The sequence below is a fragment of the Pseudomonas sp. SID14000 genome, assembly GCF_002165135.1.
GTDB lineage: Bacteria > Pseudomonadota > Gammaproteobacteria > Pseudomonadales > Pseudomonadaceae > Aquipseudomonas.
Map to the genome: position 1 here is coordinate 285267 of NZ_NFZQ01000005.1, position 55860 is coordinate 341126.

The 55860-nt window shown below is 62.9% G+C and carries 55 protein-coding genes (2 of these 55 running past the window's edge); 23 read left to right on the forward strand and 32 right to left on the reverse strand.

The genetic code is table 11. From position 1 onward, the window contains the following. Positions 1–521 carry the 3' portion of a cytochrome c oxidase subunit 3 gene (locus CAY82_RS09930; protein WP_087501037.1) on the forward strand. The gene continues 367 nt to the left of window position 1, outside the view, so only the last 521 of its 888 coding nucleotides appear in the window; its start codon lies off the left edge, out of view; it ends in the stop codon at positions 519–521. A gap of 36 nt (positions 522–557) precedes the next feature. Here the strand turns inward: CAY82_RS09930 and CAY82_RS09935 are convergent, their stop codons facing one another. Then, on the reverse strand, positions 558–761 hold the full coding sequence (locus CAY82_RS09935) for a twin transmembrane helix small protein (RefSeq protein WP_003258925.1): 204 nt from the start codon (positions 759–761) through the stop codon (positions 558–560). A 63-nt stretch (positions 762–824) separates the two neighbouring features. Between CAY82_RS09935 and CAY82_RS09940 the strand changes: the two genes are divergently transcribed. Genes CAY82_RS09940 through CAY82_RS09960 form a run of 5 tightly spaced genes read left to right on the forward strand, consistent with a single transcriptional unit; the run spans position 825 to position 4708 of the window. Continuing rightward, a complete protein-coding gene (locus CAY82_RS09940; RefSeq protein WP_087501038.1) occupies positions 825–1562 on the forward strand; it encodes an SURF1 family protein in 738 nt (245 codons plus the stop codon). Continuing rightward, positions 1531–2112 (forward strand): hypothetical protein, encoded by a 582-nt coding sequence (locus tag CAY82_RS09945; RefSeq protein WP_087501039.1) that lies wholly within the window; start codon positions 1531–1533, stop codon positions 2110–2112. The genes CAY82_RS09940 and CAY82_RS09945 overlap by 32 nt, the downstream gene beginning before the upstream one ends. Before the next feature lie 9 nt (positions 2113–2121). Continuing rightward, positions 2122–3201 (forward strand): heme A synthase, encoded by a 1080-nt coding sequence (locus CAY82_RS09950; RefSeq protein WP_087501040.1) that lies wholly within the window; start codon positions 2122–2124, stop codon positions 3199–3201. Next, positions 3186–4079, forward strand: a complete 894-nt coding sequence (gene cyoE, locus CAY82_RS09955; RefSeq protein ID WP_087501041.1) for a heme o synthase — start codon at positions 3186–3188, stop codon at positions 4077–4079. The genes CAY82_RS09950 and cyoE overlap by 16 nt, the downstream gene beginning before the upstream one ends. Further along, positions 4076–4708, forward strand: coding sequence for an SCO family protein (locus CAY82_RS09960; RefSeq protein WP_013970305.1), 633 nt, complete (start codon positions 4076–4078; stop codon positions 4706–4708). Before cyoE ends, CAY82_RS09960 begins: the two co-directional genes overlap by 4 nt. A gap of 117 nt (positions 4709–4825) precedes the next feature. On the opposite strand, the gene CAY82_RS09965 is transcribed toward CAY82_RS09960, so the two are convergent. The 3 genes from CAY82_RS09965 to CAY82_RS09975 all read right to left on the reverse strand — a co-directional run bounded on the left by CAY82_RS09965 (position 4826) and on the right by CAY82_RS09975 (position 7339). Next, positions 4826–5596, reverse strand: a complete 771-nt coding sequence (locus tag CAY82_RS09965) for a MetQ/NlpA family ABC transporter substrate-binding protein (protein ID WP_087501042.1) — start codon at positions 5594–5596, stop codon at positions 4826–4828. A 64-nt stretch (positions 5597–5660) separates the two neighbouring features. Continuing rightward, on the reverse strand, positions 5661–6332 hold the full coding sequence (locus CAY82_RS09970) for a methionine ABC transporter permease (protein WP_087501043.1): 672 nt from the start codon (positions 6330–6332) through the stop codon (positions 5661–5663). Continuing rightward, positions 6332–7339: a methionine ABC transporter ATP-binding protein gene (locus CAY82_RS09975; RefSeq protein WP_087501044.1), complete on the reverse strand. Its 1008-nt coding sequence runs from the start codon at positions 7337–7339 to the stop codon at positions 6332–6334. The genes CAY82_RS09970 and CAY82_RS09975 overlap by 1 nt, the downstream gene beginning before the upstream one ends. A 225-nt stretch (positions 7340–7564) precedes the next feature. On the opposite strand from CAY82_RS09975, the gene katE reads away from it, so the two are divergent. Then, complete coding sequence (katE, locus tag CAY82_RS09980) at positions 7565–9700, forward strand: catalase HPII (protein WP_087501045.1); 2136 nt, start codon at positions 7565–7567, stop codon at positions 9698–9700. Positions 9701–9810: 110 nt separating this feature from the next. Here katE and CAY82_RS09985 read toward each other — a convergent pair whose 3' ends face one another. The 4 genes from CAY82_RS09985 to zur form a co-directional block, all read right to left on the reverse strand. Next, positions 9811–10518 (reverse strand): PA5502 family lipoprotein, encoded by a 708-nt coding sequence (locus CAY82_RS09985; RefSeq protein WP_087501046.1) that lies wholly within the window; start codon positions 10516–10518, stop codon positions 9811–9813. A gap of 127 nt (positions 10519–10645) precedes the next feature. Further along, positions 10646–11428 (reverse strand): zinc ABC transporter permease subunit ZnuB, encoded by a 783-nt coding sequence (gene znuB, locus CAY82_RS09990; RefSeq protein WP_087501047.1) that lies wholly within the window; start codon positions 11426–11428, stop codon positions 10646–10648. Next, entirely contained in the window at positions 11421–12197 is a 777-nt protein-coding gene (gene znuC / locus CAY82_RS09995; RefSeq protein ID WP_087501048.1) for a zinc ABC transporter ATP-binding protein ZnuC, read from the reverse strand. The genes znuB and znuC overlap by 8 nt, the downstream gene beginning before the upstream one ends. Further along, entirely contained in the window at positions 12194–12679 is a 486-nt protein-coding gene (gene zur, locus CAY82_RS10000; protein WP_015268473.1) for a zinc uptake transcriptional repressor Zur, read from the reverse strand. The genes znuC and zur overlap by 4 nt, the downstream gene beginning before the upstream one ends. A gap of 66 nt (positions 12680–12745) precedes the next feature. On the opposite strand from zur, the gene CAY82_RS10005 reads away from it, so the two are divergent. Then, positions 12746–13654, forward strand: a complete 909-nt coding sequence (locus tag CAY82_RS10005) for a zinc ABC transporter substrate-binding protein (RefSeq protein ID WP_087501049.1) — start codon at positions 12746–12748, stop codon at positions 13652–13654. 387 nt (positions 13655–14041) lie between these two features. On the opposite strand, the gene CAY82_RS10010 is transcribed toward CAY82_RS10005, so the two are convergent. The 3 genes from CAY82_RS10010 to CAY82_RS10020 form a co-directional block, all read right to left on the reverse strand. Next, a complete protein-coding gene (locus CAY82_RS10010) occupies positions 14042–14350 on the reverse strand; it encodes a hypothetical protein (RefSeq protein WP_087501050.1) in 309 nt (102 codons plus the stop codon). Between the two features lie 520 nt (positions 14351–14870). Next, positions 14871–15821, reverse strand: coding sequence for a homoserine kinase (locus tag CAY82_RS10015; RefSeq protein ID WP_087501051.1), 951 nt, complete (start codon positions 15819–15821; stop codon positions 14871–14873). A gap of 69 nt (positions 15822–15890) precedes the next feature. After that, positions 15891–16178 carry a DUF2782 domain-containing protein gene (locus CAY82_RS10020; RefSeq protein WP_013970316.1) on the reverse strand — a complete coding sequence of 96 codons (288 nt, stop codon included), beginning with the start codon at positions 16176–16178 and terminating at the stop codon, positions 15891–15893. Between the two features lie 75 nt (positions 16179–16253). Between CAY82_RS10020 and polA the strand changes: the two genes are divergently transcribed. Beyond that, positions 16254–19001, forward strand: coding sequence for a DNA polymerase I (gene polA / locus CAY82_RS10025; protein WP_087501052.1), 2748 nt, complete (start codon positions 16254–16256; stop codon positions 18999–19001). 422 nt (positions 19002–19423) lie between these two features. On the opposite strand, the gene yihA is transcribed toward polA, so the two are convergent. After that, on the reverse strand, positions 19424–20056 hold the full coding sequence (gene yihA / locus CAY82_RS10030; protein ID WP_015268478.1) for a ribosome biogenesis GTP-binding protein YihA/YsxC: 633 nt from the start codon (positions 20054–20056) through the stop codon (positions 19424–19426). A 201-nt stretch (positions 20057–20257) separates the two neighbouring features. Here yihA and CAY82_RS10035 point away from each other — a divergent pair, with 201 nt between their 5' ends. From CAY82_RS10035 to CAY82_RS10065, 7 genes are all read left to right on the forward strand, one after another. Continuing rightward, positions 20258–20560, forward strand: coding sequence for a cytochrome c5 family protein (locus CAY82_RS10035; protein WP_015268479.1), 303 nt, complete (start codon positions 20258–20260; stop codon positions 20558–20560). Positions 20561–20591: 31 nt separating this feature from the next. Beyond that, positions 20592–21209 carry a cytochrome c gene (locus tag CAY82_RS10040; protein ID WP_087501053.1) on the forward strand — a complete coding sequence of 206 codons (618 nt, stop codon included), beginning with the start codon at positions 20592–20594 and terminating at the stop codon, positions 21207–21209. A gap of 194 nt (positions 21210–21403) precedes the next feature. Beyond that, positions 21404–22036, forward strand: a complete 633-nt coding sequence (gene dsbA, locus CAY82_RS10045) for a thiol:disulfide interchange protein DsbA (protein WP_085691561.1) — start codon at positions 21404–21406, stop codon at positions 22034–22036. A gap of 12 nt (positions 22037–22048) precedes the next feature. Then, positions 22049–22903 (forward strand): endonuclease/exonuclease/phosphatase family protein, encoded by an 855-nt coding sequence (locus CAY82_RS10050; RefSeq protein ID WP_063912373.1) that lies wholly within the window; start codon positions 22049–22051, stop codon positions 22901–22903. Between the two features lie 27 nt (positions 22904–22930). Beyond that, positions 22931–24838, forward strand: a complete 1908-nt coding sequence (locus CAY82_RS10055) for a GGDEF domain-containing protein (protein ID WP_087501054.1) — start codon at positions 22931–22933, stop codon at positions 24836–24838. A gap of 79 nt (positions 24839–24917) precedes the next feature. Beyond that, positions 24918–25706: an N-acetylmuramoyl-L-alanine amidase gene (locus CAY82_RS10060; RefSeq protein WP_087501055.1), complete on the forward strand. Its 789-nt coding sequence runs from the start codon at positions 24918–24920 to the stop codon at positions 25704–25706. Between the two features lie 123 nt (positions 25707–25829). After that, entirely contained in the window at positions 25830–27434 is a 1605-nt protein-coding gene (locus tag CAY82_RS10065) for an EAL domain-containing protein (protein ID WP_087501056.1), read from the forward strand. A gap of 21 nt (positions 27435–27455) precedes the next feature. On the opposite strand, the gene CAY82_RS10070 is transcribed toward CAY82_RS10065, so the two are convergent. After that, positions 27456–29237: a KinB sensor domain-containing domain gene (locus tag CAY82_RS10070; RefSeq protein ID WP_087501057.1), complete on the reverse strand. Its 1782-nt coding sequence runs from the start codon at positions 29235–29237 to the stop codon at positions 27456–27458. Continuing rightward, positions 29234–30580 carry a sigma-54-dependent response regulator transcription factor AlgB gene (gene algB / locus CAY82_RS10075; protein ID WP_087501058.1) on the reverse strand — a complete coding sequence of 449 codons (1347 nt, stop codon included), beginning with the start codon at positions 30578–30580 and terminating at the stop codon, positions 29234–29236. Before algB ends, CAY82_RS10070 begins: the two co-directional genes overlap by 4 nt. 212 nt (positions 30581–30792) lie before the next feature. Here algB and CAY82_RS10080 point away from each other — a divergent pair, with 212 nt between their 5' ends. From CAY82_RS10080 to CAY82_RS10105, 6 genes are all read left to right on the forward strand, one after another. Continuing rightward, complete coding sequence (locus CAY82_RS10080; RefSeq protein WP_087501059.1) at positions 30793–31614, forward strand: BON domain-containing protein; 822 nt, start codon at positions 30793–30795, stop codon at positions 31612–31614. Positions 31615–31788: 174 nt separating this feature from the next. Next, positions 31789–32079, forward strand: coding sequence for a hypothetical protein (locus tag CAY82_RS10085; protein WP_087501060.1), 291 nt, complete (start codon positions 31789–31791; stop codon positions 32077–32079). Between the two features lie 41 nt (positions 32080–32120). Beyond that, entirely contained in the window at positions 32121–32282 is a 162-nt protein-coding gene (locus CAY82_RS10090; protein ID WP_003252966.1) for a DUF1328 domain-containing protein, read from the forward strand. Between the two features lie 2 nt (positions 32283–32284). Further along, positions 32285–32755 (forward strand): inhibitor of vertebrate lysozyme family protein, encoded by a 471-nt coding sequence (locus CAY82_RS10095; RefSeq protein WP_087501061.1) that lies wholly within the window; start codon positions 32285–32287, stop codon positions 32753–32755. A 744-nt stretch (positions 32756–33499) separates the two neighbouring features. Beyond that, positions 33500–34828, forward strand: coding sequence for a glutamate/aspartate:proton symporter GltP (gene gltP / locus CAY82_RS10100; RefSeq protein WP_087501062.1), 1329 nt, complete (start codon positions 33500–33502; stop codon positions 34826–34828). Between the two features lie 238 nt (positions 34829–35066). Further along, the gene (locus tag CAY82_RS10105; RefSeq protein ID WP_087501063.1) at positions 35067–36296 is read left to right on the forward strand and encodes a nucleoside recognition domain-containing protein; all 1230 of its coding nucleotides are present in this window, start codon (positions 35067–35069) and stop codon (positions 36294–36296) included. Positions 36297–36439: 143 nt separating this feature from the next. Here CAY82_RS10105 and CAY82_RS10110 read toward each other — a convergent pair whose 3' ends face one another. From CAY82_RS10110 to CAY82_RS10150, 9 genes are all read right to left on the reverse strand, one after another. Further along, positions 36440–37057, reverse strand: coding sequence for an ABC-type transport auxiliary lipoprotein family protein (locus CAY82_RS10110; protein WP_087501064.1), 618 nt, complete (start codon positions 37055–37057; stop codon positions 36440–36442). Further along, a complete protein-coding gene (locus CAY82_RS10115) occupies positions 37054–37992 on the reverse strand; it encodes an MlaD family protein (protein ID WP_087501065.1) in 939 nt (312 codons plus the stop codon). The genes CAY82_RS10110 and CAY82_RS10115 overlap by 4 nt, the downstream gene beginning before the upstream one ends. Before the next feature lie 3 nt (positions 37993–37995). Further along, complete coding sequence (locus tag CAY82_RS10120; RefSeq protein WP_087501066.1) at positions 37996–38787, reverse strand: ABC transporter ATP-binding protein; 792 nt, start codon at positions 38785–38787, stop codon at positions 37996–37998. Beyond that, complete coding sequence (locus tag CAY82_RS10125) at positions 38784–39917, reverse strand: ABC transporter permease (protein WP_087501067.1); 1134 nt, start codon at positions 39915–39917, stop codon at positions 38784–38786. The genes CAY82_RS10120 and CAY82_RS10125 overlap by 4 nt, the downstream gene beginning before the upstream one ends. 113 nt (positions 39918–40030) lie before the next feature. Further along, positions 40031–41053 carry a DUF5924 family protein gene (locus CAY82_RS10130; protein WP_087501068.1) on the reverse strand — a complete coding sequence of 341 codons (1023 nt, stop codon included), beginning with the start codon at positions 41051–41053 and terminating at the stop codon, positions 40031–40033. Between the two features lie 147 nt (positions 41054–41200). Next, positions 41201–42601 (reverse strand): pitrilysin family protein, encoded by a 1401-nt coding sequence (locus CAY82_RS10135; protein ID WP_087501069.1) that lies wholly within the window; start codon positions 42599–42601, stop codon positions 41201–41203. A 30-nt stretch (positions 42602–42631) separates the two neighbouring features. Then, positions 42632–44290 carry a Na/Pi cotransporter family protein gene (locus CAY82_RS10140; RefSeq protein ID WP_087501070.1) on the reverse strand — a complete coding sequence of 553 codons (1659 nt, stop codon included), beginning with the start codon at positions 44288–44290 and terminating at the stop codon, positions 42632–42634. A 290-nt stretch (positions 44291–44580) separates the two neighbouring features. Beyond that, positions 44581–45351, reverse strand: coding sequence for a TerC family protein (locus CAY82_RS10145; RefSeq protein WP_087501071.1), 771 nt, complete (start codon positions 45349–45351; stop codon positions 44581–44583). Between the two features lie 72 nt (positions 45352–45423). Beyond that, positions 45424–46731: a CitMHS family transporter gene (locus CAY82_RS10150; protein ID WP_087501072.1), complete on the reverse strand. Its 1308-nt coding sequence runs from the start codon at positions 46729–46731 to the stop codon at positions 45424–45426. Positions 46732–46997: 266 nt separating this feature from the next. Between CAY82_RS10150 and CAY82_RS10155 the strand changes: the two genes are divergently transcribed. Next, entirely contained in the window at positions 46998–47399 is a 402-nt protein-coding gene (locus CAY82_RS10155; protein WP_087501073.1) for a GFA family protein, read from the forward strand. A gap of 126 nt (positions 47400–47525) precedes the next feature. Here CAY82_RS10155 and CAY82_RS10160 read toward each other — a convergent pair whose 3' ends face one another. The 9 genes from CAY82_RS10160 to CAY82_RS10200 form a co-directional block, all read right to left on the reverse strand. Next, the gene (locus CAY82_RS10160; RefSeq protein ID WP_087501074.1) at positions 47526–49481 is read right to left on the reverse strand and encodes a DUF4105 domain-containing protein; all 1956 of its coding nucleotides are present in this window, start codon (positions 49479–49481) and stop codon (positions 47526–47528) included. Next, entirely contained in the window at positions 49478–49798 is a 321-nt protein-coding gene (locus tag CAY82_RS10165) for a DUF2388 domain-containing protein (RefSeq protein ID WP_003256970.1), read from the reverse strand. The genes CAY82_RS10160 and CAY82_RS10165 overlap by 4 nt, the downstream gene beginning before the upstream one ends. A gap of 36 nt (positions 49799–49834) precedes the next feature. Continuing rightward, entirely contained in the window at positions 49835–50128 is a 294-nt protein-coding gene (locus CAY82_RS10170; RefSeq protein WP_087501075.1) for a DUF2388 domain-containing protein, read from the reverse strand. An 87-nt stretch (positions 50129–50215) separates the two neighbouring features. Then, the gene (locus CAY82_RS10175) at positions 50216–50533 is read right to left on the reverse strand and encodes a DUF2388 domain-containing protein (protein ID WP_087501076.1); all 318 of its coding nucleotides are present in this window, start codon (positions 50531–50533) and stop codon (positions 50216–50218) included. A 304-nt stretch (positions 50534–50837) separates the two neighbouring features. Beyond that, a complete protein-coding gene (locus CAY82_RS10180; protein ID WP_003256968.1) occupies positions 50838–51053 on the reverse strand; it encodes a DUF1127 domain-containing protein in 216 nt (71 codons plus the stop codon). Positions 51054–51426: 373 nt separating this feature from the next. Next, the gene (locus CAY82_RS10185; protein WP_085627262.1) at positions 51427–52920 is read right to left on the reverse strand and encodes an acetyl-CoA hydrolase/transferase family protein; all 1494 of its coding nucleotides are present in this window, start codon (positions 52918–52920) and stop codon (positions 51427–51429) included. A 186-nt stretch (positions 52921–53106) separates the two neighbouring features. Further along, on the reverse strand, positions 53107–54543 hold the full coding sequence (locus tag CAY82_RS10190; RefSeq protein ID WP_087501077.1) for an NAD(P)(+) transhydrogenase (Re/Si-specific) subunit beta: 1437 nt from the start codon (positions 54541–54543) through the stop codon (positions 53107–53109). A 2-nt stretch (positions 54544–54545) separates the two neighbouring features. Further along, complete coding sequence (locus CAY82_RS10195) at positions 54546–54860, reverse strand: NAD(P) transhydrogenase subunit alpha (RefSeq protein ID WP_003256966.1); 315 nt, start codon at positions 54858–54860, stop codon at positions 54546–54548. An 11-nt stretch (positions 54861–54871) separates the two neighbouring features. Next, on the reverse strand, positions 54872–55860 hold the 3' portion of the coding sequence (locus tag CAY82_RS10200) for a Re/Si-specific NAD(P)(+) transhydrogenase subunit alpha (RefSeq protein WP_087501078.1). The gene runs 133 nt beyond the window's last position; the window shows 989 of its 1122 coding nt (coding positions 134–1122); its start codon lies beyond the right edge, outside the window; it ends in the stop codon at positions 54872–54874.

Here is a 55860-nt window from a genome sequence, read left to right on the forward strand (position 1 = left end):
CCAAGGGTGTTGCGCACATGTTGTGGCCGACCTTCGAGTTCACCTGGCCGCTGCTGCACACGCCCGACCCGAAACTGTTCCCGCCGCCCAAGGAAGTGATCGACCCGTGGCACCTGCCGCTGATCAACACCATCTTGCTGGTCAGCTCCAGCGTGACCATTACCATCGCCCACCATGCCCTGCGCCGTGACCACCGTGGCCCGCTGAAATTCTGGATGGCGCTGACCATCATCCTGGGCGCCAGCTTCATCGCGTTGCAGGCCTACGAGTACCACGAGGCCTATACCAAGCTGGGGCTGACGCTGGGGTCGGGGATCTATGGCGCGACGTTCTTCATGCTCACCGGCTTCCACGGCGCCCACGTGACCTTGGGCACCATCATCCTGATCGTGATGTTCGTGCGCATCTTGCGTGGGCACTTCAACCCGGAGAAACACTTTGGTTTCGAGGCGGCCAGTTGGTACTGGCACTTCGTCGATGTGGTGTGGGTGGGTTTGTTCATCTTTGTCTATGTGCTGTGACAAAAGAATCCGCTCTCACAGGGGTAGGTGAGAACTTCAGAAGGGAGCGTGCGAGACCAGCTGACCGCTGATGAAGCCCCATGCCACCAGGCCTATGGTGAGGGCCGCCAGGGTCACCCGCACGGTCAGCGCTTTCAGCAAACGGGTCGAGTTTTCATCGTCCTTGACCAGAAACACCAGGCCACTGAACAGGCTGGCAATCGTGGCCAACAGCATCAGGACAATCGCGGCCTTGAGCATGGCGATACTCCGGGGGGATGCGGTGATGTGGATAAGTATAGCGATCAGCCCGACGAGGCTCCGATGAGGCCGTTTCGTCCGGGCTGGGTACCAACCTTGGTGGTGCTTGCGCTGCTGCCGGGGCTGATCGCGCTTGGCTGCTGGCAACTCGGCCGTGCCGAGGAAAAGCGCGTGCTGCTGGCCGCCTATGCCGAGCGGCGGGTCGAAGCGCCAGTGGCCACGGCCCAGCTGACAGCGAGCCAGGACAATGCCTTCCGCCGCGTGCACCTCTATGGCCGCTTCGACGACGAGCACAGCCTGCTGCTGGACAACCGCATGCGCGACGGCCAGGCCGGCGTCGAGCTGCTGCAACCTTTCCATGACCAGGCTAGCGGCTTGTGGTTGCTGGTCAACCGCGGCTGGCTGCCCTGGCCGGACCGCCGCGTGCCGGTGCATTTCGATACCCCTGCCCAGGCGTTGGCGCTGGACGCTTCGGTATATGTCGCGCCTGGCAGCACGTTCCAGCTGCATCCCGACCCTGCAGGCGGCCAGTGGCCACACCTGCTGACCGCCGTGGATGCCATGCAGCTATGGCAACAGCTCGATCGCGAAGGCTTCGCCCATGAGTTGCGCCTGGAGCCCGGCCCGGCGACCTATCGCCTTGACTGGCCGGTCGTTGCCATGAGCCCGGAAAAACACCTGGGCTACGCCGTGCAGTGGTTTGCCCTGGCAACCGCTTTGGTACTGCTCTACCTCTACTTCGGCTGGCACCACAACAAGGAGAAAAGCCATGGCCACCGCCACTCCACTGGAAGTGCCTGAACGTAGCAAACCCAGAGCCCGCGGGCGTTTGCAGCTGCTGCTGATACTGCTGGTGGTGCTCGGGCCGATGATTCTGGCCACCAGCATGTACAAGCTCAAGTTCTGGGTGCCGGAGGGCCGCAGTTACCACGGCGCCATGATCGGCAACGGTGAAAGCCTTTCCGATCTCGGCGTGGCGGGCCAGGACGAGCGCTGGCAACTGCTTGTGAGCGCACCCGAGGCCTGTGCCGATGATTGCCAGCGGCTGGTGTACCTGGCCCGGCAGATCCAGGTCGGCCTGGGCCGCGATGCCAGCCGTGCCAGCCATGCGCTGGCGACCGCCCATCCAGTAAGTGCCGACTACCAGGCGTTGCTCGGCCGCGAATACCCACAGTTGCAGCGTTACCCGCTGGATGCGCAACGCTACCTGCAAAAGGTCGGCGAGGCCGGCCCGCAGTTGTGGATCGTCGACCCGCACGGCAACCTGGTGCTGCGCTACGACGCCAAGGTCAATGGCAAGCATGTGCTGGACGACCTGCGCCACCTGCTCAAGCTGTCCAACATCGGCTAGGAGCCTGCCATGGCCAGACCCGGATTCCGCCTTGCTGTGTTCGCCACCCTGCTGGCACTGCTGGTCGTCCTGCTCGGTGCCTATACCCGTCTGACTCACGCCGGCCTCGGCTGCCCGGACTGGCCGGGTTGCTACGGCTTCATCAGCGTGCCCAAGAGCGAAGCGCAGCTGGCCCATGCCGAGCTGCATTTCCCCGAGCACCCGGTGGAAGCCGCCAAAGGCTGGGCCGAGATGGTCCATCGTTACTTCGCCGGCACCCTGGCGATGGTGATCGCCCTGCTCGCCTTGCAGGCGCTGCGCCGGCATGCCCGCGATGGCCAGCCTTACCGTCTGCCCTTGCTGTTGCTGGGCGTGGTGCTCGCCCAGGCAGCCTTCGGCATGTGGACAGTCACCCTCAAGCTGTGGCCGCAGGTGGTCACTGCGCATCTACTCGGTGGCTTCACTACCCTGAGCTTGTTGTTCCTGTTGTCCCTGCGTCTGTCCCGGGCGTTTGCGCCCTTGCCAAAACTGCCATTGAGCTTGCGCCGGATCGCCGCGCTGGCCTTGCTGGTGGTGATCGGCCAGATCGCCCTGGGAGGCTGGGTCAGTGCCAACTACGCGGCCGTCGCCTGTATCGACCTGCCCACCTGCCATGGCCAGTGGTGGCCGGCGGCGGACTTCAGCAACGGTTTCCACCTGACCCAGCACGTGGGGCCCAACTATCTGGGCGGGCAGCTGGACAGTGACGCGCGCACGGCCATCCACATCAGCCACCGCCTGGGCGCATTGCTGGTGACCTGCGTACTGCTGATGCTCAGCTGGAAGCTGCGCCGCTGCGGCCTACCTGGCTTGGCACGGTTGGTGCTGCTGGCCCTGGTGGTGCAAGTCGGCCTGGGTATCAGCAATGTGCTGCTGCACCTGCCGCTGGCTGTGGCCGTGGCGCATAACGCTGGTGGGGCGCTGTTGCTGCTGAGCATGGTGCTGGTGAACTATCGCATCCGTGTGGTCGACAAGGTTCGTGTGGCTGTCGGCCATGGCTGGCGCCTGCGGCCTGTCGCTGGCGTAAGCATCTCCCACCACATGAGGAATGATTCGTGGCGACGCTTCTGAGCGCACGGCGGGCCAGATGGCGTGATTACCTGGAGCTGACCAAGCCCAAGGTAGTGGTGCTGATGCTGATTACCTCGCTGGCGGGCATGTTCCTTGCCACCCGTGCGGGTGTCAGCTGGAGCGTGCTGCTGTTCGGCAACCTGGGCATTGGCTTGTGCGCAGGCGGCGCGGCGGTGGTCAACCATGTGGTGGACCGACGCATCGACGCACTGATGGCGCGTACCCGCAAGCGGCCCCTGGCCCAGGGCCGGGTCGAGCCGCTGCCGGCACTGCTGTTCGCCCTGGCGCTGGCGCTGCTGGGCATGGCCCTGCTGCTGGTGTTTACCAACGCCCTCACCGCCTGGCTGACACTGGTTTCCCTGCTCGGCTATGCGGTGATCTACACCGGCTTTCTCAAGCGTGCCACGCCGCAGAACATCGTCATCGGTGGCCTGGCTGGCGCGGCCCCGCCGTTGCTGGGCTGGGTGGCGGCCAGCGGCCATGTCAGCGCCGAGCCTCTGCTGCTGGTGCTGATCATCTTCGCCTGGACCCCACCCCACTTCTGGGCCTTGGCCATCCACCGCAAGGAGGAATACGCCAAGGCCGATATCCCGATGCTGCCGGTGACCCACGGCGAGCGCTACACCAAGCTACATATCCTGCTGTACACCTTGGTATTGCTGGCGGTAAGCCTGCTGCCCTACGCCATCCACATGAGCGGCCCGCTGTACCTGGCCAGCGCCCTGGTGCTGGGCCTGCGCTTCCTGCAATGGGCCTGGGTGTTGTACCGTGGCAGCCGGCCGCACGCGGCGATCGGCACCTTCAAGTACTCTGTCGGCTACCTGTTCGCGCTGTTCATCGCATTGCTCCTCGACCACTACCTGTTGCTGAACCTATGACCCGAACCCAGAAAACCGTCTTCATCCTTGTTGCCCTGGTCGCGTTGATCCTGGGCCTGACCGTCAACAAGGTGCTCAATGGCCGCGACCAGCCGAACCCCACCGAGCTGATCGATGCCGGCATCATCCTGCTGCCGCAGAGCCGTACCGTGGCCGACGTGACCATGACCAACCAGGACGGCCAGCCGGTGCAACTGGATGACCTGAAGGGCAAATGGTCGTTGCTGTTCTTCGGCTACACCTACTGCCCGGACATTTGCCCGACCACCCTGGCCCAACTGCGCCAGGTGAAGAGCGAGCTGCCCAAGGAGGCCGTCGACCGGCTGCAGGTGGTGCTGGTGAGCGTAGACCCGAACCGCGACACGCCGAATCAGCTGAAGCAGTACCTGGGTTATTTCGACAAGGATTTTGTCGGGGTGGCGGGGTCGATCGAGGATACCCAGAAGCTGGCCAATGCCTTGAGCATCCCTTTTATTCCGGCCGATACCAGCAAGCCGGGGTATACCGTGGATCACAGCGGCAACCTGGCGGTTGTGGGGCCGGATGGGCGTCAGCGCGGGTTCATTCGGGCGCCGTTCAACAACCAGAAGCTGGTGGCGCAGTTGCCCGGGCTTGTGAAGCGGGATTGAGTCAGCCCCAAAAGCTTCGCGGGTAAACCCGCTCCCACAGGTGCAGCGTAGGCCGTGAGCCTTGCGCTATCCCTGTGGGAGCGGGTTTACCCGCGAAGAATCCAGCGCGATGTGGGCTTAGAACGCCGGAACCACAGCGCCTTTGTATTTCTCGTTGATGAACTGCTTCACCTCAGGCGAGTGCAGTGCAGCGGCCAGCTTTTTCATCGCGTCCGAGTCCTTGTTGTCCGGGCGGGCAACCAGGATGTTCACGTACGGCGAGTCGCTGCCTTCGATGGCCAGGGCGTCTTTCTCCGGGTTCAGCTTGGCTTCCAGCGCGTAGTTGGTGTTGATCAGGGCAGCATCGACCTGAGTCAGCACACGCGGGATGGTGGCTGCTTCCAGCTCACGGAACTTCAGGCTTTTCGGGTTCTCGGCAACATCCTTCACGGTAGACAGGATGTTCTTGTTGTCCTTGAGCTTGATCACACCGGCCTTGTCCAGCAATAGCAGGGCGCGGCCGCCGTTGGTGGCGTCGTTGGGGATGACCACGGTGGCGCCGGAGGACAGTTCGTCCAGCTTCTTGATCTTGGCCGAGTACACACCCAGCGGTTCGATGTGCACGCCGGTAACGCTCACCAGCTTGGTGCCCTTGGCCTTGTTGAACTCATCCAGGTATGGCTGGTGCTGGAAGAAGTTGGCGTCCAGGCGCTTTTCGGCAACCTGCACGTTCGGCTGGATGTAGTCGGTGAATTCCTTGACCTTCAGCTCCACGCCCTCTTTCGCCAATGCAGGTTTGACGAAGTTGAGGATTTCGGCGTGCGGTACCGGGGTGGCGGCGACAGTCAGCGATTCGGCGTGGGCCGAGAAGGCCGCGACAGCGGCGACAACAGCAAGCAGCTTCTTCATTGATCACTCCTTGTGAGGGCCGCGACGGCCCCCGAACGGGTCGGCCGGGCCGACCCCATTGGGGTTACTTACGGGAAAAATGCACGACCAGTTTGTCGCCCACGCTCTGCAGGACTTGAACCAGTACCAGCAACAGCACAACAGTGACGACCATCACGTCGGTCTGGAAACGCTGGTAGCCGAAGCGGATGGCCAGGTCGCCCAGGCCACCGGCACCGACCACACCGGCCATGGCGGTGTAAGACACCAAGGTGATGGCGGTCACGGTAATGGCCGCGAAGATGCCCGGACGGGCCTCCGGCAGCAGTGCGCTGGTGATGATCTGGCGAGTGGTGGCGCCCATCGACTGGGTGGCTTCGATGATGCCACGGTCCACTTCACGCAGGGCGGTTTCCACCAGGCGCGCGAAGAACGGCGTGGCGCCCACCACCAGCGGCGGAATGGCACCGGCGACGCCCAGCGAAGTGCCGGTGATCAGGACGGTGATAGGGATCATCACGATCAGCAGGATGATAAACGGCAGTGAGCGCAGGATGTTGACCACCAGCGACAGCAGCGCATACACACCCTTCTGCTCGAACATCTGCTTCGGCCCGCAGAGGAACAGCAGCACGCCCAGCGGCAGGCCGAGCAGCACGGTGAAGAACAGTGAGCCGAACAGCATGATCATGGTATCGACGCTGGCCAGCCAGATTTCGGCCCAGTCGACGTTGGCGAAGAAATTCAGGGCGTCCATCAACGCAGTACCTCCATATGTACGTCAGCTGCCTTGAAGCGGGCGAACGCCGCTTCCATGTCACCGCCGATCAGGGCGAGGGTGAGCTGGCCATAGGGGACATCCTTGATGCGGTCGATACGCCCGGCGAGGATGCTGTAGTCCACACCGGTTTCGCGGGCCACGGTGCCCAGCAGGGGCGCGTAAGTGGCGTCGCCCTGGAAGGTCAGGCGCACGATGCGGCCCGGCACGTGGGCAAAGTCGTCACGCTGCTCGCCTTCGTCGATCTGCTCGTCTTCCTGGACGAAACGCTTGGTGGTGGGGTGCTGCGGGTGCAGGAACACCTCGGCCACCGAGCCTTGCTCGACGATCTGGCCCGCGTCCATCACTGCCACGCGGTCGCAGACCCGGCGGATTACATCCATTTCGTGGGTAATCAGCACGATGGTCAGTTTCAGCTCACGGTTGATTTCCGCCAGCAATTGCAGGACCGAGGCCGTGGTTTGTGGGTCGAGGGCGCTGGTGGCCTCGTCGCACAGCAGGATCTTCGGGTTGGTGGACAGGGCGCGGGCGATGCCGACGCGCTGCTTCTGGCCGCCAGACAGCTGTGCCGGGTACTTTCTGGCGTGGTCGGAAAGGCCGACACGGGCCAGCAGCTCGGTCACGCGCTTGTCGATTTCGTTGCGCGACAGCTCGCCGGCCAGGGTCAGTGGCAGGGCGACGTTGTCGGCGACGGTCTTGGAGGCCAGCAGGTTGAAGTGCTGGAAAATCATCCCGACCTGCTGGCGGAAGCCGCGCAGCTGGCTGGCGTTGAACGCGGTAACGTCTTCGCCATCGACGATGATCTTGCCGCCGGAGGGCTCTTCCAGGCGGTTGATCAGGCGCAGCATGGTGCTTTTGCCGGCGCCGGAATGGCCGATCAGGCCGAACACCTGGCCATCTTCGATAGTCAGGCTGGTCGGATTCAGTGCGGGGATTTCCCTACCGGCGACGCGGTAGGTCTTATGTACCTGTTGGAACTCGATCACGTAGCGAACCTTGTGGGGCGCATGGAATTTGGGTCAGCTGTTAGCTGGGGTCGCGCATTTTAGCCTTTTCCCATAGCTGTTCTTAGCATTTATTTCGTAATGCACCAATCCTTCGGGCATATCGCGACAACCGGTAATTCTGATTGAACGCTCGGCAAAGCGCTCCGGTCACTACCTGAACAAGCCCGAACGGGCACGCCTGCAGACTGATGAGGAGAGCCGACCATGCCCAGCAAAAACACGGATGCGCCAAAGCACAGCGAGGCCGCCGGCACCCAGACCCCGGACCGGGCCAATACCAACGCCAAGTTGCAGAGCCTGGAGGCTGACCGCAGCGATGCCACAGGCCGTGCGCTGCGTACCAATCAGGGGGTGCGCATCGCTGATAACCAGAACACGCTGAAGGCCGGTGACCGCGGACCCTCTCTGCTCGAAGATTTCATCATGCGCGAGAAGATCACGCACTTTGACCACGAGCGTATCCCGGAGCGCATTGTGCATGCGCGAGGGACGGGAGCGCATGGTTATTTCCAGAGCTATGGCAACCACGCCGAGTTGACCAAGGCAGGCTTCCTGCAGGACCCGGAGAAAGTCACGCCAGTTTTCGTGCGATTTTCCACGGTACAAGGCCCACGCGGCTCAGCCGACACTGTGCGTGACGTGAGGGGTTTTGCGGTCAAGTTCTACACCGACGAAGGCAACTTCGACCTGGTGGGCAACAATATGCCGGTGTTCTTCATCCAGGATGCGATCAAATTCCCGGATTTCGTCCACGCCGTAAAGCCGGAGCCGCACAACGAAATCCCGACTGGCGCCTCGGCCCATGACACCTTTTGGGATTTCGTCTCGCTGGTGCCGGAGTCGGCCCATATGGTCATGTGGGCGATGTCGGACCGTGCGATCCCGCGCAGCTTGCGAATGATGGAAGGTTTCGGAGTGCATACCTTCCGCCTGATAAACGCCCAAGGCGTGGCCAGCTTCGTCAAGTTCCACTGGAAACCGCGCCAGGGCGTGCATTCCCTGCTATGGGACGAAGCACAGAAGCTGGCAGGCAAGGACACCGACTTCCAGCGTCGCGACTTGTGGGAGGCTATCGAGACGGGCGATTACCCGGAATGGGAACTGGGCGTGCAGGTCGTGCCGGAAGCCGACGAGCACAAGTTCGACTTCGACCTGCTGGACCCGACCAAGATAATCCCGGAAGAGCTGGTGCCGGTTACCCCCTTGGGCAAGATGGTCCTGAACCGAAACCCGGACAACTTCTTTGCCGAAGTGGAACAGGTGGCGTTCTGCCCGGCCCATATCGTGCCTGGCATCGACTTTACCAACGACCCGTTGCTGCAGGGGCGCCTGTTCTCCTATACCGATACCCAACTTAGCCGCCTGGGCGGGCCCAACTTCCACCAGATACCGGTAAACCGCCCCGTCGCTCCCAACCACAACAACCAGCGCGACGCCCTGCATCAGCATGTGGTGCACAGGGGCCGCGCATCCTACGAACCCAATTCCATCGACGGCGGCTGGCCGAAGGAAACGCCACCTGCCGCGCAGGATGGCGGTTTCGAGAGTTACCAGGAGCGTATCGATGCGCACAAGATCCGCCAGCGCAGCGAGTCGTTCAGCGATCACTTCTCGCAGGCACGGTTGTTCTTCCAGAGCATGAGCCCGACCGAGCAGCAGCACATCATCAAGGCCTACAGCTTTGAACTGGGCAAAGTGGAACGGAAGACGATTCCTGCTCGGGAAGTGAATGAAATTCTCGCCAATATCGACCTGAAGCTGGCGGCTGCAGTGGCTGCCAACCTGGGCTTGCCTGCGCCGAGCGCGGGCACGGTGCAAGTGAAGGGTAGCCAGCTTGCGCGGTCGCCTGCCCTGAGCCAGATGAACCACCCGGGTTCGGTTGGCATCAAGGGGCGCAAGATTGCCGTGTTGGTGGCAGATGGCGTAGACGCTGCCAGCGTGGACAAGCTAGTCAAGGCCCTGGAAGCGCACAGTGCCCGGCCGATGCTGCTCGGGCCGACCTCGGCACCGGTGAAGGCCGCAGACGGCAAGCAGATGCCGGTGGATGCTTCGATGGAGGGGATGCCATCGATCATGTTCGATGGGATTGTCGTGCCTGCAGGCAAGGCTTCGACCGATGCACTGGCGGCCAGCGGTTTGGCCAAGCACTTCCTGCTGGAAGGCTACAAGCACCTGAAGGCGATGGTGTTGACCAAGGAGCTGGTGGGCAGCCTGGGGCTCAAGGAGGACAAGGGGTTGCTGCAGGGGGATAACCAGAAGACCGTGGATGCCTTTGTCAAAGCAGTAGAGGGGCATCGGGTGTGGGAGCGGGAGGCGGCTGCGGAGGCTGTGCCGGCCTAAGGGGGCTGCTTTGCAGCCCATCGCGACACAAGGCCGCTCCTACAGGAGATCGCATTCCCTTGTAGGAGCGGCCTTGTGTCGCGAAAGGGGCGCGTAGCGCCCCCAGATTCTTAACGCTGATGCGGAACCAGAACCACCTGCGCCGGCAATGACCGCTGAATCTCGTGCTTCTGCTTCAGCTCGAACCCGCTGTCGATCTTGCGCACGCGTTTCTCCAGCAAGGTCTTCAGCCAAGGCGCATCCTCTGTGCGCGGCACCTGAAACACCACGTCACATTGATAGCTCACAACATCGGCGGCAATGTCATCCAGCTGGCGACGCATGGCGCGGCTGTCGGTGGTCTTCAAGGCCACGACGGTGCTCGGTGCGGCCGGGTCGATGATGCGCGCCTTCGGCTTGGCCTCGGCTGCTTTCAACGCCGCTTCAGCCTTCTCCAGATCGGCCTTGCGGGCCTGGGTCACGGCGTCGCCACCTGTCACCGCCGGGGCCTGCGGCATCAGCGCGCGGGCACGGGCCAGAGCGGTTGCGGCAGCGTTCACATCACCCTTCTGCAGGAAGATCTGGCTGCGTTGCAGGTAGGCTTCGGCGAGCTGGCGCTGATATTGCTCCAGACGCGCGTCATCGGGCGCCTGGGCCTGCAGGGCGGCCAGCTGGTCTTCGGCGGTGGCCAGCTCGTTGCTGGCGATGTTCTGTTGCAACTGCTGCCAGGCATCGGCTTGGGCAGGTGCGGTGGCCTGTTCGACCGGTGCGCTGGAGCACGCAGCCAGGAACAGGGAAAACGCGGCAACAAGCAGATAACGGGAGGCGAACGGCTTCATTCCTGCGACTCTCTATTTGCGCAAAAAGCGAGCAAGTCTACACCCAGGTGCGCACGCTCGAAAACAAGTCTTACAGACCCTTTACGTGCGAAAAGGTTGCAGGGCGCGCCTGTACGCGCCCTGTTCTTCAGCGTTTTGGCAAGGCCAGGCTCAGCAAGAATAGCACCGCCGCGCAGACCACGATCGACGGGCCGGCGGGGGTGTCCTTGAACCAGGACATGGCCAGACCACCGCATACCGCCGCCACGCCCAGAAGGCTGGCCCCCAGTGCCATCTGTTCGGGAGAGCGGGCGTGACGCTGCGCCGCAGCAGCAGGGATGATCAGCAGCGAGGTGATCAACAGCACGCCGACGATCTTCATGGCCACGGCAATCACCACCGCGATCAGCAGCATCAGCGCCAGGCGCAGGCCGGCCACCGGCAGGCCTTCTACCATGGCCAGCTCTTCGTGCACGGTGACCGCCAGCAACGGCCGCCACAGCACAGCGAGCAGCAGCAGGACCAGCGCGCTGCCGCCGAGGATCCAGGCCAGGTCGGTGGTGCTGATGGCCAGCAGGTCGCCGAACAGGTACGCCATCAGGTCGATGCGCACGTCGTGCATGAAGCTCAGCGCCACCAGGCCCAGCGACAAGGTGCTGGGGGCGAGGATGCCGAGCAGGGTGTCGGAAGCCAGCGGTTGGCGTTGCTGCAAGGTCACCAGCAAGATCGCCAGCAGCAGGCAGCCCGCGGTTACCGCCAGCGCCGGGCTGACGTCCAGAGCAAAGCCCAAGGCTACGCCGAGCAGGGCGGCGTGAGACAGGGTGTCGCCAAAATAGGCCATGCGCCGCCACACCACGAAGGAGCCTAGTGGGCCGGCCACCAGCGCCAGGGACAAACCGGCAAGCAGGGCGTAGAGAAGAAAATCAGCCATGCTTGCAGTGCGCTCCGTGAACATGGGTGCCAGGGGCGACCACCGAGCCGTGCAGGTCGTGGCTGTGGTCGTGATGGTGGTGGTAGATGGCCAGGCTGGGTGCGGCGTTCTGGCCGAACAGCTCGACGAATGCCGGGTCGCCGCTGACCTGCTCCGGGTGGCCCGAGCAGCACACGTGGCGGTTCAGGCACACCACCTGGTCGGTGGCGCTCATCACCAGGTGCAGATCGTGGGAAACCATCAGCACGCCACAGCCGTGGCGGTCGCGCAGGCGGGTAATGAGGTTGTACAACTCGGTCTGGCCGACCACGTCGACGCCCTGCACCGGCTCGTCGAGCACCAGCAACTGAGGTTCGCGCAGCAGGGCGCGGGCCAGCAGCACGCGCTGCATCTCACCGCCGGAAATGGTCTGGATCGGGCTGTCGATAACCTGCTCGGCGCCCACTTCCTGCAAAGCCGACAAGGCTGCCGCACGGTCTACACCGGGCACCAGGCGCAAGAAGCGCAGGACTGACAGCGGCAGCGTGGCATCGACCTGGATTTTTTGCGGCATGTAGCCAATGCGCAGCTTCGGCTTGCGCCATACCTTGCCGCGGTGCGGCTTGAGCAGGCCGAGCACGGCGCGCACCAGAGTGGTCTTGCCCGCCCCGTTCGGGCCGATCAGGGTGACGATCTGGCCAGGTGCGACCGACAGGTCGATGCTGTCGAGCACCGCCTCGCCGCCGAAGGTGACGCCGACCTGCTCCAGGCGGATCAGTGCATCGCTCATGCCGCGCTCCGGCAATTGCTGCACAGGCCGACCACTTCCACAGTCTGGGTCTCGACTGTGAAGCCCACGCCCTTGGCGCTGCTGATGATGGCTTCGCTGATGCTGTCCTGTTCCAGTTCGATGGCCACATGGCAGGCCCGGCAAATCAGGAACTGGCCTTGGTGCAGGTGTTCCGGATGGCTGCAGCCGATGAAGGCGTTGAGCGAGGCGATACGGTGCACCAGGCCGTTTTCCAGCAGGAAATCCAGCGCGCGGTACACCGTGGGTGGCGCAGCCCGGCGGCCGTCCTGCTCGCTGAGCACGGCGAGGATGTCGTAGGCACCCAGCGGCTTGTGGCTTTGCCACACCAGTTCCAGCACGCGACGGCGCAGCGCGGTCAGGCGCAGGCCCTGGCGGGTGCACAAGGCGTCGGCTTCAGCCAGTGCGCTGTGTACGCAATGGGAGTGATCGTGAGGACGATTGGCCAGTGGCGTGATAGACATGGGCAGCGACGGTTCTGGACGGAGACGTTATTATGTTACCTGTTTCTGACGACTCGAGTATTCACCGTGTCCCGATTCCTAGTCCTTTTTGTCGCTTTCATCGCATTTTCCGCCCAGGCTGACGTGCGCGTGCTGACCAGTATCAAACCTTTGCAGCAGATTGCCGCCGCCGTGCAGGACGGTGTTGGCAGCCCTGAGGTATTGCTGCCGCCGGGCGCTTCGCCGCATCACTATGCACTGCGCCCGTCCGACGTTCGGCGAGTGGGTGATGCCGACCTGCTGTACTGGATCGGCCCGGACATGGAAGGCTTCCTGCCGCGGGTACTGGGCAATCGCAGCAAGCCCACGGTGGCTGTGCAGGAGCTACCAGGCATGAAGCTGCGACACTTTGGCGAGGACAGCCATTCCCATGAGGAAGAAGACCACGACGACCATGACCACGACCACCGTCCGGGCAGTTTGGACGCGCACCTGTGGCTATCGTCGGTCAACGCGCGGGTAATTGCCGCGAAAATGGCGGAAGATTTGGCGCAGGTCGACCCGGCCAATGCGGCGCGCTATCAGAGTAACCTGAAGGCCTTCGACGAACGCCTGGACGCACTGGATGGGCGGATCAAGGCGCGGGTGGCCGGGATTGCCGGCAAGCCGTACTTCGTGTTCCACGAAGCGTTCGATTATTTCGAGGCCGAGTATGGCCTGAAGCATACCGGGGTGTTCAGCGTGGCGTCCGAGGTGCAGCCGGGTGCACAGCATGTGGCGGCCATGCGCAAGCGCCTGCAGGAAGTGGGCAAGACCTGTGTGTTCAGCGAACCACCGCTGCGGCCGCGGCTGGCCGAGACCCTGACAGCAGGGCTGCCGGTGCGCCTGGCCGAGCTGGATGCCCTGGGCGGTACCGACCTGGTGGATGGCAAAGGCTATGAGCGCTTGCTGGAGAAACTGGGCAGCGACCTGGTTGGGTGCCTGGAGCAGCTGTAAGCCGGGCCTTGCAGGAGATTGCATCAGGGCGACCAGGTGCTTGCCTTGAGGGTTCCAGCGCCTGTGAGATCGAGCGCCGCCCGCGCGGCGCTTCGCGGGACAAGCCCGCTCCCACATCTGTTTTGGGCCAATTACTCCTGCGCCAGGTTTGCAGCCTTGGTGTATGGCTGGAGATTGATGAGATGCAGTGGCGTACCCTTCGATATCGAATGGAACACACAAGGCGGACAGAGGTGGCTTCACAGGAGTGACTGGCCCGAAACAGATGTGGGAGCGGGCTTGTCCCGCGAAGCGCCGCGCGGGCGGCGCTCGATCTCACAGGCGCTGTAAACCTCAAGGCGGGCACCTGTCAGCCCTCACCCAATCCCCCGCCAAACACCACCAGCCTCATACCTTCTTCTGCGGTTCAGGCGACGACTCGATCCCATCGAGTATCGCCTCCACCAACCCCTCCGCCAATTCAATGGAATGCAGGCTAGACCAATACATGCCACGGCCTTCTTCGCGCAGGTACTCCAAGGCTTTGGAGCCCGTTTCATAGGCGCCACGCAGGTACAGGGCTACGTGAACCAAGGCATCCTCGGCAGAAATGTTCGGGTTTACGGTGAACAGTGGTTCGTGGCCAGCATCGCAGCGGCCAAAGGGGCGGGTGGAGGTGCAGGGTAAAGGTGGATCGGGGACGATTTTCTTAGCCATTGGAAAATGCTCCTCATTGTCACCAACCATCACTACCACGTGAATGGGTGGCGACTGTACGCGAGGTGGTAGACCCGGGCATTTTCCAATCCAGGCGGGCTCGAAAGCCTCCCACGCACAGCCGCCATAGACTGTCATGGAACAAATGCATCCGGGCTACCACACCCGATCGCCAAGTTATTCGGCGATGGATGAAGCCTAGAGGCACTGGTTCCCTCTGAGAAGGTGATGGCAGGGGGCGCGGCTCGTAGGATATTTCCCAATCCTGAAACCGGACAACCATTCGAGACAAAATCAGAAAAGCCTGAAGCAGCGCACGTCCGTTGTAGGAGCGGCCTTGTGTCGCGAAAGGGCTACGCAGCCGCCCCGGGATTTCAGCGCCGCAGCATAAATTGCCGGGGGCTGTAAGGCTGTGCCGGCCTCTTCGCGGGCACGCCCGCTCCCACAGGTACAACGACAACCTTGAGGTTTGTGTTATCCCTGTGGGAGCGGGCATGCCCGCGAAGAAGCAGAAGTTGGACTAGAGGGCAAACGGCAGGTGCAAAGCCACCTGCTGGCGCTGCGCCAGGCGCACTTCGAACTCGCTCGGGTCGTGGATCATCACGTCCATTCCGGCAAACGATTCCGCTGCAATCAGGCGCGACAGCCAGAAGCGCACGCAGCCTACCCGCAGCATCTCCGGCCACAGCTCGGCTTCGGCCGCGGTGAACGGCCGCAGCGCCGCATAGGCTGCCAGCAGCGCCTGGGCGCGTGGCACATCGATCGCGCCGTGTTCATCCAGGCACCAGTCGTTCACGGTGATGGCAATGTCATACAGCATCGGCCCGGAACAGGCGTTGTAGAAGTCGATCACACCAGTCAGGTGGGTGCCTTCGAACATCACGTTGTCGCGGAACAGGTCGGCATGCAGGTTGGCCCGTGGCAGGGCCAGGATCTGTGCCTTGTGCGCGCTGATTTCATCCAGCGCCGGCTGAAGCAGCGCGGCTTGCTCGGCGGTAAGGCGCGGCAGCAGCTCGACACCCGAAGCCAGCATCCAGTCCAGGCCACGGTCGGTGCGGCGCTCGATGATGTGTTCGCGGGTAGCCAGGTGAATGTGCGCCAGCAGCTCGCCGACCTGGGCGCAGTGCTGGGTGTTCGGTGCCTTGATATGTTTGCCCGACAGCCTTGGCTGCAGCAGCGCCGGCTTGCCGCACAGCTCGCGCAGGCCATTGCCGTCGCGGTCACGTATCGCATAGGGCACCGGCATATCGGCAGCGTGCAGGGTGTCGAGCAGCTCGATGAAGAACGGCATGTCCTCGCTGGGCCCACGCTCGATCAGCGTCAGGACGAACTCCCCCTGTTCGAGGCTGACGAAGAAATTGCTGTTCTCGGTGCCAGCGGCGATGCCCTGGAAATCGAGCAAGCGACCCAGCTCGTACGGTGCCAGAAAGGTTTCCAGCTCAGGCCGGGTCACGGGGGTGAAGACTGACATGATGAAAATTTGCCCATACGGGCACTTCCGCCGGGAAGTGCCGGGTTGATGTGAACGGTGCGCGTCAGATTACCACTCGAAGATCTTCCAGGACGGAATCAGCATGTCCGGCTGGTCGGATCGAATGAAATTGCCATCAGAGCCATCGGCGCGTACCAGGAAATAAGGCTTGCCGTTTTTCGGCGTGATCTTGATCGCATACAGGAACCCGTTCTGCCGGTACTCCTGGATGGTTTTGTCGCCTTCCGTGCGAATGGTCACCTCGGGATCGGCCGAGGGGGCGTCGTCCGCCGCCAGGGTGACGACCGGCATGGTTGCCAACAGACCGAGCAGTAACAGGCGATTGAGTGTACGCATGATAACCTTGTCCCTTTGTCGTCAATGATTCTGGCTATTCTAGCGCCGGACCCGTCGAAAAGGTTGATTCTGCTCATGAGCCAAGCGCCCCTCGTCCTGGTGGACGGTTCCTCCTACCTGTACCGCGCCTTTCACGCGCTGCCGCCGCTGACCACCTCCAAGGGCATGCCGACCGGCGCGGTGAAGGGGGTGCTGAACATGCTCAAGAGCCTGCGCAAGCAATACCCTGACAGCCTGTTCGCGGTGGTGTTCGACGCCAAGGGTGGCACCTTCCGCGATGCCATGTTCGCCGAATACAAGGCCAACCGCCCGAGCATGCCGGACGACCTGCGGGTGCAGATCGAGCCGCTGCACGCCAGCGTCAAGGCTCTGGGCTACCCGCTGCTGTGCGTCGAGGGGGTCGAGGCCGACGACGTGATCGGTACCCTGGCACGCAGCAGTGCGGCCCTGGGCCGGCCGGTCATCATCTCGACTGGTGACAAGGACATGGCGCAGCTGGTGGACGGGCACATTACCTTGGTCAACACCATGACCGGAAGCGTGCTGGACGTGGCCGGCGTTTACGAGAAATTTGGCGTCGGCCCGGAACACATCATCGACTTCCTGGCGTTGATGGGCGACAAGGTCGACAACATCCCCGGCGTGCCGGGCGTGGGCGAAAAAACCGCGGTGGGGCTGCTGACCGGCATCGGCGGCGGTCTCAGTGACCTGTACGCCAACCTGGACAAGGTCCCGACGCTGGCCATTCGCGGCGCCAAGACCCTGCCGGCCAAGCTGGAAGAGCACCGCGACGCGGCGTTCCTGTCTTATGAGCTGGCTACCATCAAGGTCGATGTACCCTTGGACATCGAAGTAGATGCCTTGGTGTGCGGCGAGCCTGACCGTGAGGCGTTGCTGGCGCTGTACACCGAGATGGAGTTCAAGAGCTGGGTCGCCGAGGTGCAGCGCGACGCGGCCAAGGCCGGTGATGATATTGCGCCGGTCGCGGAGCCAGTGGCCAAGGCCGAGCCCAAGTACGAAACCATCCTCGACCAGGCCCGTCTCGACTTCTGGCTGGAGAAGTTGCGCCAGGCGCCACTGTTCGCCTTCGACACCGAGACCACCGGTCTGGACGCCCAGCAGGCGCAGCTGGTCGGTCTTTCGTTTGCCGTCGAACCGCATGAAGCGGCCTATGTGCCGCTGGCCCACGACTATGAGGGGGCGCCGGTTCAACTGGATCGTACCGCCGTGCTGCTGGCGCTGAAGCCACTGCTGGAAGACCCGGCCAAGGCCAAGGTCGGGCAGAATGCCAAGTACGACATCAACATCCTCGCCAACGGCTCGCCTGCCATCGAAATGCGCGGCATTGCCTACGACACCATGCTCGAGTCGTACGTGCTGAACTCCACCGCCACTCGTCACGACATGGACAGCCTGGCGCTGAAGTACCTCGACCACACCACCATCGCCTTCGAGGACATCGCGGGCAAGGGCGCCAAGCAGCTGACCTTCAACCAGATCCACCTGGACAAGGCTGGCCCCTACGCCGCCGAAGACGCCGACATCACCCTGCGCCTGCACCACGCGCTGCAGGCGCGCCTGGCGCAGACGCCGAGCGTGCAGCCGGTGCTGATGGACATCGAGATGCCGCTGGTGCCGGTGCTGGCCAAGATCGAGCGCCAGGGGGCGCTGGTCGATGCAGAGCTGCTTCGGGTGCAGAGTGGTGAGCTGGGGGTGAAGATGGTCGAGCTGGAGCAGCGTGCCTATGAGCTGGCCGGTGAGGAATTCAACCTCGGCTCGCCCAAACAGCTGGGCGCCATCCTTTACGACAAACTGGGCATGCCGGTGCTGAGCAAGACCACCAAGGGTCAGCCATCCACGGCAGAAGCGGTGCTCGACGAACTGGCCGAGCAAGGCTACCCGCTGCCGGAGGTACTGATGCAGTACCGCAGCCTGAGCAAGCTCAAGAGCACCTACACCGACAAGCTGCCGGGGCAGATCAACCCGCGTACCGGGCGTATCCACACCTCTTACCAGCAGGCGGTGGCGGCCACCGGCCGGCTGTCGTCGAGCGACCCGAACCTGCAGAACATCCCGATCCGTACTGCCGAAGGCCGGCGTATCCGCCAAGCCTTCGTTGCCAGCCCGGGCTACAAGCTGCTGGCGGCGGACTACTCGCAGATCGAGTTGCGCATCATGGCCCACCTGGCCAAGGACGAAGGTTTGCTGCATGCCTTCCGCAATGACCTGGACGTGCACCGTGCCACGGCGGCAGAAGTGTTCGGCGTGGCACTGGCCGACGTCACCAGCGACCAGCGCCGTAGTGCCAAGGCCATCAACTTTGGCCTGATCTACGGCATGAGCGCCTTCGGCCTGGCCAAGCAGATCGGCGTCGACCGCAAGCAGTCGCAGGACTACATCGACCGCTACTTCACCCGCTACCCGGGGGTGCTGGCCTACATGGAGCGCACCCGCGCCCAGGCGGCGGAGCAAGGCTTTGTCGAAACCCTGTTCGGCCGCCGCCTGTACCTGCCGGATATCAATGCCAAGAACCCGGCCCTGCGCAAAGGCGCCGAGCGCACGGCGATCAACGCGCCGATGCAGGGCACGGCGGCTGACATCATCAAGCGGGCCATGGTCAATGTGGATAACTGGCTGACCGAGAGCGGGCTGGATGCCCGGGTGATCCTGCAGGTACACGATGAACTGGTGCTGGAAGTGCGCGAGGACCTGGTGGAGCAGGTGAAAGATGAAATTCGCCAGCACATGAGCCGGGCTGCGCAGCTGGACGTGCCGCTGCTGGTCGAGGCAGGAATTGGTGCGAATTGGGACGAAGCTCACTGATCGAGCGGGGAAGCTGTGTAGGATCCGTGACATAGGGACGCGGGTCCTGGCACCGCTCAGTGCCAGTGGTGCTGAGGCTTCATGAAACTATCGCAAATAGTTTTCAGGGCGTTGGAACTAAACCGGTGAAGCGGAACTCAGAGTTACTGAATGGCTGGTGAAGCCTTTCGATGCTCCTATGTTGTGTTAAGTGTTGGCAGATATCTGGACCCCGCCCTAGCGGTCCGGACTTGGACCCCGAACTTCTCCCTCCCCATACGAAGTCCGGGGTTTTTTTTGCCCGGAATTTGATCTGATGGCGCTGCTACCCCCTGTAGGAGCAGCCTTGTGCTGCGAAAGGGCCGGTACCGCCAACAGATTTATACAGCCTGTCATGGCCTCTTCGCAGCACAAGGCTGTTCCTACAACGAGCGGTGCAGGCCTCAGGCTACTGGCTTGTCTTCCAGCTCCATCCAGTCCGCCAGCACCCGGTAGGCCTCTTCCACGCCCAGGCGCTTGGGCGCCGAGAACAGCTGGATGGTCACGCCATCGCCCCAACCCTTGCGGATTTCCGATTGCACCTTGAGCAGGGTGTTCTTGCCTGCGCCGTGGGTCAGCTTGTCGGCCTTGGTCAGCAGGATGTGCATCGGCATGCTGCTGGCCTTGGCCCAGTCGAGCATCATCTTGTCGAAGTCGGTCATCGGGTGGCGCACGTCCATCATCAGGATCACGCCACGCAGGCACTCCCGGCTGCCCAGGTAGGCTTCCAGGTGTTTCTGCCAGTGCTGCTTGAGCGGAATCGGTACTTTTGCATAACCGTAGCCTGGCAGGTCGACCAAACGCCGTTCATCGTCCAGACTGAAGAAATTCAACAGCTGGGTGCGCCCGGGGGTTTTCGAGGTGCGCGCCAGGCTGGCATGAGTCAGGGTGTTGAGGGCGCTGGATTTGCCGGCGTTGGAGCGGCCGGCGAAAGCCACCTCGTAACCCTGGTCGTCCGGGCATTGTTCGACCTTGGCAGCGCTGAGGGCGAATTTGGCTTTCTGGCAGAGGCCGAGGATGGGGTTCTTGACTTGCATGGGATATCCGATGTGGGTGTTGCCTGACTCTTTAGACCCGAGCCTGGCAAGCGGTGTCGTTTCCGTTTGGATGGCGGAAGTATATAATGCCCCAGTTTTTGTGTGCTCATTCTCCCGGCGAAGGAGAACGGGCATGGGGTGTCGAACAATAGCTCGCGCAACAGAACGCAGCGCGGCCCCCAACCCTGAAGGTCGTTCCGCATGGCGAAATGGCTGCTTGCTGTCGGTATGTTCCTGCCGTTTTTCAGCGCACAGGCTACACAGGATCCCGAGGTGTTGTACAACCGCACGTGTGCGGCCTGTCACACCGGGCAGTTGCCACAGGCACCCAGGCAGGGTGACCGGGCAGCATGGGAGCCAAGGCTGGCGCAAGGCATGGATGTACTGGTGAAGCACGTGACCCAGGGTTTCAAGGCTATGCCGCCGCGTGGATTGTGCATGGACTGCAGTGCCGAGGACTACCGTTTGGTCATCCTTTGGATGAGTGGCAGTCCCGATACATAACATTTCACCCTTAGCCGTGTTGGATTAGCTGATGAACAAACTAGTCGTGAGTCTGCTGTTGACCCTGGGTGTCGCAGGTGCGGCCACTGCTGCGCAACCCGTCAAAGGCGATGCCGCCGCCGGCCAGGCCAAAACGGCCGTTTGTGGTGCCTGCCACAACCCCGACGGCAACAGCCTGGCACCGAACTTCCCGAAACTGGCCGGCCAAGGTCAGCGCTATCTCGAAAAACAACTGCACGATATCAAGTCGGGCAAGCGTACAGTGCTGGAGATGACCGGCATGCTGGCTGCGTTCAGCGACCAGGACCTGGCCGACATCGCCGCCTACTTCGCCAGCCAGAAAGGTAGCGTGGGCGCCGCCGATCCCAAGCTGGTCGAACGTGGCCGGGCGCTGTTCAACGGCGGCGACCTGGAAAAAGGCATGCCTGCCTGCACCGGCTGCCACTCGCCGAACGGCGCGGGTATCGCCCTGGCCGGCTTCCCGCACTTGGGCGGGCAGCACGCACAGTACGTGACCAAGCAGCTCACCGACTTCCGCGAAGGCAACCGCACCAACGATGGCGATGCCATGACCATGCGCACCATCGCCGGCAAGCTGAGCAACCACGACATTGAGGCGCTGGCCAGCTACATCCAGGGCCTGCACTGATTAGCGGCGCGCTCCTACAGGGGCTGCGTCAGCGGCGCATTAACTTTCAGTTAATGTTGTGGGCCAATGATGAAAGGGCGGCTGGACCGCCCTTTTTTCCGTCCGTACCCGTTAAACTACAGAACTCGGCCCCTTCCCGGCCTGTCTCAGTGCAGGTCGCGTCGTGGCGACCAATGACTGCCCAGGAGTAAAGCATGCGTAAACTGATTCTCAGCGCCGCGCTGGTCGCTGCCAGCGTATTCGGTATGACTGCCGTCCAGGCCGCCGAGCCTGTCGCCGGCAAGGAATACCTCGAGCTGAGCAACCCTGTTCCGGTTTCCGTGCCTGGCAAGATCGAAGTGGTCGAGCTGTTCTGGTACGGCTGCCCACACTGCTACCACTTCGAGCCGACCATCAATCCATGGGTCGAGAAACTGCCCAAGGACGTCAACTTCAAGCGCGTGCCGGCCATGTTCGGTGGTGCATGGGACGCCCACGGCCAGATGTTCCTGACCCTGGAAGCCATGGGCGTCGAACAAAAGGTGCACGCCGCGGTGTTCGATGCCATCCAGAACCAGCGCAAGCGCCTGACCGATCCGCAGGACATGGCCGACTTCCTCGCCACCCAGGGCGTGGACAAGGACAAGTTCCTCGCCACCTTCAACTCGTTCGCCATCAAGGGCCAGGTCAACCAGGCCAAGGAACTGGCGAAGAAGTACGAGATCACCGGCGTTCCGAGCATGGTGGTCAATGGCAAGTACCGTTTCGACCTGGGTACCGCCGGCGGGCCGGAAGGCGTACTGAACGTTGCCGACCAGCTGATCGCCAAGGAGCGCGCCGCTAAGTAAGCGGCGTAACCCATGCGCCGCTTCAGAACCGCGCGTGGCATTGGCCTGCACCAGCCGCAGGTCAACGAGCATCACCTGCAGGCTCCTGGCCTGCCCGAGGATGGTCGCCTGCGGCTGCTCAGTTTCAACATCCAGGTGGGCATCAGCACCGAGCGCTACCGGCATTACCTGACCCGCAGCTGGCAGCACCTGTTGCCGCACAACGGGCGTGCCGGCAACCTGCAGAAGATTGGCCAACTGCTGGGCGACTTCGACCTGGTGGCCTTGCAGGAGGCCGATGGCGGCAGCCTGCGCTCGGGCTACGTCAACCAGGTCGAGCACCTCGCCCACCTGGGCGCCTTCCCCTACTGGTACCAGCAACTCAACCGCAACCTTGGGCGTTTTGCCCAGCACAGCAATGGCGTGCTCAGCCGCCTGAAGCCGCAGTTGCTCGAGGACCACCCTTTGCCCGGCCCGGCTGGGCGTGGTGCGATCCTGGTGCGTTTTGGCGAGGGCGAAGATGCGCTGATCGTGGTGATGATGCACCTGGCCCTCGGCGCCAAGACCCGCGCCCTGCAGCTGGGCTACATCCGCGAGCTGATTGGCGGCTACCGCCACCAGGTGCTGATGGGCGACATGAATACCCACGCCACCGACCTGCTGGAGCACTCGCCGCTGCGCGACCTGGGCCTGATTGCCCCGCAAGTCGAGGCCACCTTCCCCAGTTGGCGCCCACAGCGTTGCCTGGACCACATCCTGCTCAGCCCAAGCCTCACGCTGGAGCGTGTCGAGGTGCTGGCGCAGCCAATTTCAGACCACCTTCCCGTTGCTGTCGAGATTCGATTGCCTGATGCATTGACTGTGGATACGCTGCCGGTCCTGAGCTAATTGCCATCACCGTTTGCGGACCCGGGCATGACTGAAGACGCTGAGCGCTGGAAAGAGAAATACCTGAAAAGCATCGAGCAGCAGGAAAAGCTCGAGCGCCGTTGGGACGCCCGTCTCGACCTGCTGCGCCGCGGCCTGGTACGCAGCACCCTGGCTGCCGAAGGCAGTGACAAGGTGGTGGACCAGTGCATGAAGGAAATGCGCGAGGTCATCCGCAGCGACAACATGGACGCCGGCCTTGCCGGGCTGATACCGCGCCTTGAGAAGGCGGTGCTGGACTCCGAACAGCGCCGGGAAATCCGCATGAACCAGGTCAGCGATGCGCTGACCGCACTGGTCAGCCAATTGCAAGGTCTGCCGCTGCCAAACGATGTCTCGCGGCCGTTGAAAAAACTGGCGAAGAAGCTCGACGGCGGCGTGGCCCAGTCACGCGACTTGCCACCATTGCTGGGCGAGTTGAGCGGCTTGCAGGGCCGCGCACTGTCAGCCTTGGGCAAGTCGGGGGAAGATGCCCGGCCCGGATTCTTGCAGCGCTTGTTCGGCAGCCGCGAGGATGACACGCAGGGCGAGCCAGCGCTTGTGGCGCTGCCGGTTGCCGAAGCGCAGCCCTTGGCGGTACCGGGCAGTGTCGATGTCGACGACGTGGATGCGTTGCAGCCGCTGCCACCCTCTTCAGCTTCTGTTGTCGAGGCGCCCGAGCTGGAGGTATCTGGCCCGGCGCTGATCGACACGGCCGAACTGCCGCCAGCCCCGTTGCCGCTACCGAATGCCGTGCCAGCGCCGGAAGTTGCCGCCAGCAAGCCGCCGGCTGACGAAAAACCGGCACAAACACTCGAAGAAGCCTTCGGCGAAGACGGTCCCTATGCCCTGCCCTATGCGGTGGAGCCGCCCTACAGCCAGGTTGCTGCGCACATCGAGCAAACCCTGATCGGCCTGTTGGATGACCTCAGCCTGCCGGAGCGACATAAGGCCCAGGCGCTGGACATGCGTGAACGGGTTGCCCGCGGCTTGAACTGGTATGAGTTGATTCCGGTACTGGATGACCTGGCTGTACTCATGCTGGCGATCACCGACAGCGGCCAGCACGAATTCGAAACCTACCTGCAGCAGCTCAACGAACGCCTGGAAGGTTTCCAGAGCCACCTGCACGAGGCCAGCGCCGACCATGCCGACAACAGCTCGGCCGCCCGCGAGCTGGATACCCAGCTGCGTGAGCATGTCGACGGGCTGCAGAGCAGTGTGCAAGGTGCCGTCGACGTCGACAGCCTCAAGCACATCCTGGACAACCGCCTGGAAGGCCTTCTGGTGACCATGGACGAGCACAAGCACGAGCGCGATCGCCGCGAGCAAGAGCTGGCCGGGCGCCTGCAAGGGCTGTCGGAGCGGGTGGCGAACATGGAGCGCGAGGCGCTCGGTTACCGCGAGCACTTGGAAGAGCAGCGCCAGAAGGCCCTGCTCGATCCGCTTACCGGCCTGCCCAACCGTGCAGCCTGGAGCGAGCGGGTCGAGCGCGAGATGCTCGATTGGCAGGCGCACGGCGGCCATCTGGCGATGGCGATACTCGACCTGGACCATTTCAAGCGGATCAACGACAGCTATGGGCACCTGGCCGGAGACAAGGTGCTGAAGATCGTTGCCGACCAGTTGCGCAAGCGCCTGCGCGGGCGTGACTTCATCGCCCGCTTTGGCGGCGAGGAGTTTGTTCTGCTGTTGCCACAGACCCCGCCGGCCACCGCCGCCCAGGTAGCCGAGGTACTGCGGGCCACGGTCGAGGCGTGCCCGTTCCACTTCAAGGGCGAGCGGGTGGTGATCACCACATCCATCGGGCTGGGTGAATTCCGTTCCGGCGAGCGCGGCGACCAGGTGCTCAAGCGCGCCGATGCGGCGCTGTACCGGGCCAAGGAGTTGGGGCGCAATCGCGTCGAGCAGGCATAGACGCAGCCGCTGACTCGCGGCAAGCACTGCTCGCGGGGAGCACGTTATACTGTAGCGCTCATTCGCTGAGGCCATTGACGTGCTTTCCACGCTTAAAAAAACCCTGATTTCCTTCCTGCTGTTGTCCGTCGCCGGTTGCTCGACGGGCCTGCGCATCGACCGTAGCCACCCTTCGGTCAACCAGGACAACCGCATCCAGTTCGTTGTCCTGCACTACACCAATGCTTCGCTGGAGCGTTCCCTGGCGTTGCTGACCCATGGCGAAGTCAGCAGCCATTACCTGATTGGTGACGGCCCGGCAACGGTGTACCAGCTGGTGGATGAAAGCCGCCGCGCCTGGCATGCCGGTGATAGCCAGTGGCAGGGGCGGACCTGGTTGAACTCCTCCTCCATCGGTATCGAAATCGTCAACCCGGGCTTCACCGACACGCCGAATGGCCGGGTCTGGCACCCTTACAGTGAAGCGCAGATCCAGTCGCTGATCGCGTTGCTCAAGGACATCGTCAAACGTAACAACATCGAGCCGCGGCACATTATTGGCCACAGCGATATCGCGCCGCTGCGCAAGCTGGATCCGGGGCCGCTGTTCCCTTGGAAGCGCCTGGCCGACGCCGGGCTGGGTGTGTGGCCGGATGCCAATGCGGTGGCACGGCAACAGGCCTATTTCAGCGTCAACCCGCCGAGCGTTGGCTGGTATCAGCAGGAGCTGGCGCGGTTTGGCTATTCGATCGAGCAGACTGGGGTACTGGATGTTGCCACCCGCCACGTGATCGCCGCGTTCCAGATGCGTTTCCGCCCGCAGCGCTTCGATGGCATGCCAGATGCGCAGACGGCAGCGATGCTGCAGGTGCTCAACCGGATGCGTTGATCTGCCAGGCGGGGGCCTGGCTGTTGTGTAGGAGCGGCCTGCGAAGGCTGTAGCAAAGCGCCCAACGGTGAGGGTGATTCCTGATTCAGTTGCTATACCTTTGTTATCAACTGGATGTCTTCGATGTCAGCCCTCATCGTCTCGCTGCGCCAAATTTTTTACCGTCCCTGGATGCTGGCCACATTGGCAGCACTGGCCAGCGCAGCTCTGTTGCTCTCCGCCAGCATCGGCATTGCCCTGCAACAGATGAAGCAAAGCGAGAGCGCACAGATGAACGCCCAGGGCGAGCGCTTTCTCGAGCGCCTCGAACAGGTGTTTGGCCAGTTGCGTGAAGGGGTCGACCTGCTGCAGGCGCAGCCCTTGCGCGGCTGCACCCCGGCGATGCTGACGGCATTGCAGCAGGTAGGCCTGAGTTCACGCTTCATTTATGAAGCCGCCTATGTGGATGGTGATGTTGCCTGCTCCAACCGCGGTGATGAGCGGGCGTTCGAACCCTTGCGGGTACCCGACATTCAGGGGCCGACCTACAGCTACTGGCTGAACACCACGACCGAGCCGAACGAGAACCTGGCCGCGCTGATGCTGGGACGGGGCAAATTCGTGGTCTCCACCTCCCGTGGGCACCTGACCGATGTGGTCGACCTGCCCCCGGGCGGCAGCCTGGTGGTGGTGCTGGATAACGGTACCCGTGCTATCCCCGTACTGGGCCCGCCGCAGGTATGGCCGCCCCCCTCGGCCTGGTCGACCAGCCACAAGTCGCTGCTCGAACTCAGCGACCGCCTGATCTACCGCATGCCGACCAAGTCACCGGACTACCAGCTGGTGCTGATTGCTCCGCGGGCGAGCCTCCCGTTGAGGATGAACGGCATGCTCTGGCTTCTGTTCCCCGGCAGTGTACTGGCTGCCTGCTGCATCGGCTGGCTGGTGCTGCAACTGATCCTGCAGCGGCGGTCGATGAGCTCGGAACTGCAGAATGCCTTGCGCCGCGGCGAACTGCAGGTGCTCTACCAGCCGATCTTCGAGCTCGACAGCCGGCGCTGTGTGGGGGCCGAGGCGCTGGTGCGCTGGCGCCGCCCGGACGGCACCCTGACCAGCCCGGACCTGTTCATCCCGTTGGCAGAAAACACTGGGCAGATTTGCCAGATCACTGACTTTGTCCTGCAGCGTGTGCTGGAACAGCTAGGGCAACTGCTACGCTCGCACCCCAACTTGTACATTTCGGTGAACCTGGCGGCCTGCGATGTGATGGTGCCGCGCATTGGCCGGGTGGCGGCACGCTTGCTGGCGTTGCATCGGGTGGCGGCCAGCCAGATTGCCTTTGAAGTGACCGAGCGCGGCCTGATCGACGTGGTGGTGGCCCGCGACAACCTGCAGGCGCTGCGCGCGGTGGGGCATCAGGTGCTGATCGACGATTTTGGTACAGGTTATTGCAGCCTGGCCTACCTGCAGACCCTGCCGGTGGACTGCCTGAAGATCGACAAGGCCTTTATCGATGCCCTGGGGCATGACGCTGCCAGCAGCGGTGTTGCCCCGCATATCATCCGCATGGCTCATGACTTGCACCTGCGAGTGATTGCCGAAGGCATCGAGTGTGAAGACCAGGCGGTGCTGCTGAACAGCGAAGGGGTCAATTATGGCCAGGGCTGGCTGTTTGCCCGGCCACTGAATGCCCGGCAGTTTGCCGAACTGGTGACCCGCGGACGGCTGCCGCGGCGGGTTGAGCATTGAGTGATCCTGCACCGGCCTCATTCAGACCGGCAGCGCCATGTAGAACTGGGTCCCCTGCCCCGGTCTGGAAAAAACGCCCATGCGCCCGCCATGCAGCTGAACGATTTCTTTGCACAACGCCAGCCCCAGCCCCGCGCCACCTTTCTTGCGCCCTACCTGCACGAATGGCTCGAAGATGCGCCCTTGCTGCCCATAGGCAATGCCCTCGCCGTTGTCCTCGACACTGATGATCACCCGCTCCGCATGCCGTCGCGCATGCAGGCGGATACGCCCACCGCTGGCGGTATGACGGATGGCGTTGTGCAACAGGTTGTCCAGCACCCGGTCGAGCTGGGCGACGTCGGCCTGGATACGTGGTAATGGCGGCTCCAGCTCCGTGATCAACTCGATCTGCTTGTGCGCCGCCGGCTCGGCAAAGCGCCGTTGTGCACGCTCCAGCAGCTCGTCGATGGCGCAGGGCGCCAGGTCGAGCTTCTGTATCCCGCTCTGGTAGCGACTGAAGTTGAGCAGGTCGTTGATCAACTGGGTCAGGCGCTGCATTTCCTCACCGATGGTTTCCAGCAGGTCATGCTCGCGTGCCTCGGGTGGGAACTTGAGCCGCTCGCGCAACAGGCCGAAGGCCATGTGCATGCCGGTCACCGGGGTTCGCAGTTCGTGGGAGGCGCGCAGTACGAACTCGCTGCGCACGCGTTCGAAGGCTCGCTGCTCGGTTACATCGTGAAGCACCATTACCGCACCAAGGATCGGCCCTTGCGGGTGGCTGACCGGGGTCAGGCTGCAGGCGAGCAGGCGCGTTTCGTCATCGACCTCCATGTTCAGGTCGTCCGGCTGGCGGTCGAGGTTGCCGCCGCGCAGTACCTGGCGTAGCTGCTGTTCCAGTTCCGGGCGCTGCAGGGCTTCGGCCAGGCTGCTGCCCACGCGGCTGTCGGTCCAGCCCAGCTGGCGCTGCGCCACCGGGTTGAGGTGCTCCAGGCGACCCTGGCGATCGATGATCAGCAGGCCATCGTCGATGCTGTCCAGTACGGCCTGCAAGCGTTGCTGACCGGCCAGCAGTTCATCGACGTTGGTGGCCTGGTGCTGGCGCAAGGCATCGGCCATAAGCCCGAAGCGGCGGGTCAACTGGTTCAGTTCGGTGGCCTGGGTTATCGGCAGGGTGACGTCGAAATTGCCCTTGCCGAGTTCGTCGGCCGCTTTGGCCAAGGCTTCGATCGGCTGGCCGAAGCGCCGGGCGATATTGTGCGCGGTGATGAAGCCCAGTACCAGCACCACCAGGCCCATCAGGCCAAGTACACCGCTGACCAGCAGGGCGTGGTCGCGGGTGTGCTCCTCGCTGCGGATGATATGTTCCAGGGCCTGCCTGTGGGAGTCGATCAGGTCGGTGCGGACCTGGTTGAACGCTGCGCCCAGTGGTTGCTCCACCCCCATGCTGCGGGCGGGTGCAGGGCTATCGCGGTAAGCCTGGAGGAAGGCTTGGTAGTTGCTGCTCGCCTTGCTGAAGCCGGTGCGCTCGCCGCCTTGTTCCAGCGCTTGGTTAAGCAGCGTCTGGAAGTTGTCCTGTAACAGCCGCAGGTTCTCCGGTGCGGTCGAGTCATCGAGGATCAGGGTCAACTGTTCGCCAAGGTTCTGGCGCAACTTCAGCCCAACTTCCAGGGCGTGGGTGGTATCGCGAACCAGTCGCTGTTGCACCGTGGCCATCTGCAGCACGCTGACCAGGCCTAGCAGCAACCCGAGCAAGGCCACGGTGATCAGCGCCGAAATGTTGAGAAAAAGCCGCGTGCGCAGCTTCATGGGCGGCCACCTCATAGGTTGTACTGCTTGCGTTTGCGGTACAGGGTGGAGGCATCGATCCCCAGGGTCTTGGCGGCCTGATCCAGGGTGTCGCTGGCGGCCAGTATCGCGCCGATGTGGGCGCGTTCCAGCTCATCCAGGCTCAGCGCGGCGCCGACGCGCGGGGCATTGCCTGCGGGCTGCTCGCCCATGCCCAGGTGGCTGATTTCTACGCGCTCCTGCGGGCAGATGATGCTGGCCCGCTCCACCACGTTGCGCAGTTCGCGGATGTTGCCGGGCCAGCGGTAATTGAGCAGGGCTGTGCGGGCTTCATCACTGAAACCACGGGCAGGTCGGGAGTATTCCTTGACGAAGCGGGCGAGAAAGCGGTCGGCCAGGGTCAGGATGTCTTCACTGCGCTCGCGCAGGGGCGGCAGGTGCAGGGTGATGACGTTCAATCGATACAGCAGGTCTTCGCGGAAGCGGTTTTCGCGCACCATCTCTTCGAGATTGAGGTTGGTGGCGGCGAGGATACGCACATCGGCGCGGCGGGTGACCGGGTCGCCGACGCGTTCGTATTCCTTGTCCTGGATGAAGCGCAGCAGTTTGGGTTGCAAGGTCAGTGGGAAATCACCGATCTCGTCGAGGAACAGCGTGCCCCCGTCAGCCTGGTTGACCCGCCCCAGAGTGCTTTCGCTGGCTCCGGTGAAGGCGCCACGGGTGTGGCCGAACAACTCGCTTTCCATCAGCTCTGCGTTCAGTGACGGGCAGTTGATGGTCACGCAGGCTTTGCGCGCGCGCTTGCTCCAGCCATGGATGGCCCGGGCCAGCTCACCTTTACCGGTGCCAGACTCGCCAAGGATAAGGATATTGGCGTCGGTGGTGGCGACCTGGCGGGCAGTTTCCAGCACCGCCATCATGGCCGGGCTGTGCGAGTCGAGGCCGTCCTTGGGTTTTCGCACTTCACCTTCCAGGGCCTCCAGGCGTGCGGAAAGCTGGCGCACTTCCAGCTGCTTGGCGGTAGCCAGGCGCAGTTGATCGGGGCTGCACGGCTTGACCAGGTAATCGGCGGCACCGGCCTGGATTGCGTCCACTGCCGTATCGATCGCCGAGTGCGCGGTGACGATCACCACCCGCATCCAGGGGGCCTGGATACGCATCTGCGCCAGCACATCGAGGCCGTTGTCTTCGCCCAGGCGCAAATCGAGGAAGCACAGGTCGAACACCTGGCGCTGCAGCAGGGTTTCGGCCTGGGCAGCGCTGTTGGCCGTGGCCACGCTGTAGCCCTCGTCCTCCAGGCAGTAGCGGAAGGTGCGCAGAATCGCGGACTCGTCATCCACCAGCAGAATGCGGCCTTGGTTGTCCTGAGCTGACTCCATGTGCTGCGCTCCTTAAGGGTAGATCTTCATTTAGTGTGGGGAAAATCGGGCAAGTTGCATGGTCAATTGTGAAGGAACCTGTCCTTTGCATGCTAGCCAATGGCCAATCAATGCCTGGAGGCCGTGCTATTCCGATGATTTCCTTAGAGGGGCACGGTGGCACATTGGTTGCGAGGATTTTTAGCTTTTGCTCTACAAAAGGAGGCACTGCCATGTCCTTTTCCATCCGCACCGCCATGTTGGCAGCCACCCTGCTGCCGGTGTTCACCCCGGCATTCGCCGGCCCGGTGCAGGACGCCCGCCTGGAGGGGGCCCTGCAAACGGCCCTGTCACTGAACCGCATGCTCGACCCGTTCCGTATTGAAGTCGAGGTGGACGGTAAGCGGGCGCGGCTTTCCGGTGAGGTGGAGAACGACGTTGAGCGCCAGCTGGCCGAGCATGTGGCCCTGGCTACCCGTGGCATCGAGCAAGTGGACAACCAGTTACGGGTCAATGCCCAGCTGGTGGAACGCCCGCTGGCGCTGCGTGCCTACGCCCAGCGCCTGGAAGATGCCACCCTGGCCGCAGTGATCCGTGCGCGGCTGCTATGGACCCGTATCACCGAGAAGGCGCCTATAGATGTACAGAGCAGCGAGGGTGTGGTGACCCTGCGCGGCAAGGTCGACAGCGCCGAGGCCAAGGAGTTGGCTGGCGTGGTGGCGCGTACCACCGAGGGCGTGCACCTGGTCAACAACCTGGTCAGCCTCGATACCGCTGCCATGGCCAAGGCCCGGGAAGCTCCGGTAGGGGCACAGACCGGGCCGCAACCGAGCGACAGCTGGATCATCGACAAGATTCAGAACAGCTACCGCTTCAGTCGCAACCTCGATGGTCTGAACCTGAAAGTGGCCAGTGAAGAGGGCCTCGTGCGGCTGTCGGGAGAGGTCGTCAGCAGCGAGCAGAGAACCATTGCCGTGGAGATCGCACGGCAGATCATCGGCGTGCGCGGGGTGGATGCCGACCTGCTCAAGGTAGCGACCAAGGTCGAGGGCTGATCGTGCAATTCGCACGATGCCGTGCGTGGCATCGTGCAGGATACATTCTTGCCGATCTTGCAGGATTTTCTTAAATATATGATTTAAAAGGATTTTATTTTAAGTGCAAGGCTGGCATGCAGGCTGCAATTACCTGTTCAGGTGTGAACAAGAATTACAGCAGGAGGAGCCGGCATGAACCGCAAATCCGTCAACCGCTCGCAGAACGCCGCACTGCCCCTGCGCCAGATGCTGTCATTCGGCCTGGCGCTGCTGCTGACCCTGGCCGCTGGCCTCTTTTATTACAGCTGGCAGAGTGCACGCCTGGCCGAGCAGGTGGCGGCGCAGACCGCCCTGTTGACGCAGATTCAGGCGACCCGTGCCCATACCTTGGTCAAGGCCGCTGACCCGCTGCCATCCGGCCAGGCCATTGTTTCACCGGCCACCCTGGAGAATGCCGTACGCCAGGACCGCTGGGTGTTCTGACCTTCGGCAGGACCGATTCCGATAAAGAAAGGAGAACCACCATGCTGAGTTGGGCTATCACTTTCCTCATCATCGCCATTGTTGCCGCCGTACTGGGCTTCGGTGGTATCGCGGGTGCTGCCACGGGTATCGCGAAGATTCTGTTCATTGTCTTCCTGGTGCTATTTGTAGCCTCCTTCTTCTTTGGACGTGGACGAGGTTGAAGATGGGCAGGAAGCATTGGACAACCCTGGCTGCCGCCCTGTTATTGGGTGGCAGTGCGGCGGCGATGGCGGCCAACGACGGCCAGGTCCGGGTCGATCAGTTGCTCGGCTCGGACCCGGAGTACCGGGAAACCTGGCAGGACACGATCAAAGGCGAGGAACGCCTGCCCGATTGGGTGGTCAATCTGACCGGCAGTGCCCAGCAGCAGATGTCCGCCGTTACCGAAGACGGCGACAAGTATCTGGTCGGCCCGTTGTGCGAAGGCCAGGACAACTGCACCTACAAGCGCCTCATCGTGGCGTTCAGCTGGGACAAAGACGATGCCTACGGGATGCTCGTGGAGGTACCCGAGGGTTTGCCAAATGACAAGTCGCCTACCCGCCACGCGCAGTACCGCTGGCTGGGTGAGCCGGACGACGGCATGAAGGCGATGCTGCGGGAGCAGCTCAAGCGTGACCCGAACTGGTACTAAGCATTTGCACCGGTACGGATGAAATGTCATGCACTGTCACGTAATAGAAGCTGAACCTTTCTATATTTCAGCCTTCTATGATGCGCCGCCCCGAGGAGGGGCAGCACATGACCAAGGGGCCGGGCTGTTCTGATTGTTGCAGGATCGGAGTGGCCTAGGGGTACAGGGAGTGCCTCCAGCAATGGGCCGGGTCAGGAAAAGGCGGAATCGGAAGTTCAGGTCGGTGGTGTCATAGGGGCACCTGACCAGACCTGACTTCCGAGGAGCCATGTAGGAAACGTTCCTTCCCCCTGCGCGATTTCCTCTCCGAGACACATTTTGTTTCGACCATACATCATTTTTTTTCGATCAGCCCGGCGCTTGTTCAAGCGGCATATCAGCCATTCGGATTGTCGAACAAGCCATCTCCTCTGTCTTTTTTACCCTGCCAAATCTGCCTAAATATGGCGGTTTGGTCTTGTTCGGGATTCCGAACGTTGTAAATCAAGCACTTGCGAACCTCCCGTTTTGGTCAGAAACACTATGCATAAACGGCATGGGTCATGCGTTTCAGGCATTAGATTTCCCCCCTTGCCATCGCAATAGTTGCCGCCTTTTTCGCTGGCCCGAGCGTTCTGTCGCTCGCCTGCGGTGTCCTTACATGAAGTCGCCGGACGGAAGCATCTGCAGCCCGTAGCCTAGCCAACGGCTCTGTTACGCGCGTTTCCGTTGGGTGCCATGACCACTAGAACAAAGGGTAAAGACATGAAGAAGGCAAAACTGAGCCTCGCCTGGCAGATCGTCATCGGTCTGGTCCTGGGTGTTGCAATCGGCGCTCTACTGAATCATTTCAGTGCAGAAAAGGCATGGTGGATCAGCAACGTCCTCCAACCCGCTGGTGACATCTTCATTCGCCTGATCAAGATGATCGTCGTCCCGATCGTGATTTCGTCGCTGATCGTGGGTATCGCCGGCGTTGGCGACGCGAAGAAACTGGGCAGCATCGGCCTGAAGACCATCATCTACTTCGAAGTGGTGACCACCATCGCCATCGTCGTCGGCCTGATGCTGGCCAACCTGTTCCACCCGGGTGCAGGCATCGACATGAGTACCCTGGGTACAGTGGACATCTCCAAGTACCAGGCCACCGCAGCCGAAGTGCAGCATGAGCACGCGTTCATCGAAACCCTGCTGAACCTGATCCCGTCGAACATCTTCGCAGCGCTGATGCGTGGTGAAATGCTGCCGATCATCTTCTTCTCGGTGATGTTCGGCCTGGGCCTGTCGAGCCTGCAGGCAGAGCTGCGCGACCCGCTGGTGCGTACCTTCCAGGCGGTTTCCGAGACCATGTTCAAGGTTACCCACATGATCATGAACTACGCCCCTATCGGCGTGTTCGCCCTGATCGCCGTGACCGTCGCCAACTTCGGTTTCAGCTCGCTGCTGCCGCTGGCCAAGCTGGTACTGCTGGTGTACTTCGCCATCGCCTTCTTCGCCTTCATGGTGCTGGGCCTGGTTGCCCGCCTGTTCGGTTTCTCGGTGATCAAGATCATGCGCATCATGAAAGATGAGCTGATCCTCGCCTACTCCACCTCCAGCTCGGAGACCGTGCTGCCGCGCGTGATCGAGAAGATGGAGAAGTACGGTGCACCGAAGTCGATCTGCTCGTTCGTGGTACCGACCGGCTACTCGTTCAACCTCGACGGTTCGACCCTGTACCAGAGCATCGCGGCCATCTTCATTGCCCAGCTGTACGGTATCGACCTGTCGTGGAGCCAGCAGCTGCTGCTGGTGCTGACCCTGATGGTGACCTCCAAAGGCATCGCTGGCGTACCGGGTGTTTCCTTCGTGGTCCTGCTGGCCACCCTGGGCAGCGTGGGCATCCCGCTGGAAGGCCTGGCCTTCATTGCCGGTGTCGACCGCATCATGGACATGGCCCGTACTGCCTTGAACGTTGTGGGCAACGCCCTGGCAGCCCTGGTCATCGCCCGCTGGGAGGGTATGTACGACGCCGCTAAGGGCGAGAAGTACTACGCCTCGCTGATGACCGGCAAGCAGGAAGCGGCCATGGTTGGCGAAACCGCCAAGCGCTGAGCCTGACTGCTGTTTGACCAAGAGCCCCGACTTGTCGGGGCTTTTTGTTGCCTGTGAGATCTTGGGGCCGCTTTGCGGCCCTTTCGCGACGCAAGGCCGCTCCCACAATGGCCGGCGTTCGCCGATCTCTGTGGGAGCGGCCTTGTGTCGCGATACGAGGGCGCAGCCCTCGCCTGCGGTCTCCAGCCTTGAGCCCCGATACGCTATCATTCGGGCATTTTTCAGGGGGAACACACGGATGCTCAACGGCCTTTGGCTTGGCTTTTTCCTGGTGGCGGCAGTGTCCGCCATGGCCCAGTGGCTGGTAGGCGGCAACGCCGGCATCTTCGCGTCGATGGTCGAGAGCATCTTCGCCATGGCCAAGCTGTCGGTCGAGGTGATGGTACTGCTGTTCGGCACGCTGACCCTGTGGCTGGGCTTTCTCAAGATCGCCGAGAAGGCCGGGATCGTCGAGTGGCTGGCCAAGGTGCTGGGCCCGCTGTTCGCCCGGCTGATGCCGGAAGTGCCACCCGGCCACCCGGCCCTGGGCCTGATCACCATGAACTTCGCCGCCAACGGCCTGGGCCTGGATAACGCCGCCACGCCGATCGGCCTGAAGGCCATGCGCGCGCTGCAGGAGCTGAACCCCAGCAGCACCACGGCGAGCAATGCGCAGATCCTGTTCCTGGTACTCAACGCCTCGTCGCTGACCCTGCTGCCGGTGACCATCTTCATGTACCGGGCCCAGCAAGGTGCGGCGGACCCGACCATGGTATTCCTGCCCATCCTGCTGGCCACCAGCGTCTCGACCCTGGTCGGCCTGCTCTCGGTGGCGGTGATGCAGCGCTTGCGCCTGTGGGACCCTGTGGTGCTCGCCTACCTGATTCCCGGTGCCGTGCTGCTGGGCAGCTTCATGGCATTTCTGGGCACCCTGTCGGCGGCCGCGCTGGCCAGCCTGTCGTCGATCCTGGGCAACCTCACGTTATTTGGCGTGATCATCCTGTTCCTGGTGGTCGGTGCCTTGAAACGGGTGAAGGTGTATGAAGCCTTTGTCGAAGGCGCCAAGGAAGGCTTCGACGTAGCCAAGGGCTTGTTGCCTTACCTGGTGGCTATGCTGGTGGCGGTGGGTGTGCTGCGGGCTTCAGGCGCCTTGGAGCTGGCCCTGGACGGTGTCCGCCATGCGGTGACCTGGCTGGGCCTGGACACCCGCTTCGTGGAGGGCCTGCCCACGGCGCTGGTCAAGCCGTTCTCCGGCAGCGCGGCGCGGGCGATGCTGATCGAGACCATGCAGACCCACGGCGTGGACAGCTTCCCTGCGCTGGTCGCAGCGACGATTCAGGGGAGTACCGAAACCACCTTCTACGTGCTGGCGGTATACTTTGGTGCTGTGGGTATCCAGCGCGTGCGTCACGCGGTCGGCTGCGCATTGCTGGCCGAACTGTCCGGGGTGATCGCGGCGATCTTCGTCTGCTACTGGTTCTTCGCCTGACGCGGACCGTTGTGGGAGCGGCCTTGCGTCGCGAAAGGGCCGCACAGCGGCCCCAGGATTTCGGCGCTCATGCAAGAATTGCCGGGGCCGCTTCGCGGCCCTTTCGCGACACAAGGCCGCTCCCACAAAAAGCAGGGAGGGCTTCAGCGAGCGGGAACGCTGTCTGCTTGCGCAATGGTCCAACTCACCACCTGCCCGGCCAGCTGATCGCAGGCCTTTCCGAAGCCGGCAACCACCGCTGACACCTGCTTGTCGGCCAGCGGCTGGCGGATTTCGAAGCGTTTGCTGGCCAGGATGCGCTGGTTGCGGCCTTGGACCAGGCGTGCGTCATAGCGGATCACCACCTCCACTGCCCCGCCCGCGCGGTATTCGGCCTGGAACGCCTGCAGCTCGCCAGCCAGCTCGTAGTCGGCCTGCAGGTTGCTGTCGTCGGCGCTCAGGCGCTGTACCTGGCCGTCACGCTGGAAACCGTCGAGCAGGCGGTTGCGCAGCAGCACCGGCACTGCATCGCTCCAGCGCGCGCCCTTGTAGCTGCTGACCACATCGCCCTGGGGAATCACGGCAATCCGTGGCCCGGCCAGCACTTCGCTGGCCAGCGGTTTGTTCAGCCGCAATGACCAGTCCAGTGCCGACGCCGCGCGGCTGGGCTGGTTTACCGGCAGGCGGTACAGGTCGACGGGCTCGCTCTGCGGCAGGATCGAGCAGGCACTGGCCAGGCTCAGCGCGGCCGCCAGGGCCAGCAGGCGCAGCGACGGTTTCATGGTTGGAACTCCTTGTTGTTGTCGCGGCCGAGCAGGTAGCCGCTAGGGTCGGCCTCCAGTTGCCGGGAAATGCCTTTGAGTGCGTTGAGGGTTTCGCGCAGCTCGCGAATCGCCGGGGTCAGCTGGTTCAGGCCCTGGGCACCGTCGCCGATGGCTTCGTGGTTGTCTTCGAGCAGGCGGTTGATGGTGGCGGTGCTCTCGGCCAGCGACTGCATGGCCTGCTCGGCGCTGCCGATCGCCTGCTTGCCTTCGCTGCCCAGCAGGCCGTTGGCATTGCGCATCAGCGCCTGGGTTTCGGCCAGGGTGGCGCTGGCCTGCTTGCCCACTTGCACCAGTTGCTCGATGGCCTGGGCGATGCTGCCGTGCTGGCCGGCGAAGGCGCCGGTGGTCTTGTCGAGGTTGGCCAGGGTGTTGCTGAGGTGGCCGATGTTGTCCTCGGAAAACATCTGGTTGGCGTTGTGCAGCAGCAGGTTGATGTTGGTCACCAGGTCGCTGCTGTCATTGAGCAGGCGCGAGATTGGTGAGGGCGAGGCAATGATCACCGGCAATTTGCCGTCCTTGCCTTTCAGCTCGGGGCTTTGCGGGGTGCCACCGCTGAGCTGTATGAACGAGTTGCCGGTCACGCCGGCCAGGGTCAGCTTGGCCTGGGTGTCTTCCTTCACGGGGGTGTCGGCGCTCAGGCGCACCCGTGCCAGTACCCGGCGTGGGTCCTTCGGGTCCAGGCGCAGGGTGGACACGTCGCCCACCTTGATGCCGTTGTACTGCACCGGGCTGCCGCGTGACAGGCCGGAGACGGCCTCGTTGAACACCACTTCGTAGTCCTTGAAGGCATCGTCGACACTGGACTTGGTCAGCCACAGGCCGAAAAGCATGGCTCCGGCCACCACCAGGACGGTGACCAGGCCGATAAGGACGTGATGGGCTCGGGTTTCCATTGCTCAGCGCTCCTGCCCGGCACGGGTGGCGGCCTGCTCGGCTGCGCGCCCGCGTGGGCCATGAAAGTATTCTTGAATCCAGGCGTCGTCGGTCTGCTCGACTTCGGCCAGCGGGCCGGCCACCAGGACCTTCTTCTGCGACAGCACAGCGATGCGGTCGGTGATGGTGTACAGGGTGTCGAGGTCGTGGGTGATGAGGAACACCGACAGGCCCAGGGCGTCACGCAGGGTAAGGATCAACTGGTCGAAGGCGGCGGCACCGATCGGGTCCAGGCCGGCGGTGGGTTCGTCGAGGAACAGGATGTCAGGGTCGAGTGCCAGTGCCCGGGCCAGCGCGGCGCGCTTGATCATGCCCCCGGACAGCGAGGCCGGGTATTTGTCGGCGGCCGAGATTGGCAGCCCGGCCAGGGCCAGTTTCACCCCGGCCAGGTGCTCGGCATCGGCGCGGGACAGCCCGGCGTGCTCGATCAGCGGCAATGCCACGTTTTCGGTGACAGTCAGCGAAGAGAACAGCGCGCCCTTCTGAAACAGCACGCCGAAGCGCCGCTCGACCAGTGAGCGCTGCTCTTCGCGCAGGCCGGACAGGTCCTGGCCGAACACCTTGATCTGCCCGTCGTTGGGCCGCCGCAGGCCGATGATGCTGCGCAGCAGCACCGACTTGCCGCTGCCCGAGCCACCGACCACGGCGAGGATCTCGCCGCGGTACAGGTCAAGGTCGAGGTTTTCGTGCACGCTCTGGCGGCCGAAGCGGTTGCAGATGCCGCGGGCCTCGATCACACGTTCCTGGCCACTCACCAGCCCATCTCCATGAAGAACAGGGCGGCCACCGCGTCCAGCACGATGACCACGAATATCGATTGCACCACTGCCGAGGTGGTGTGTGCGCCCACCGATTCGGCGCTGCCGCTGACCTTGAAGCCTTCCAGGCAGCCGATGGCGGCGATCAGGAAGGCGAAGAACGGTGCCTTGGCCAGGCCGACCAGGAAGTGCTGCACGCCGATGTCGCTTTGCAGCAGCGACAGGAACATGGCTGGCGAGATGTCCAGCGTCAACGCACACACCACCGCGCCACCGACGATGCCGCAGATCATCGCGATGAAGGTCAGCAAGGGCAGCGAAATCAACAGCGCCAGTACTCGCGGCACCACCAGCAGCTCCATGGGGTTCAGGCCCAGGGTGCGGATGGCGTCGATTTCTTCGTTGGCCTTCATCGAGCCGATCTGCGCGGTGAACGCACTGGCGGTGCGGCCGGCCATGAGGATGGCGGTCAGCAGCACGGCGAACTCGCGCAGGAACGAGAATGCCACCAGGTCGACGGTGAAGATGGTCGCGCCGAAATCGGCCAGCACCGTGGCGCCGAGGAAGGCCACCACTGCGCCCACCAGGAAGGTCAGCAGGGCGACGATGGGGGCAGCGTCCAGGCCGGTCTGTTCGATGTGCGCCACGACTGGTGTAAAGCGCCAACGATGCGGTTGCAGGGCGCGGCGTAGCAGCGTCTCGAGGATCAAGCCAACGAAGCCGAGCACCTGCATGCTGTCTTGCCACAAGGTGCCGACGGCGCAGCCGATGCGCTCCAGCAGCAACAGCAGCACGTTACGCTCGGGTTCCTTGACCGGGATGCAGTAGTCCTGCACCGAACAGTAGACGTTCTTGAGCAGGGCACGGCTGGCCTCGGGCAGGTCGTGGGTGCAGCGCGACAGGCGCTCGGAGCCGAGCAGTTCGGCCAGCAGCGAGGCACCGGCAGTGTCCAGGCGGCCCAGTTGACTGAGGTCGGCGACGGTATCGGCAGCGTACTGCTCGCGCAGGCGCTCGCTTTCACGCTTGAGGCTGGCATAGTGCGCCAGGGTCCAGTCACCGGTAATGCGCAGGCAGGCCGGTTGGCTACTGGTGTCCAGGGTGGCGCTGGGGGTGGTCATCGGCTCCATGCTACTGACTCGGCACTAAGGCTTAGGGGCTGATCATAGCGCAGCGGGCATGGGCTGTTTGGTGATTATGTGCTGTCTGTGGGCACCGGGGGCTGCGAAGCAGCCCCTTTCAATCATTGCGCCGGTGCGTCATCGACCACCTTGAAGCGCAGCACGCCGATGACCTGCCCATCCTCGGTCAGTACCCTCACCTGCCACTTGCCCACCGGGTTCGGCGGAAAGTTCTGCTTGTGGGTCCAGGCCCGGTAGCCTTCCTTGCGCCCGCCGTGGATGTCCAGGGCAATACGGTCGACCTCCTGGCCGTCCTTTTGCCACACGTGGTAGATCCGCTCGTTCAGGCCGCGTGGCGCGTTGATGGCGGTGTAGGCGTACAGGCCGCTGCTACGGATGCGGCTGGCGGCAATTTCATGCAGCGAATCGCCCGGCTGGCGGTTCAGCACTTCGGTGCTGACCGCCACTTCGGTCATCCACAAGGTCGCTGGTGGCACCCAGGAGCGCAGCAGCCAGCCCCCGCCGCCGACCGACAGTGTGACCAGTACCAGGGCCACGGCGCGGCGCCAGTTGTTGATCGGGAAGCTGCTGGCCAGGCTGGGGAACGACAGGGCCATGGCTGCGATCAGGGCCAGCTTGAAGCTTTGCGCGGTGGTCAGGTGCAGGATGATCGGCAGTGCGGTCAGCAGGGCGGCGAACAGGGTCAGGGTATGCAGAGCCAGGAACAGCCAGCGCCGCGGTGCCAGCCATTTGTAGTACAGCGGATCGATGATCGAAATCAGTCCGGCGGCGCCGAGCAGGCCGGTGAATACCAGCTGGCCGCTGTTCCAGGTGGTGGTGATGAAGAAGAACGGCAGCACGAAGAACAGTGATTCCTGATGGATCATCTGCGTCGCGTAGCGCAGCAGCGGCTGCGGGATTTCGCGGTTGAAGATGCGCGCGAACAGACCGGTGAGGGTGTTTTCCAGCATCAGCCAGAGCCAGCTGACCAGCATGAGCACGGCTATCCAGCTGGCCAGGCCAGCCTGGCGGTCGACCAGGATGAAGCTACCGATGCCGGAGAGGAAACCGCAGAGCGCGATGATGCCGGGGTAGCGTTTGAGCAGTTCGATGATGCGCTGGACGATGTGGGGTATTTGGGGCATTGGGGACTACAACAGAAAGGATAGGGTGGCTGTGCCGGCCTCTTCGCGGGTAAACCCGCTCCTACAGGGAGCACGCTGCGATACCTGTGGGAGCGGGTTCACCCGCGAAAGGGCCGGTACTGGCAAAAGGATACCGCCGATACACCGCTAGCGTGTAGCACCACTCGGTTTTTCCGGACCATGCCGACGCCAGCGCAACAGCCCCGCAGCGAGGATCAGCCCCAACAGCAAGGCAACCAGCCCGTAGAGTTCATCGTAGCCAAGCAAGGGCTTCTCGATACGTACATAACCATCTTCCTTGAGCAACTGCTTCAGCGCCGCGTTGGCCTGCGCCAGACTGACCTGGCGCAGCTTGCGCACCGGGTTGGCGAAGCGCCCGTCGCTATAGTCGTTCAGCGCGCCCCAGTAGTAGTCGGCCAAGGCGCTGTTGCCCTGGGTGCTCCAGCTTTCCTTGGCGACGCTGGCGTACTTGATACGCTCGAAGGTGTCCGGGTCGAGGCCTTCCTTGCGCAGGTGGTCGAACAACTTCTGCATCACCTCGACCGCCTGGTCGATGTCCTCGCGCTCCAGGTCGGCGTTGAGGCTGAGCAGGCCGGTGTCGCCAAAGCTTTCGCGTTTTGCCGAGGGGCCGTAGGACAGCCCGTTGCGCAGGCGCAGCTGGTCGTACAGCGCCCAGTCCAGGTAGTGCGACAGCAGGTCGAGGGTGGCCTGGTGATCGTTGTCCAGCACTGGTTCGACGTACAGCCAGTGCAGCTTGACGCTGTCGCCCAGCCAGCCGCGGGTCAGGTCGCGGCGCTGTTCAGCTTTCTGGCCGATGCTTTCCAGGGTGCGGCGTTCCTCCGGCTCGGTGGCGGGCAGTTCGCCAAAGGTGCGCTCCAGGTAGGCCGGCAGCAGGCGGTCGAGACCACCGACCACGATCAGGGTCATGTTGTTGGCCGCGTACCAGCGGTCACGCAAGGTGGTTACCTGCTCCAGGGTCATGTCGTCGAGGTTGGAGCGCTCCGGGCATTTCAGGCCCAGTTCGGTGGCCAGCTGGTCACTGGCGGGGTGGCCGATGTCCTGGCGGTCGAGCCAGCGCTGCAGGTGGCCATAGTGGCCGCCATCCTCGCGCTCGATGATGCGCTTGGCGGTGGCCAGGGTCTTGGCATCGATGCGGGTGTCACGAATTACCGCCAACAGCAGGTCAAGGATTTTGCGCTGGTTGCGCGCCGGGGCTTCGATGACGAAGGTGGTGTCGGCGCTGCTGGTGTAGGCGTTCCATTCACCGCCCAGCGATTGCAGGCGCTCTTCCAGGCCGCCCTCGCCGGTTTCGTCGATGCCGCTGAACAGCAGGTGTTCGAGCAGGTGCGGCAGCTCTTTCTGCTCGCAATTGAAGTCATCCAGGCCGACGCCGACCACCAGGCGAATCGCCACATGGTCACGTTCATAGCCGTTTTTCAGGATGACCTGCAGGCCATTGGGCAACAGGTAGCCTTCAACACGCGAGCGGTCGAGAGCGAATGAGGGCAGGCTGCAGATCAGCAGGCAAACGAACATCAGGCAACGCATGGGCGAGCTTGGGTCCTCAGGTAGGCGAAATCACGGCAGACGGGCTTCATCCGGCACGCTGTCGAGCATCAGCCCGCCCGTGTCCGAGCCGCCCAGTACCACATAGGCACTGCTACAGAACAAAGAGTTCAACCGTTTCATGTCGGCGATCAGCTCCAAGTGTAGCGAACTGGTCTCGATGCTTTGCACTACCTTGCGCTGCAGGCGGCTGACATGGGCGTGGGCAAGGCGCCGTTCCTGGGCGCGAAAACGGCGTTTTTCCCGCAGCAGCAAGCGGGCGCTTTCCGGGTCGGCGCTGAGGAACACCGACAAGCCCAGGCGCAGGTTGGCCAGCAGCTGTTCCTGCAAGCCGGTCAGCTCTTCCAGCCCCACCTGGGAGAATTCCCGGCGCTGGCTGGTTTTCTGCTGCTGGACTTTGCGCAGCATGCGCTCGATCAGGTCACAGGCCAGTTTGAGGTTGATTGCCAACTCGATGATTTCTGCCCAGCGGCGGTTGTCCTGTTCGCTGAGGTCTTCACGAGACATCTGCGCCAGGTAAAGCTTGATAGCGCTGTACAGCGCTTCGGCGTCCTCGCCCAAGGCGCGGACCTGCTGCGGCAAGGCGGTCTGGGTGCCACGCAGGGCACCGAGCATGGCTTCGAGCAGGCTGTCGACGATATCGCCCAGGCGCAGGGTTTCACGGGATGCGTTGGCCAGGGCCAGGCTAGGTGTTTCCAGCGCCGAGGTGTCGAGGTGGCGCGGGCGTATCTGGCCGTTGCCGTTTTCCCGTTCGGGCAGCAGGGCGTTGCACAGCCGGCCCATGGGTTTCACCGTGGGCAGCATGATCAGGCAACGCAGTGTGTTGTAGAGCAGGTGGAAGCCGATGACCAGCTCCTGTGGGCTGAAGGCCAGTGAGTCCATCCAGCCAACCAGCGGGTGCAGTACAGGGATGATCAGCAGCAGGCCGATCAGCTTGTACAGCAGGCTGCCCAGGGCCACCCGGCGCCCGGCGGCGTTTTGCATGCTGGTGCTGATGAAGGCCAGCAACCCGCTGCCGATGTTGGCACCGACCACCAGACCGATGGCCACCGGCAGGCTGATAACTTCGGCCCCGGCCAGGGTCGCGGTGAGCAGCACGGCGGCGAGGCTGGAATAGGAAATCATGGCGAACAGCGCGCCAACCAACGCGTCGAGCATGATGTCGCCGGTCAGCGAGGCGAACAGCACTTTCACGCCCTGGGCGTGGGTAATCGGCGTAGCCGCCTGCACGATCAGCTCCAATGCCAGGATGATCAGGCCAAGCCCGATGCCTACCCTGCCCAGCTGGCCGGCCCGCGTCTGCTTGCGCGAGAGGAAGAAGATCACACCCAGGAAGATCAGCAGCGGTGATAGCCAGGACAGGTCCAGGGTCAGCACCCGGGCCATCAGCGCGGTGCCCACATCGGCGCCGAGCATGATCGCCAGGGCCGGGGTCATGGCCATCAGGCCCTGGCCGACGAACGAGGTGACCAGCATGGCGGTGGCGTTGCTGCTTTGCACCATGGCCGTGACCAGAATGCCGGCGACGAACGCCAGCGGGCGTTTGTTCATGTTCTGGCTGATGATGCGCCGTAGGCTCGAGCCGAATACCCGAAGGATGCCGGTACGCACGATATGGGTGCCCCAGACCAGAAGCGCAACGGCCGAGAGCAGGTTGAGCAGGGTCAGCATGGCGACGGCCCCCTGTTGCATTGGCCCAGCGGGCCAAGAGACGAAGCGTGAGCGTTTGAAGAATTTCTAGTGCTCACTCAAAGCTTTAGTTGTTTTGCGGAGCTGTCGCCAGCTTCGCATGGCTGCCATTTATTTGAAACACACTCGAAATGAATGATTGCCTGTGCCGGCCTCTTCGCGGATTTACCCGCGAAGAGGCCGGCACAGGACAGCTCCATTTCTGATACCCAGAAATGAAAAAAGGGCCCCAAACAGAACGAAGGGCCCTTTGTGTCCTGCACTTCCTGATCTTATTGACCCGGAATGTCCTTGCGCAGTTTCACCGGCTCATGCTCTTTACCTTCCTTGCGGGCCAGGGCGGTGCGCATGCGAATGTTGATGGCTTCCACCGCCAGCGAGAATGCCATGGCGAAGTAGACGTAGCCCTTCGGCACATGCACGTCGAAAGCTTCGGCGATCAGCACGGTACCGACCACGATCAGGAACGACAGTGCGAGCATCTTCAGCGACGGGTGCTTGTCGATGAAGTCACTGATGGTGCCGGCGCACAGCATCATCACCAGCACGGCAACGATGATCGCGGCAATCATCACCGGTACATGGGACACCATGCCTACTGCGGTGATCACCGAGTCCAGCGAGAACACGATGTCGATGATGGCGATCTGGATGATGGTATAGAAGAACTTGCCACCCGCGCCTTTCGGCTCTTCCGGGTTCTCGTCCTCGCCTTCCAGGCCGTGGTAGATCTCTTGCGAGCTTTTCCACAGCAGGAACAGGCCACCGAAGAACAGGATCAGGTCACGTCCGGAGATGCCCTGGCCCAGCACTACGAACAGGTCGGCGGTGAGGCGCATGACCCAGGTGATCGACAGCAACAGCATGATACGTGTGACCATGGCCAGGGCCAGGCCGAAGATCCGGGTGCGTGGCTGCATGTGCTTGGGCATGCGGCTGACCAGAATCGAGATCATGATGATGTTGTCGATACCGAGGACGATCTCAAGCGCGGTAAGGGTAAAAAAGGCAACCCAGATTTCCGGGCTGGTCAGCCATTCCATGTGTTTTCCTTCGAACGGTAAAGGCGACGCGCCCAGATAAGGGGCGCGTCGCGTCAGGGTGATACGCGTTTATTAAAGACTACTGAACAGCGGGAAAATGCCCATCAGTAGCGCGGCGAGCATTATGCACAGGCACACCAGCACTGCCCACTTCAAGGTGAAGCGCTGATGATCGCCGAACTCGATGCCGGCCAGTGCCACCAGCAGGTAGGTGGAGGGTACCAAGGGGCTGAGCAGGTGTACCGGCTGCCCGACGATCGACGCACGGGCCATTTCCACCGGGCTGATGCCGTAGTGGCTGGCAGCTTCGGCCAGTACCGGCAGCACGCCGTAGTAGAACGCGTCGTTGGACATGAAGAAGGTGAACGGCATGCTCACGATCGCGGTGATCACCGCCAGGTATGGGCCCAGCGCCTCGGGGATTACCGATAGCAGGCTCTTGGACATGGCGTCGACCATGCCGGTGCCCGACAGGATGCCGGTGAAGATGCCGGCGGCAAAGATCAGCCCGGTGACGGCCAGCACGCTGCCGGCGTGCGCGGCGATGCGGTCTTTCTGCTGCTGCAGGCACGGGTAGTTGACGATCATGGCGATGCTGAAGGCGATCATGAATAGCACCGGCAGCGGCAGCACTCCGGCAATCAGCGCGACCATCAGAGCAGCGGTCAAGGCGCCGTTGAAGTACAGCAGTTTCGGCCGGCGCGCGTCCGGGTACTGCGACACGGTTATTTCGCTGTGGTCGATGTCGTCGGTGGGCAGATGCAATTCGCCCAGGCGGGCACGTTCGCGCTTGCCGTACATATAGGCGATGGCCAGGATCGCCAGAACGCCGAACAGCATGGCCGGGATCATCGGCACGAAGATGTCTGACGGGTCCACGTGCAGGGCGCTGGCGGCGCGTGCGGTCGGGCCACCCCAGGGGGTCATGTTCATCACCCCGCCGGCGAGGATGATCAGGCCGGCCATGATCCGTGGGCTCATGCCCAGGCGGCTGTACATCGGCAGCATGGCGGCGCAGCAGATCATGTAGGTGGTGGCGCCGTCACCGTCGAGCGAGACCACCAGGGCCAGTGCTGCGGTGCCGACGGAGACTTTCAGCGGGTCGCCCTTGACCAGTTTGAGGATCTTGCGCACGGCCGGGTCGAACAGGCCGGAGTCGATCATCAGGGCGAAATAGAGGATGGCGAACATCAGCATCACGCCGGTAGGCGCGAGCTTGCTGATGCCCTCTAGCATCATTGGGCCAATCTTGGTGGAAAAGCCGCCGAACAGGGCGAACAGGATCGGTACCAGGATCAGCGCGATCAAGGCCGACAGGCGCTTGGTCATGATCAGGTACATGAAGGTGATGACCATGGCGAAGCCGAGGAAGGTCAGCATGGCAATACTCCAGGCGTGGCGCGGCGAAAGGAAAGGCGATTCGGGCGGATCAGCGCGTTTGGCGCTGCGCGGGGAGCATGCGGAGGGGGACTACGGAAAGTCGGGCAAAGGAATACATCAGAATCACCATTGTTGTTGTCGATTGGGCCGGGCGCGGTGGTTACCGGGTGCCCTGGCTGACCGGTCTTGTGCCGGTAGTGGGGGTATCCTATGAGGGCAAGCTTTCAACCAGCTTTCGCCGAAGCAAAGGCGACGAGAGGTAGGTGATGCAGGATGTGACCGAGGGTGGCTGCCATTGTGGTGCCTTGCGTTATCGGCTGGAGGGCGATCTGACTGACATTGCCCACTGCCATTGTTCGATCTGCCGGCGGGTCAGCGGCGGGCTGGTGGTGACCTGGCTCACCCTGCCCCGCTCGGGATTCCGGTGGCTGGCTGGCGAGCCGAACTGCTACGTGGCGCCGGCCAGTTGCAGCCGTTACTTCTGTGGGCATTGCGGGGCACATGTGGCGTTGGTGACTACGCACAGCCCGGACACGGTGGATGTGACGGTGGCGACGCTGGACCACCCGGAACGGGTCAGGGCCAACCGGCACATCTGGGTCGGTAGTCGGTTGCCTTGGTTGCATCTGGACGAGGATTTGCCTTCGGAGGCGGAGGAGAATCTGTAGGCCTTGTGCTGTCTGTGCCGGCCCTTTCGCGGGTAAACCCGCTCCCACAGGGACGGCGCAGATTTCAGGTGTTGTACAGATCCTGTGGGAGCGGGTTTACCCGCGAAGAGGCCGGCGCAGCAGGCATCACAATTGCAGGCCACCGGCGGCCTTGTGCAGCGCCCGCAGATGCTCGCCCACTTGCTTGACATTAGCCTCCACCGCCGCAATTTCCCTGGCCCGCGATGGCTCCAGCAGTGCCCTTACCTCTTTGTCCAGGCTCGTGCTCAAGCGCAGCAACTGCGCCTGACGCTCGCTGCTGACCTGTTCCAGGTGCTTGCGCTCTTGTGGCTGCGGCAACCCGTAGCCCTTGCTATCGAGCAATTCTGCCGGGCGGCTGAGGAAGCCACTGTTGGCAAGCATCTGCCTGAGGGTCGCATCGGCCTTGCTGACACTGTCATCCTTCAGCGCTGCGGCATTCAGGTAGCGCTGCTTGACCTCGTCCTGGGCCAGCAGCAGTTGCCGGCGCAAGCTGGCCTGTTCAAGCAGCAGCAATGCGGCGCTTGTGCGCAGGTCGGCCTGGGCGAACCAGCCTCGTCGTTGCTCGGCGTCCAGAGCCAGCCAGTCTTCGACCTTGTCCTGCTTGATTGGCAACTGCTTCTTCAGCACCTCGAACATGGCCTGGTAACGGTCGCGGTAGGAGTCGAAGCGATAACCCAGGCGCAATGCCTCGCGGGGGTCGTCGAGCACGCTGGTGTCGGCCAGCCCCCTGCCCTTGAGCACGGCCAGCAAGCCATTGGGCATGATGCTGTCGAGGTCGTTCAGGCGTGGGTTGGCGGTGCCGCTGCGCAGCAGTTTCAACGACTCCACTGCGCAGTTGTTGGACAGGAACCAGTAGTTGCCGTCGTAGCTCCAGTGCATTTCGGCGGCCTGGCGCACCAGGTTCTCGATCTCGTCACGGTTGAGCCGCAAGGGCACCGAGGCCAGGCTGCGCAGTTCGGTCTTGGTGTATTCGTCGATCACCTGGCCCAGCGGCAGCACGAACAGCCGCGAGGGGTAGGCACCGACCAGCCCGTCCCAGCTGGAAAGCTGCACATCGTTGACAAAGGCGCGGTACGACAGCACCAGGCTCTGGTCGAGGTCCAGGCGGCAGTCAGGCCCGCGTGGGCGGCCCGGCTTGCAGATCACTAGGCGCAGCATGCTGTGGCCCCAGCGGCTGACCAGGTTCTGGTTGGCTTCGGCCAACAGGTAGTCCACCTCATAGACCCGCTCGGGGTCGATTTCGCCCAGCGGCTGGCGGGCGAAGTCGCTGCCGGCATTGATGAACGGCAGGCCCTTGGCGCAGCTGTCCTGTTGCGGTGCCCAGCCGAAGTGCTCGCGCAGGTACTGGTTCAGCGCCGGGCGGCGGCAGCCGTAGCTCGGGTCGAGGAGGAAGTACTCCATGTTGACCGCGATGTACTCCTTGGGGCTGCTCAGTTCATAGCTGTCAGGGCTGCGCACGAACTGACCGTTGTGTTGCTCGCGCTCACCGCGTCGGCCCACGTACTGCTGCCAACCGGCCAGGTCGAGCAGGCGCGGGTCGTCGCTGAGGGTGAAGCGGCGCTCGGCCTGGCCACGGCATGCCTCGGGCAGGCCGACCTTGCCCAACGTACCTTGCTGGCGCTTGCAGCGGGCGATCAGTGCGTTTTCGGCGCTGGGCCACAGCCGAGCGCGGTCGTAGATATGGGTGAGCTCGTGCAGCACGGTGGCCAGCAGTTCTTCACGCACCGTGCCATGCGGGCGGTTGGTACGCTTGGCGGCTGCACTGCCATCGGTGAGGCTGGGCAGCAGGCGGCGATTGAGCTCGAGGGTGGACACCAGCGATGCCTGGCCATAGGCGTCGGCCGGCATGTTGTCGCTCCAGCTGACCCGCACGCGGCGGTTCAGCTGTTGCTTGAAGCGAGGGGGCAGCTTGCCCAGGGCCTCGTCGAGCAGGGCCTGGGTGGCTTGGGCCTGTTGCGGATCAAGGCCAGACGCCTGCAGCTCAAGCTGCAGGTCGGCCAGGGCGGGCGTGCCGAGCAGCGTCAGGGCGCAGCCGAGCAGCCAGGCGCGCACGCGGTTCACAGCGCGAGGATGGCTTCAGCCAGTACCTGGTCGCTGGCGTCGCGCGCTTGCGGTACGCGCTCGCGCAGGGTGTTGAAGGCCGCTTCGAGCTGGGCGCCGCGGATGTCACCGTTGCTGGCGACGAAGCTGGCGGCGTCGTCGTGGGCTTCGCGCACCACTTTGGAGTCGCGGATCGAGGTGGTGGTGTCAGAGGTAAAGTCGATCGAACGGCCAAAGGCCCGCACGATGATATTGCTGGTAGCCACCAGGGTCTGTGCCTGGGCCAGGTCGGCCAGCAGCAGCATGCCGAGGGTAGCGGCAATCAGCGGTTTACGCATGGAGCATCTCCGAAAAATACAGGGAGTCAGATGTAGTTATTGGACGAGAATTGCCTGCGCCAGTTCCAGATCGCCGACGGTGTGCCGTGCGCAATTGTGGCGTAATGATTCCAGCGCTGCCTCCAGCCGCGCACCGCGGATCTGGCCGTTGCTGGCAACGAAGGCTGCGGCATCGTCCTGGGCCTGGCGGACCAGTTTACGGTCGAACGGTGCGGTGGTGACCTGGCTGGTGACATAGCCGGTGATGACCAAGCTTTGCGTGGTGGTATCCATGGCATGGGCGTTGGCCATGCCAACAACGGAGAACAGCAACGGAAACAGATAACGCATGGGCTCTACAACAGCTGGAAACGTGGTCGGCAACGGTGGGTACGGCTGTGCTGGTGTGACCAGCACAGCTGAACGGTTCAGCCGGGGTCAGAGCGCCAGGATGGCTTGGGCCAGTTGCGCGTCGCTGGCCTGCAGGGTTGGCATCTGCGAGCGGATGTGCAGGAAAGCGCTTTCCAGCTTGGCGCCGCGGATGTCACCCTGACTGCCAACGAAGCTGGCGGCATCGTCACGGGCGGCCTGGACGATCTTGTCGTCACGGAACGAGGAGGAAATATCGGAAGTTGCATCGGTGGAGGCGGCCACCGCGCCAACGACGGCGTCAGTGGTGACAACGAAGCTGGTGGCGTTTGCGGTGCCGGCCAGGCTCAGCATCAGGGCGGCGCCAATCAGGTATTTGAGGGACATGATCGTGGACTCCTGGACTAGGGTCGGGTGGTTCTGTTTATCGGACGCTCGCACAGCTCGTCGCGGTACTTTTAACAGTGCGTTCTAACAGACTGTTAGGCCAAGCGTATCACGCGCCGGTGTTTCTGGATGTTAATGAACAGCGTGCAAGTAAACTGTGCTGGTATGTTTTCGTATTTTACAAACTGTACAGGTGCGCTTGTAAAAGGCTCTGGCATGCCGCCTGCAAACAAAAAACCCGTTGCAGTCACCTGCAACGGGTTTCGGAAATTCGCGGTGCCGGCCGAAGCCGGCAAGCCGGAGCTTAGCGCCAGAAAGGCTTGCTCAGCTCTTCGTAACGCTGCGATTCGCTGATACCGGCGTCGGCCAGCAGACGGGCGTCCAGGCGAGCCAGTTGACGGCGGCTGGCCATGCGGCGCTGCCACAGCAGCAGGGTGGACAGCGCGCGCAGCGGCAGCGAAGCGTTGGATTGTTGGGCGTTGCTTTCAAAAACCAGACCGGAACTGAGGGTACGTTCCATGATGTTTCATCCTTCCGCTTATGGCGGGATTAGGTAGTGATTTAACTGATGCCAATGATCCTCTTATGTCGTCCATAACAGTAGATACAGTTCGATTGAAAGACGATGGTCCAGTTAACTGTGTAACCCTACTGTTGCACTCAAAACTAGCGCAACTGTACTGGTCTGCACTTGTTTGGTGCGTTTTGATTCGGGGAAGGAGATTTCTCGGGCAGGGAGGCGCGAAAACACCAGTACAGTAGTACAGATTGTGTTGCAGATAGCGGCAAGGTGTATTGATAGAAGGGTTTGACTGTTATGGCCCATTCGCGGGCTTGCCCGCGAAGAGGCCGGAACAGCGGAAGCAGGGCCGCCGTTCCGTACCACATCTGGATCAGCTAGCCAGCATGCGCCCGGTTTCTTCCAGGTTCTCGTGCCAGCTCAGGGCTTCGCGCAGGATGTGCGGGGTGTGGCCGCCTCGCTGGCAGGCACGATCGAAGTAGTCGTTCAGTGCCGCGCGGTAGTCTGGGTGTACACAGTTGTCGATGATCGCCCGGGCCCGCTCGCGTGGCGCCAGGCCGCGCAGGTCGGCCAGGCCTTGCTCGGTGACCAGGATGTCCACGTCGTGCTCGGTATGGTCGACATGGCTGACCATTGGCACCACGCTGGAAATTGCGCCACCCTTGGCAATCGACTTGGTGACGAACACGGCCAGGTGGGCGTTACGGGCGAAGTCCCCCGAACCACCGATGCCGTTCATCATCCTGGTGCCGCAGACGTGGGTGGAGTTGACGTTGCCGTAGATATCGAACTCCAGCGCGGTGTTGATACCGATGATGCCAAGGCGACGGACCACTTCCGGGTGGTTGGAAATTTCTTGCGGGCGCAGCACCAGCTTGTCCTTGTAACGCTCCAGGTTGCCAAACACGTCAGCGTTGCGGCGAGTCGACAAGGTGATCGAGCTGCCCGAGGCGAAGCTCAGCTTGCCGGCGTCGATGAGGTCGAAGGTGGAGTCCTGTAGTACTTCGGAGTACATGGTCAGGTCTTCGAACGGCGACTCGATCAGGCCGCACATCACCGCGTTGGCAATGCTGCCGATTCCGGCCTGCAGCGGGCCGAGCTTGTTGGTCATGCGTCCGGCTTCGACTTCCTTCTTGAAGAAGTTGATCAGGTGGTCGGCGATGCCTTGGGTTTCGTCGTCCGGCGGCAGTACGGTGGATGGCGAGTCCGGCTGGTCGCTGATGACGATACCGACGATCTTGGCCGGGTCGATCGGGATGGCGGTGCTGCCGATGCGGTCGTCGACCTTGACCAGCGGGATTGGCGTGCGGGTCGGGCGGTAGGTCGGGATATAGATGTCGTGCAGGCCTTCGAGGTTGGTATTGTGCGAGAGGTTGATCTCTACAATCACCTGCTTGGCGAAGATCGCGAAACTGGCCGAGTTGCCTACCGAGGTGGTTGGCACGATATGGCCTTGCTCGGTGATGGCCACGGCTTCGATGACCGCGATGTCCGGCAGCTTCAGCTGCTGGTTGCGCAATTGCTCGACGGTTTCCGACAGGTGCTGGTCGATGAACATCACCTGGCCGTCGTTGATGGCCTTGCGCAGGGTACTGTCGACCTGGAACGGCATGCGGCGAGCCAGCACGCCGGCCTCGGTCAGTTGCTTGTCCAGGTCGTTGCCCAGGCTGGCGCCGGTCATCAGGCTGATTTTCAGTGGCGACTGCTTGGCACGTTCGGCCAGTGCATGTGGTACGGCCTTGGCTTCGCCGGCGCGGGTGAAGCCGCTCATGCCGACGGTCATGCCGTCCTCGATCAGACCAGCGGCATCAGCCGCACTCATTACCTTGCTGTGCAGGGAGGACAAGCGGATACGATCACGGTACATGGATTGTTATCTCGGGCTACTGAAACTACTGCAGCGCAGTCTAGAGACTTCGCCCCTTGCCGTCCCACGACCATGGTCGTATGAGGAGCTTTGGAATAGAGCCGTTGATCCGGATCAACAAAAGAAAAGCCCCGGCAGATTCTGACCGGGGCTTCCTTTATATCAGCTGGTTTGCAGCGGCCGTTTTCACTCCACCGCCTTGACCATGTCTTCGATGACTTTCTTGGCGTCGCCGAACACCATCATGGTCTTGTCGAGGTAGAACAGTTCGTTGTCCAGGCCGGCATAGCCGCTGGCCATGGAGCGCTTGTTGACGATGATGGTCTTGGCCTTGAACGCTTCGAGGATCGGCATGCCGGCGATTGGCGACTTGGGATCGTTCTTCGCCGCCGGGTTGACCACATCGTTGGCGCCCAGCACCAGCACCACATCGGCCTGGCCGAACTCGGCGTTGATGTCCTCCATCTCGAACACCTGGTCGTACGGTACTTCGGCCTCGGCCAGCAGCACGTTCATGTGCCCGGGCATACGGCCCGCCACCGGGTGGATCGCGTACTTCACGGTCACGCCGTTGTGGGTCAGCTTCTCGGTCAGTTCCTTCAGTGCGTGCTGGGCGCGGGCCACCGCCAGGCCGTAGCCCGGGACGATGATCACGCTGTCGGCGTTGCTGAGCAGGAAGGTGGCATCGTCGGCCGAGCCGGACTTCACCGGGCGCTGCTCTTTCGAGCCTTGCGCCGCGCCGGCATCGGCATCACCACCGAAGCCACCGAGGATGACGTTGAAGAACGAACGGTTCATCGCCTTGCACATGATGTACGAGAGGATGGCACCGGACGAGCCGACCAGGGAGCCTGCGATGATCAGCATCGAGTTGTTCAGCGAGAAGCCGATACCGGCCGCGGCCCAGCCCGAATAGCTGTTGAGCATCGACACCACCACCGGCATGTCGGCGCCCCCGATCGGAATAATGATCAGCACGCCCATGATGAAGGCCAGGACCAGCATCAGGGTGAAGGCACTGTAATGGCCAGTGAAGGTGAACAGCAGGCCCAGGGCGATGGTGGTCAGGCCGAGGATCAGGTTCAGCTTGTGCTGGCCGGCGAACTGTACCGGTGCGCCCTGGAACAGGCGGAACTTGTACTTGCCCGACAGCTTGCCGAAGGCGATCACCGAACCGGAGAAGGTAATGGCACCGATGGCCGCGCCGAGGAACAGTTCCAGGCGGTTGCCGGTGGGGATCGGGTCGCTCATGGTGGCGACGATGCCCATGGATTGCGGTTCCAGAACCGCGGCGATCGCGATGAACACCGCAGCCAGGCCGATCATGCTGTGCATGAAAGCGACCAGTTCCGGCATCTTGGTCATCTCGACGCGCTTGGCCATGATCGAACCGGCGGTGCCGCCGACCAGCAGGCCTACGATGACGTAGCCAATGCCGGCAGTAGCAAGCTCAGCCCCAAGCTTATAAATGAGGCCGACCGTAGTGACGATGGCGATGCCCATGCCGATCATGCCGAACAGGTTGCCACGCCGCGAGGTAGTCGGGTGCGACAAGCCCTTGAGCGCCTGGATGAAGCACACCGAGGCGACGAGGTAGAGGAGCGTTACCAGATTCATGCTCATGCTTACTTCTGCGCCTCGTTCTTGGTTTTCTTCTTGAACATCTCAAGCATGCGACGGGTGACCAGGAAGCCACCGAACACGTTGACCGCGGCCAGGGCCACTGCCAGGGTGCCCATCAGCTTGCCGGCCGGGGTCACGGTCAGGGCTGCGGCCAGCATGGCGCCGACGATGACGATCGCCGAAATGGCGTTGGTCACGGCCATCAGCGGGGTGTGCAGCGCCGGGGTAACGTTCCACACCACGTGGTAGCCCACATAGATGGCCAGCACGAAGATGATCAGGTTGTAGATGCCGTGGGAAATCAGCATGTCTTCCATTGTCGTGCTCCTTAGCCGTTCTTGCGGACGACCTGACCATCACGGCACATCAGGCAGGCCGCGACGATGTCGTCTTCGAGGTTGATGACCAGCGCGCCGTCTTTGTCGAACAGCAGCTTCATGAAGTCCAGCAGGTTGCGGGCATACAGCGCCGAGGCATCGGCGCCCACCTGGGCCGGCAGGTTGGTCGGGCCGACGATGATCACGCCGTTCTCCTGTACCACCTGGTCGGCGACGGTCAGTGGGCAGTTGCCACCCTGGGCTGCTGCGAGGTCGATGACCACCGAGCCGGGCTTCATCTGCGCGACGGTTTCGGCGCTGAGCAGGGTCGGCGCCTTGCGCCCCGGGATCAGCGCAGTGGTGATGACGATATCCGCCTGCTTGGCGCGCTCGTGCACGGCCTGGGCCTGGCGTTGCATCCAGCTGGCCGGCATTGGCCGAGCGTAACCGCCGACACCTTCGGCACACTCGCGTTCCTCATCGGTTTCGTAGGGTACGTCGATGAACTTGGCACCCAGCGACTCGATCTGCTCCTTCACGGCCGGGCGTACGTCGGACGCCTCGATCACCGCACCCAGGCGCTTGGCCGTGGCAATGGCCTGCAGGCCGGCAACGCCCGCGCCCAGGATCAGCACGCGCGCGGCTTTAACGGTGCCGGCGGCGGTCATCAGCATGGGCATGAAGCGTGGGTAGTGATGGGCAGCCAGCAACACCGCCTTGTAACCGGCGATGTTGGCCTGTGACGACAGCACATCCAGGCTCTGCGCCCGCGAGGTGCGTGGCGCGGCTTCCAGGGCGAACGCGGTAATGCCGCGTTCGGCCATCTTGCCGATCAGCTCGCTGTTGAAGGGGTTGAGCATGCCCACCAGGAGGCTGCCACTGTTGATCAGGGCCAGTTCCTGGTCGTTGGGGGCGACCACTTTAAGCACCAATTGGGCGCCGTAGGCATCGGCTGCACTCCCCAGGGAAGCGCCCGCGGCCTCATAGGCACTGTCCGGAA

Excerpts from the sequence above, each read along its gene's own strand:
- CAY82_RS10050 (WP_063912373.1), top strand. The coding sequence starts at position 22,049 with ATGCGCCGCTTCAGAACCGCGCGTGGCATTGGCCTGCACCAGCCGCAG.
- zur (WP_015268473.1), bottom strand. The coding sequence starts at position 12,679 with ATGTCTATCACGCCACTGGCCAATCGTCCTCACGATCACTCCCATTGC.
- CAY82_RS10065 (WP_087501056.1), top strand. The coding sequence starts at position 25,830 with ATGTCAGCCCTCATCGTCTCGCTGCGCCAAATTTTTTACCGTCCCTGG.
- CAY82_RS10035 (WP_015268479.1), top strand. The coding sequence starts at position 20,258 with ATGGCGAAATGGCTGCTTGCTGTCGGTATGTTCCTGCCGTTTTTCAGC.
- CAY82_RS10095 (WP_087501061.1), top strand. The coding sequence starts at position 32,285 with ATGGGCAGGAAGCATTGGACAACCCTGGCTGCCGCCCTGTTATTGGGT.
- CAY82_RS10175 (WP_087501076.1), bottom strand. The coding sequence starts at position 50,533 with ATGTCCCTCAAATACCTGATTGGCGCCGCCCTGATGCTGAGCCTGGCC.
- CAY82_RS10125 (WP_087501067.1), bottom strand. The coding sequence starts at position 39,917 with ATGGAGCCGATGACCACCCCCAGCGCCACCCTGGACACCAGTAGCCAA.
- CAY82_RS10140 (WP_087501070.1), bottom strand. The coding sequence starts at position 44,290 with ATGCTGACCCTGCTCAACCTGCTCTCGGCCGTTGCGCTTCTGGTCTGG.
- CAY82_RS09935 (WP_003258925.1), bottom strand. The coding sequence starts at position 761 with ATGCTCAAGGCCGCGATTGTCCTGATGCTGTTGGCCACGATTGCCAGC.
- CAY82_RS10185 (WP_085627262.1), bottom strand. The coding sequence starts at position 52,920 with ATGTACCGTGATCGTATCCGCTTGTCCTCCCTGCACAGCAAGGTAATG.
- CAY82_RS09940 (WP_087501038.1), top strand. The coding sequence starts at position 825 with ATGAGGCCGTTTCGTCCGGGCTGGGTACCAACCTTGGTGGTGCTTGCG.
- CAY82_RS10010 (WP_087501050.1), bottom strand. The coding sequence starts at position 14,350 with ATGGCTAAGAAAATCGTCCCCGATCCACCTTTACCCTGCACCTCCACC.
- CAY82_RS10040 (WP_087501053.1), top strand. The coding sequence starts at position 20,592 with ATGAACAAACTAGTCGTGAGTCTGCTGTTGACCCTGGGTGTCGCAGGT.
- CAY82_RS10195 (WP_003256966.1), bottom strand. The coding sequence starts at position 54,860 with ATGGAAGACATGCTGATTTCCCACGGCATCTACAACCTGATCATCTTC.
- CAY82_RS09950 (WP_087501040.1), top strand. The coding sequence starts at position 2,122 with ATGGCCAGACCCGGATTCCGCCTTGCTGTGTTCGCCACCCTGCTGGCA.
- CAY82_RS09970 (WP_087501043.1), bottom strand. The coding sequence starts at position 6,332 with ATGGACGCCCTGAATTTCTTCGCCAACGTCGACTGGGCCGAAATCTGG.
- yihA (WP_015268478.1), bottom strand. The coding sequence starts at position 20,056 with ATGCAAGTCAAGAACCCCATCCTCGGCCTCTGCCAGAAAGCCAAATTC.
- znuB (WP_087501047.1), bottom strand. The coding sequence starts at position 11,428 with ATGGCTGATTTTCTTCTCTACGCCCTGCTTGCCGGTTTGTCCCTGGCG.
- CAY82_RS10165 (WP_003256970.1), bottom strand. The coding sequence starts at position 49,798 with ATGCGTAAACCGCTGATTGCCGCTACCCTCGGCATGCTGCTGCTGGCC.
- CAY82_RS10130 (WP_087501068.1), bottom strand. The coding sequence starts at position 41,053 with ATGCCCCAAATACCCCACATCGTCCAGCGCATCATCGAACTGCTCAAA.
- CAY82_RS10080 (WP_087501059.1), top strand. The coding sequence starts at position 30,793 with ATGTCCTTTTCCATCCGCACCGCCATGTTGGCAGCCACCCTGCTGCCG.
- CAY82_RS10190 (WP_087501077.1), bottom strand. The coding sequence starts at position 54,543 with ATGAGCATGAATCTGGTAACGCTCCTCTACCTCGTCGCCTCGGTGTGC.
- CAY82_RS09965 (WP_087501042.1), bottom strand. The coding sequence starts at position 5,596 with ATGAAGAAGCTGCTTGCTGTTGTCGCCGCTGTCGCGGCCTTCTCGGCC.
- CAY82_RS10155 (WP_087501073.1), top strand. The coding sequence starts at position 46,998 with ATGCAGGATGTGACCGAGGGTGGCTGCCATTGTGGTGCCTTGCGTTAT.
- CAY82_RS10115 (WP_087501065.1), bottom strand. The coding sequence starts at position 37,992 with ATGGAAACCCGAGCCCATCACGTCCTTATCGGCCTGGTCACCGTCCTG.
- katE (WP_087501045.1), top strand. The coding sequence starts at position 7,565 with ATGCCCAGCAAAAACACGGATGCGCCAAAGCACAGCGAGGCCGCCGGC.
- CAY82_RS10145 (WP_087501071.1), bottom strand. The coding sequence starts at position 45,351 with ATGGAATGGCTGACCAGCCCGGAAATCTGGGTTGCCTTTTTTACCCTT.
- CAY82_RS10055 (WP_087501054.1), top strand. The coding sequence starts at position 22,931 with ATGACTGAAGACGCTGAGCGCTGGAAAGAGAAATACCTGAAAAGCATC.
- CAY82_RS10135 (WP_087501069.1), bottom strand. The coding sequence starts at position 42,601 with ATGCGTTGCCTGATGTTCGTTTGCCTGCTGATCTGCAGCCTGCCCTCA.
- CAY82_RS10110 (WP_087501064.1), bottom strand. The coding sequence starts at position 37,057 with ATGAAACCGTCGCTGCGCCTGCTGGCCCTGGCGGCCGCGCTGAGCCTG.
- CAY82_RS10020 (WP_013970316.1), bottom strand. The coding sequence starts at position 16,178 with ATGCGTACACTCAATCGCCTGTTACTGCTCGGTCTGTTGGCAACCATG.
- CAY82_RS10070 (WP_087501057.1), bottom strand. The coding sequence starts at position 29,237 with ATGAGGTGGCCGCCCATGAAGCTGCGCACGCGGCTTTTTCTCAACATT.
- gltP (WP_087501062.1), top strand. The coding sequence starts at position 33,500 with ATGAAGAAGGCAAAACTGAGCCTCGCCTGGCAGATCGTCATCGGTCTG.
- CAY82_RS10105 (WP_087501063.1), top strand. The coding sequence starts at position 35,067 with ATGCTCAACGGCCTTTGGCTTGGCTTTTTCCTGGTGGCGGCAGTGTCC.
- polA (WP_087501052.1), top strand. The coding sequence starts at position 16,254 with ATGAGCCAAGCGCCCCTCGTCCTGGTGGACGGTTCCTCCTACCTGTAC.
- CAY82_RS09945 (WP_087501039.1), top strand. The coding sequence starts at position 1,531 with ATGGCCACCGCCACTCCACTGGAAGTGCCTGAACGTAGCAAACCCAGA.
- CAY82_RS10015 (WP_087501051.1), bottom strand. The coding sequence starts at position 15,821 with ATGTCAGTCTTCACCCCCGTGACCCGGCCTGAGCTGGAAACCTTTCTG.
- algB (WP_087501058.1), bottom strand. The coding sequence starts at position 30,580 with ATGGAGTCAGCTCAGGACAACCAAGGCCGCATTCTGCTGGTGGATGAC.
- CAY82_RS10090 (WP_003252966.1), top strand. The coding sequence starts at position 32,121 with ATGCTGAGTTGGGCTATCACTTTCCTCATCATCGCCATTGTTGCCGCC.
- dsbA (WP_085691561.1), top strand. The coding sequence starts at position 21,404 with ATGCGTAAACTGATTCTCAGCGCCGCGCTGGTCGCTGCCAGCGTATTC.
- CAY82_RS10085 (WP_087501060.1), top strand. The coding sequence starts at position 31,789 with ATGAACCGCAAATCCGTCAACCGCTCGCAGAACGCCGCACTGCCCCTG.
- CAY82_RS10180 (WP_003256968.1), bottom strand. The coding sequence starts at position 51,053 with ATGGAACGTACCCTCAGTTCCGGTCTGGTTTTTGAAAGCAACGCCCAA.
- CAY82_RS10150 (WP_087501072.1), bottom strand. The coding sequence starts at position 46,731 with ATGCTGACCTTCCTCGGCTTCGCCATGGTCATCACCTTCATGTACCTG.
- CAY82_RS09960 (WP_013970305.1), top strand. The coding sequence starts at position 4,076 with ATGACCCGAACCCAGAAAACCGTCTTCATCCTTGTTGCCCTGGTCGCG.
- CAY82_RS09985 (WP_087501046.1), bottom strand. The coding sequence starts at position 10,518 with ATGAAGCCGTTCGCCTCCCGTTATCTGCTTGTTGCCGCGTTTTCCCTG.
- znuC (WP_087501048.1), bottom strand. The coding sequence starts at position 12,197 with ATGAGCGATGCACTGATCCGCCTGGAGCAGGTCGGCGTCACCTTCGGC.
- CAY82_RS10170 (WP_087501075.1), bottom strand. The coding sequence starts at position 50,128 with ATGCGTTATCTGTTTCCGTTGCTGTTCTCCGTTGTTGGCATGGCCAAC.